We start from the raw sequence: 54,657 nt of genomic DNA on the forward strand, positions 1-54,657 counted from the left end.
GCGATCATCCCGAGATAGAGCCCGATCGTGGCGGCCCCGGTGGCGGGCTGACCCTTCGGATCGGCGGGCCCGGACATGAGCGCGGTGATCAGCGTCGCGACCAGCGCGAGCACAACGGGCGCGCCGAGCAGCAGACGGGCCGGACGCACCGCGACGACCTTGCGCGCCTCGGACTCGATGCCGGGCAGGAGATCGGCGGGCAGCACAGAGGTCATCGTGGTATCCCATACGAGGTCGGCGCCGGGGCGAACGCGGCGGGATTCGCCGCCTGCACGGGCGGGGAGTGCCGGTGCCTGCGCGGTTTGGTCAGCGAGGCGAGCACCCGGTCGGGGTGGATCGGATCGGTGACGATGCTGCCGATCCGCACCTGCGCGGCCTCGGCGACCGAGCGGATGGTCGACTCGCTCGCCTCGGCCACCGCCAGCCGCCCGTCGGGCCGCATCACCGCGTCGGTGTAGCCCTGCGCGGCCAGGGCGGTGGCCAGCGCGATCGAGGGTGAGGCGGCCACGACCAGCCGGTCGGGATGCCCGCGCCGCAGCTTGGCCGGTGTGCCCTGCCAGACGACGGCGCCCTCGCTCAGCACGACCAGCTGATCGGCCGTCGACACCACGTCGGCGAGTTTGTCGGAGCTCACCAGCACGGTGCCGCCGCGGCCGACGTGGCGGCGCAGCAGTTCGTGCAGCCAGCCGCGTTCGAAGCTGTCGGCGCCGGTGAAGGGATCGTCGAGCACGAGCAGCGGGGGCTCGGCCAGCAGCGCGGTCGCCAGCGCGAGCCGGGTCTGCTGACCAGGATGCAGCTGGCCGACAACGGTATCGGCGATCGCGGCGAGCCCGGTCTCCGCGAGCACCGCGTCGACGCGCCGCCGCCGCGCTCCGGCGAGCGGCGCGTAGCAGCGCAGATGATCGCGGACCGTGCGCGCCGGATGCAGACCGCGCGGGCTCAGCACCGCCCCGACCGCGCCCGGACCGGTGCCGGGCACGCCGACCTCGACGCTGCCGGTGGTCGGCTGCTGCAGGCCGAGCACGATCCGCAGCACCGTCGACTTGCCCGCGCCGGTTGGCCCGACGAGCGCGGTGACCGCACCGGCGGGCACCGCGAAGTCGATGTCGTGCACGGCGCCGACCAGATCGAACTGTTTGCCGACGCCGCGCACCCGCACAGCGTCGCCCGGCCGCCCGCTCACCGCTTCTTCGCCGGCGTCGCGTCGATGGCGGGCAGCGGATCGGCGTCGATGACGCGGTGCAGCGGGGTCGCCCAGAACGCGGGCGCGGGCCCGAAAGCCTTGCGCGCGTTGTCGATCGTCACCCTGCCCAGCGTCCGGTTGCCGACGCCACCGATGGCGGCGCCGATGCCGGCGGGCAGGATCTTGCCCGCCATCAGCGCCGCGCGCTTGGTGATGAACCGCTTGATGAACTGCTGCAGCAGCTTGTTGTTGATGGCCGAGATCCCGGGCACCTTGTTCGCGACCATGCTCGCCCAGTTCTTGGACGAGGTGCCGAGGCCCTTCTGCACGATCGCCATACCGGTGTCGCCGAGCACGACCGCGAGCACCATCGCGCGCCGGGCCTCTTTGTCCTCGGGTTCGATGCCGTGGACGTAGGCCTCGGCGAGGGTGAACAGGGCCGAGGCCTCCATGAAGAACGCGGTCTCCGCGCTGATGGCACCGAGCGCGGCCAGGGTGCCGATTCCCGGGACCGCCGCGGCCGCGCCGACCGCGGCGCCGCTGCCGGTGACGGCGAGCAGATACTGCTTCTCCAGCCGTACCACGATCTGGGCGGGGCTCTCACCGGGATGACGTTCACGTAGGAATTCGACGTAGCGACGCACGGCGGGCGCCTGCAGTTTCGATCCGGTGTCGAGTACGTCGACCACGGCCTTTTCGATCGCTTGGTTGAACACGGCGTCGTCCTCCTCTTCGCCCCGACGAAACGAACTGTAGGGCACCGAGGTCCCCGACAGCTCATCATGTCAACGAGCGCCGACACCCCGCTGGTTCCGCATTGTGGGCGCGATCTCCGCCCGGTAGGCACTGTCCGGAGAGCCGGGCTGGTTCTACGCTGACCGGATGAGTGCAACGCAGCCGACCCGATTGACACGCGAGTTCACCGAAGCCGGTGCTGAGATCGCGACGATCACCCTCGCCCACCCGCCGCTGAACCTCTTCGATCGCCAGCTCATGGCCTCGCTGATCGCCGATATCCACGCGGTCAGCGCGCAGCCGCCGCGTGCGGTGCTGCTCCGGGCCGAAGGCAAGGTCGTCTCTGGCGGCGTCGACGTCAACGTCTTCTACGGGCTCAGCGTCGAGGAGGGCGCGCAGCTGTGGCGTGACCTGTTCGCGCAGATCATCCACCCGCTCGAGGCGCTGCCGTGCCCGGTGGTGTTCGCCGCGCACGGGCTCACCCTCACCGCGGCCTTCGAGATCTCGCTGGCCTGCGACATCATCCTGGCCGCGCCGAAGGCGAAGTTCGGGCTGGTGGAGACGGTCGTCGGCCTGACGCCGTCGATGGGCGGCCCGCAGCGGCTGGCCGAGCGGGCAGGTTCGGGCCGCGCCCGCGAATTCGTGATGACCGGCGACCTCTACGACGCGGCGACGATGGCGGAGTGGGGCGTGGTCAACGCGATCCACGAGGATCTCGAGACCGCGGCCCGCGCGCTGGTCACCCGCCTGGCCGACGGCCCGACCCGCGCGCACGCGGCGACCAAGCAGATCATCGAGGCGTGGCGTTCCGGCGGTGTGGCACACGCGGATTCGGTGACGCCGAAGGTCTCGGGCGAGCTGTTCGCCACCGACGACCTGCGCGGCGCGGTGCGCAGTTTCCTCGAGGCCGGACCCGGTAAGGCGACCTATCGCGGCGAATGACCGCGCCGACTGCCTGACAATACTGTGATCCACGTCATATAGTCACAGGTGCGGTGCTGCATCGACGTACGTGGAGGTCCGGATGGGTCAGAGCGAGCACGAGCCGGGCGCGACCATCATCGAGTTCCCCGCCAAGGGTGCGGCCGGGCGGCTGACCAGGGGCTCCGACGGCATCCTTCGCTACGGAGATCTCAGCCCGGCCCTCACCGAGCTGCTCGACCTGCGGGTGCACTCGTTCACCGGCCGGGAGGCGATCGTCGAGGTCGGCGGGCCGCGCCTGACCTATCGCGAACTGTGGCACAGCGCCTCGCGGATCGCGGGTGGCCTGCAGGACCACGGCGTCGGCTACGGCGACCGCGTGGCGGTGCACATGCCGACGAGCGCGCGCTGGGTACAGGCCTTCCTCGGCGCGCTGCTCTCCGGCGCGGTGCCGGTCCTTGTGCCCGACACACTGCCCGCCGCGATCGCCGAACGGGTGATCGCCGACAGCCGCGCCGATTTCGTGCTCGGCCCCGACGGCCCGCTGCCCGACAGCGCCGCCTACATCGATGACGGTGCGGCACTGGATGATCCGGCACTGCTCTGCTACACCGGCACCGCGGCCCGGCGGCCGGTGCCCACCGGCGTCGAGCTGACCAACGAGAACCTGCTCTCGGCGGTGTCCTCGGTGATCGGCGCGCTCGACCTGTCCGCCGACGGCATGCGCAACCTGGTGTTGTTGCCGCTGGCCCACGCCAGTGGCTGCGTCGACCAGCTGCTGCCGACCTTCGCGGTCGGCGGCACGGTGGTGCTCGCGCCGGGCGCGCGCGACCTCGCCGACGTGCTCGAGACCGAGCGGATCGATACGGTCTCGGCCACGCCGCGCATCTTCACCGGGCTGCTGCCCGAACTCACCGCACGTCAGGCCGGGGCGGGTGTGCGGCGCATCAGCAAGGCCTGTCACCGGTCCGAACGCGCCGCCGCCGCGGCGCCCGCCACGCTGACCGCGGCGCTGCGCGGGCTGTTCCCCGCGGCAAGGCAGTGGTCGGTGTGGGGTGCCACCGAGACCAGCGGCATCGGCCTGATGGTCGACGACACCGACCTCGCCGAATCCGGGTCCGCCCTCGGATTCGCTTTCGGCGGCACGGAATTGGCGTTGGCCGGACCGCAGGCGAGCGCGGGCCGCGGCGAATTGCTGTGCCGCGGACCGAATGTCAGCAGGCGCTACTGGAACGACCCCGACGCCTCGATGGCCCGCTTCAGCGGAACCTGGTTCCACACCGGCAATCTGGTGAGCATCGAGGCCGACGGCCTGGTCCGCGCGGTGCTGCCGGTGCGGCAGCGCCGGGTCAGCGGCCTGTAGCTCAGGTCAAGCGCGTGCGCAGTGCCTCGCGCAGCGCGCCGGTCAGCCCGATCGCGCCGAGGTAGCCCTCGGTGCCGCCGTAGGTCTCGTGGACCGAGGCGTCGGCGGTGCGCAGGTACTCCTCGCGCACACCGAGCAGGTCGACCGACAGCGCCCCGTCCGTGGCGATCTTCGGTTCCAGCAGCATCCGCAGCGGTTCGACGGCGGCATTGCTGGCCAGGTAGTCGGTGTAGACGTCGTCCTCGGTGACGCCGACCGCGCGCAGCACGGTCGCGACCGCCCAGCCGGTGCGGTCCTTGCCCGCCGCGCAGTGCACCAGCGCGGCGCCGTCGCCCTCGGCGACGGAGGTGGCGAGGCGGATGATCGCCGCGTGCGCCTCCGGCATCACCGGGAACAGCCGGTAGACCTCGATCATGTGCGTCCGCGCCGAGGTTTTCTGCGCCTCGTGCGGCGGCGCCTCGCCCATCCTGGAGTCGAACGGGGTGACGTGCAGGCGCACGCCCTCGGGCAGCGTGTCGTGGCCGATGTGGTCGATCTCGGCGAGGCCGCGCAGATCGTGCACGTCGGTGACGCGCAGCGCGCGCAGGGTGTCGTGGCCCTTCGCGTCGAGACCGGACAGCTGGGCCGAGCGCAGCAGCACCCCGGGTCGGGTCGTCGTACCGTCGGCGGTGCGGAGCCCGCCCACATCGCGGAAATTGAATGTGCCGCTGATGGCGAACTGGTCGGCAGGAGGCGAAAGAGTCACTTGTGCAGGTTATCGACGCGACGGCGGCCTCCGCGATGGAGTTCGCGGATCCGACACGCACTGTGTGGTGTCCGTTCCGCGGGGTGCCTCTGTGCTGTCGCCCACAGACCCCCGGGGGTCGCCCGCGGTGACTTGTACACTCGGCCAAGGGGCAGATGACGGCGTGGGGGCGCCGGATGCAGGGAATGCGAAGTAATTCAACCGTATGGTCGGTTTTACAAAAGGTCGCATTCGGATAACAAAACAATCTTTCAGTCTGAAAAGGACGGCTGAATCAGTTCATGAATCCAGAAAACCTTCTAAGATCGAGCTCGCTGGATAGGTTGATCGCACCTGATCGATCTTCTCCACTTAGCTCGCATCGCCGCGGGCAGCGAAATTTGTTGCCGAGGAGTTGTCGTTGAGCGCCAGTCGTGAACTTACCGAAGCCGCGCTGCGGCCCGCCGTCTGCGAAGCCGTTGAGCAAGCCGCCGCCAGCTCGGACGCCACCGGCGTGCGGGCGCTGCGCATCCTGCTGCACGCGGGCATGAGCGCCTACTGGCCGCTGGTGAAGGCCGCGCCGGACCGCCGGATCGCGGCCTACGAGGCTACGCTGCAGACCCTGCAGCAGCGATGGTCGCCGTCGGGCGAGACCGTCGGCGATCCGACCGCCGCCGCGCTGTTCCGGCAGATGGACGACGAGGCCGCCACCTTCCTCGGCCTGTGCGCCAAGCACTCGGGCACTCAGTGGCTCGAGCCGCTGGACTCGGTCGCCACCTACGTCGTCTCGGTGCTGTACGGCACGGTCCTGCGTTGGCTCGCCGACGGGAACGACGAAACCACGCTCGTCGTCATCGACGACCTGGTCAGCTGCCTGACCCTCAAGGCCGTCGAAGTCTGACCCGCCGCGATGCTGGACGACTGACCAAATTGGTGGTTCAGTAGTCGAGTGACCCAGACGACATCGCTGCCAGGTCTGCACGCGGCGACCGCCGAGCTCGACCCGCCGCTGGCCGCCCTCGACCTGACCGCCCTCGACGCCAATGCCGCCGACCTGGTCCGCCGCGCGAACGGCGTCGCGGTCCGTGTCGCCAGCAAATCGGTGCGCTGCCGCGCCGTGCTCGAACGCGTCCTCGGCACCGGCCTCACCGCCCAGGGCGGCTTCGCGGGCATCATGGCCTACTCGCTGCGCGAGGCCATCTGGCTGACCCGCCTCGGCGCCCGCGACATCCTGCTCGGCTACCCGGTCACAGACCGGGCCGCGCTGGCCGAACTCGCCGCCGACCCGGTCCTGCTCGGCTCGATCACCCTGATGATCGACGACGTCGCCCAGCTCGAACTCACCCGCGCCGCACTCGGCACCGATCTGGTCCGCCCCCGCGTCTGCCTCGACGTCGACGCCGCCCTGCGGATCGGCCCGCTGCACCTGGGGACCCGCCGCTCGCCGGTGCGCACTCCCGACCAGGCAGCCGTGCTGGCCACCGAGGCGCGCAGGCGCGGATTCGACGTGGTCGGCGTGATGACCTACGAGGCCCAGATCGCCGGCCTGCCCGACAGCAACCCCGCGGTGCGGGTGGTCAAGCGCCTTTCGGCCGCCGAGATCGGCCGCAGACGCGGCCAGGTGCTCGACGCCGTGCGCATGGTGACCGGGCCACTGGAGATCGTCAACAGCGGCGGCACCGGGTCGATCGAGGTGTCGATCACCGATCCCGATGTCACCGAGGTGACCGCCGGGTCCGGGCTGTACGTGCCGACCCTGTTCGACCACTACCGCTCGTTCACCCCGCGCCCCGCGCTGTTCTTCGCCACCCCGGTGCTGCGCAAACCGACCCCGACCATCGCCACCGTGTTCGCGGGCGGCTACATCGCCTCCGGTCCGGCGGGCCCGAGCCGGGTGCCGCTGCCGGTGTGGCCCGCCGGCCTGAAGCTGCTCGGTTCCGAAGGCGCTGGGGAGGTGCAGACTCCGCTGGCAGGCGGTGCGGAACTCGAGATCGGCGATCGCGTGTGGTTCCGGCACGCCAAGGCGGGCGAGCTGTGCGAGCGGTTCGACCAGATCCACCTGGTCGACGAATCGGGTTCGCGGACAACGGTTCCGACCTACCGCGGCGAGGGGCAGTGCTTCGGCTGAGCCTGCCCTAGCCGAGCAGCTCGGTCACCTCGTCGTCGGCGAGCTGATGGAAGTCGCGGTACGCCATGCCGACTCCGCCGAGTTCGGCGGGCGTCCACAGACAGACCAACTCGTCGCACTCGCGCCGGACCCGGCGCGCGGCCTCGGGGGAGGACACCGGCATCGCGACCACCAGCTGCTCGGGATCCTGGGCCCGCGCGACCCGGCACGCGGCCACCACCGTCGCGCCGGTCGCCATGCCGTCGTCGACGATCACCACGGTGCGCCCGGTCAGCGGGACCGGATCGCCGGTCCGCAGCGCGTGCTGCCTGCGGGCGAGCTCGATCCGCTCGTCCCGCTCGACCTCGTCGAACGCGTCCTGGGAGACCCCGCTGCGGTCGATGACATCCCGGTTCAGCACGAGCACACCGCCCTCCCCGAGCGCCCCCATCGCCAGCTCCGGCTGCCAGGGCAGACCCAGCTTGCGGACCAGCAGCACGTCGAGCTCACCGCCGACGATCGAGCACACGGCCGCCGCCACCGGGACACCGCCGCGCGGGAGCCCGAGCACCAGCGGATGCGAGTCCCGCAGGTGTTCCAGGGCCGTGCCGAGGACGCGGCCCGCCGCCGCACGATCCGGGTAGACCACGTCTCGAACGCTACTCCGCGTCAGGCTCCGGCGATACGCGCTCGGTGATGGCGAAACGGCGCAGCGCCAGGCTGGGGTTGGCGGTGCGGACGCGGGCGATGTGCGCCGGGTCGACCGTCGCGGTGAGCACGCCCGGCTCGTCACCGAGTTCGGCGAGGACCGCGCCTGCCGGGTCGACGATCATCGACGCGCCTGCCCCGCGCGGCGCGCACTGATCGGCGGCGGCCACATAGATCGTGTTCTCGATCGCGCGGGCGCGCAGCAGCGTGGTCCACTGGTCGACCTTCGCCGGGCCGGGAATCCACTGCGCGGGCAGCAGCAGCACGTGCGCGCCCGCCGCGGCGACACGCCGACATCCCTCCGGGAAACGGAGATCGAAACAGGTCTGCATGCCGAATATCACACCGTCGACGGCGAAGGTGGCCGGCGCGACGAGCGGACCGGCCTCGACGACATCGGATTCCAGATGCCCGAACGCGTCGTAGAGATGCACTTTCCGGTACACCGCGACGCGTGTTCCGTCGGGCCCGCAGGCGACGAGCGTATTGCTGATCCTGGTCGCTCCCGGCGTCGGCTGCTCGACCATACCGGCCACCAGATAGACCCCGAATTCCGCGGCGAGAGCACTGAGTCCGGTGGTGAACGGCCCGTCGAGCGGCTCGGCGATCGCCACCACCCGCTCGTCGAGCCGGGTCACCGCAAACATCGAGTATTCGGGTGCGAGCACCAGCCTGGCCCCCGCCTCGGCGGCCGTGCGGACGTGTTCACGCAGCGTCGCGAGATTGGCCGCCGGGTCGGTCTGGGGAGCGAATTGGACGACCGCGATCGGCACCTCGGCGGGTGCCGGTTCCTGATGTGCTGACCCGTTGGGCAGTTGCATAGGTCTCACCGTATTCACCCGGTGGCCGGGACAGCTACCGTCAGGCAGTAAACTGCTGGTCAATGAGTACCAATGAGGTCGACAGCGTTCCTGCCGACGACGACAGGCACGAAGAAGGCCCGACATTCGCCGATCTCGGGATCGATGACCGCGTCCTCGCGGCCATCGCCGATGTGGGCTACGAATCGCCGTCCCCGATCCAGGCGGCGACGATTCCCCCGCTGCTGTCCGGCGCGGATGTGGTCGGCCTCGCCCAGACCGGCACCGGCAAGACCGCTGCCTTCGCGATCCCGATTCTGATGGGTCTGGACACCGCCCAGAAGAAGCCGAGCGCGCTGGTGCTCGCCCCGACGCGTGAGCTCGCCATCCAGGTCGCCGAGGCCTTCGGCAAGTACTCCTCGCACATTCCCGGTCTGCACGTGCTGCCGATCTACGGCGGGCAGAGCTACGGCGTGCAGTTGTCGGGCCTGCGCCGCGGCGCGCACGTGGTCGTCGGTACGCCGGGCCGCGTGATCGACCACCTGGAGAAGGGCACGCTGGATCTGACCCAGCTGCGCTACCTGGTGCTCGACGAGGCCGACGAGATGCTCAAGATGGGCTTCCAGGAAGACGTCGAGCGCATCCTGCGCGACACCCCGAACGACAAGCAGGTCGCGCTGTTCTCCGCGACCATGCCCGGCGCGATCCGCAAGATCTCCAAGCAGTACCTGAACGACCCGGTCGAGATCACGGTCAAGTCCAAGACCCAGACCAACACCAACATCACCCAGCGCTATGTGCAGGTGTCGCATCAGCGCAAGCTCGATGCCCTCACGCGCGTCCTCGAGGTCGAGGACTTCGAGGCGATGATCATCTTCGTGCGCACCAAGCAGGCCACCGAGGAGCTGGCCGAGAAGCTGCGCTCGCGTGGTTTCTCCGCCGCGGCGATCAACGGTGACATCGCGCAGAACCAGCGTGAGCGCACCATCGGCCAGCTGAAGTCGGGCGCGCTCGACATCCTCGTCGCCACCGACGTGGCCGCGCGTGGTCTCGACGTCGAGCGCATCTCGCACGTCGTCAACTACGACATCCCGCACGACACCGAGTCCTACGTGCACCGCATCGGCCGCACCGGTCGCGCGGGCCGTTCGGGTCAGGCGCTGCTGTTCGTCGCGCCGCGCGAGCGTCATCTGCTCAAGTCGATCGAGCGCGCCACCCGGCATCCGCTCACCGAGATGCAGCTGCCCAGCGTGGACGATGTCAACGCGACCCGCGTGTCGAAGTTCGGTGACGCGATCACCGAGAACCTGTCCTCGGACAATGTGGCGCTGTTCCGCAAGCTGATCGAGGACTACGAGGCCGAGCACAACACGCCGCTGGTCGACATCGCCGCGGCGCTGGCCGTCGGCGGCTTCGACGGCGACAACTTCTTCATGGAGCCCGAGCCGGAGCCCGCGCCGCGGCGCGAGCGTGATCGGGACCGGGATCGGGACCGGGAGCGCGCCCCGCGCCGCTTCGACGACGAGGACCGCGCCCCTCGCGGCCCGTCGTTCTCCCGCGAGAGCGGCCAGGAGCTGGCGACCTACCGGATCAGCGTCGGCAAGCGGCACCGCGTGGTGCCCGGCGCGATCGTCGGCGCCATCGCCAACGAAGGCGGCCTGCGCCGCAGCGACTTCGGGCACATCAGCATCCGGCCCGATTACAGCCTCGTCGAGCTGCCTGCCAACCTGCCGAACGAAACGCTGGAAGCGTTGCGCCGCACCAGGATCAGCGGTGTGCTGATCCAGCTGCAGCCCGATCAGGGCCCGCCGGCGCAGCGGCTGAACTCGCGTGGCCCGCGGCGCGATCGCGAGGCGCGTCCGCGGACCGAACGGCGTAAGCCGAGGTTCTGACGCCGGGCGCCTTCGCAGAGATCGGCGAAGGCACACCCCGTGGCGAAGTTCGACATGCCGCGGGTAGCGCCCTGGTCGCCCGCGGTGCTGGTTAAGGTGTTTGCCGTCGGGTGTGCGTGAACACAGGAGGGCCGCGTTTGTTCGTGTCCGGTGATCGGGTGATCGGTGCCGTCGGCGACCTCGTGCGCGCCGCGGACTGTGAGTTCGCGCTGCTGCGCGCCGTCGACGCGGCCCTCGGCAACCTCCCTGGCGCGCCGGACGCCGCTGTCCCCGTCGCCCGTCCGTCCGAGGTCGCGCCGGAGTTGCTGCGCCACTTCGGCGACTCGCTGATCCGCATCCCGTCACCCGAGGTACCCGGCGCCACACCCGCCGCCCGGATCGCCGCACTCACCGCCGCGGCGGAACAGACCATGGCGGCGCTGCGGGACGGCGCCGCCGCCATCCACGGCGCGATCTTCTTCGACGGCCGATTCGCCTGCGGCGCCGACCTCCTGATCCGAGACCTCGATACCCAGCAGTACACGCCGCACACCACCATCGGGTCTGCCGAGGTCGGGGCGACTGTCGCGCTGCACACCGGCGAGCTGCACGGTGATCTCGGCTCCCAGCCGGAAGCGCCCGGGCTCGTGGAGGATGCGACCGCCGAGTCACCTCTCGAGCCGTCGGCGCCCACGCCGGCCGACGCGCGATTCGCTTCGCCTCGCGATGATTTCCGTGCGCTGCGTCGCGAGCTTGCTATCGGTCGGACTCCGTTCGAGCGGGCCACCGCGTCGGCCGGCGCGCTCGAGGTCGACACGCCTCGTGAATCGTTGCGTGCCCGAATCGCGTTCGCGGCGTGCGCGGAGGCGCTGACCGCCGCGGGGATCGGCATCGATCCGTTGGCGTATCTGTCGACACCGACAGGGGAGCAGCGCGTGCGCACCGAGGAGCTCCGGTCGGTGTATCTGGCGCGCCGGGCGCGGGTGGAGCGGATTGTCGAGGAGAAGCTGACCGAACTGCTGCCGGTGCAGTGGGGTGATCCGCGCTACCTCGCGTGTGGGCGGTGCGCGAGCTGTCGCGTTGCCGCCGCGACCGCGCGTGATCTGTTGCTGGTGGCTGGGATCCGGCCTACCCAGCGGGCGCGGCTGCGCGAAGCGGGTGTGCTGACCATCGATCGGCTTGCCACGACGACGACACCGGTCGCCGGGCTGGCTCCGCGCACGGTGACCGCCCTGCGCCGCCAAGCCGAGATCCAGGTCCAGCGGGAGCGGACCGGCGAACCGGCCTTCGCCCTGCGCGACGCGACCGCGCTGGGCGCGTTGCCAGCGCCGAGCCGCGGCGATCTCGCGCTGATCGTCGATGTCGACGAGCGCGGCGCCATCACCGCCGTCGAACTGTCCGACGCGAGCTCTGTCGTCTACCGCCCCGCGATCAGCCGGGTCGAGACCGCCGGCCAGCACCGACATGGCGCGCACGTCGGCGTCGGGCGCAGTCCGGCGCGCGTGGCGCGGGCGGACTTCGACCGGTTCACCGGCGCCGACTCGACGGGTGACGTGCTCGACGAACTGCTCGACATCATCGGCGAACACCGCGCGGTCGACCCGAATGTGCGGGTGTACCACTACGGTTCGGCGGTCAGGACGGCACTGCTGGACTGGTCGGGCCGCCTCGGCACCGGCGCCGACCTGCTCGACGAGCTGCTGGCCGACGGCGCCCTGTTCGATCTGGCGCCCATCGTGCGCACCGCGCTGCTGATCGGCGAACAGTCCTACGACACCACGGGATTGGCCGGGCTGTTCCCCGCCACCGAGAGCCGCGCCACCACCGTGCTCGTACTGCGGGAATGGCTGCTCGCGCGCGCCGCCGACGCGGGTGTCGACGTGCCGGGCACCCGGTTCGCCGTCGCCGAGTCCGACGCGCCGCCGTCGCTGCGGCCCGGCTCGCTGGAAGCCGCGCTCGCCGAATTCGCCGCCGCCGCCGAGGGTGACGCGGCCCGCGCCGCCGCCCTGACAGCCGCCATCCTCGGCTACCACCGCCGCGAACGCCAGCCCCGCTGGTGGGCCCACATCGACCGCCTCGGCCATCCCGTCGGCGAATGGGCCGACGCGCCGGGCGTGCTCGTCGCCGAGTGGGGCACCGTCGACACCAAATGGCATCGCACACCCCAGCTTCCGACGATGCGCCGCTACCTGACGCTGACCGGCAGACTCGGCACCGGCGCGACGCTCACGCCCGGCACCCAGATGGTCACCATCTACGACGGCGCCGCCGCGGCGGGCATGACCCAGACCCTCGGCCGCCGCGCCACCGCGACGGCGACCGTCCTCGGCTGCGCCGTCGACGCGAACTTCGACGACACCGTCCGCCTGGAGGAGCTGCTCCCCGCGGGCTGCCCGCCCTACGACGACCTCCCCGCCGCCATCGCCCCCGGCCCGCCCGACGGCGAGGCCGATATCGAAGCGGCACTGGAGTTCACCGCCCAGGACCTGCTCATGACGCTGCCCTCGGTCCCCGAGAACGCCGTCTACGACCTGCTCCTGCGCCGCGCGCCCCGCCTGCGCGACGGGCTGGCGCTGCCGGAGGTGCACGGCGACATCGCCGCGGCACTGGCGACCGCGGTGGGTGCCCTCGACGCCTCCTACCTGGCCGTGCACGGCCCGCCCGGCACCGGCAAGACCGGTACCACCGCCCGCGCGATCGAACGGCTCGTCACCCGGCACAAGTGGCGGATCGGCGTGGTCGCGCAGTCGCACGCGGTGATCGAGCGGATCTTCGACGCCGTCGTCGAGGCCGGGTTGCTGCCCGAGCTGGTGGCCAAGAAGGATGTCGCCTCGGTCGGCCCGGAATGGTCGGCCATCGATGCCGACCGGTACCCGCGGTTTCTCGACAATGCCGTCAACGGGTGCGTGATCGGCGGCACCACCGCCGATTTCGTCGACGACACCCTGATCGCGCCGGAGGCGCTGGACCTGCTGGTGATCGCCGACGCGGGCGAGTGTTCGCTGGCCGACACCGTCGCCGTCGCCGTGAGCGCGCGCAACCTGCTGCTGATCGGCGATCCGGTGCCGTCGCCCGCCCAGGCGGCGCATCCGGAGCGGGTGCAGGCCTCGGCGCTGGAATGGCTGTGCGACGGCGCCGCCACCCTGCCCGCCGACCGCGGCTACTTCCTCGATCGCACCTGGCGCATGCACCCGGCGGTGTGCGAGCCGGTGTCGGCGAGCTGCTACGACGGCAGGCTGCGGGCCAGCGAAACCATCACCCTCGCCCGGGATCTGGCCGGGATCGCTCCCGGCGTGAGCACCGTGCTCGTCGAACATCGCGGCAGTGCCACCGAATCCGACGCCGAGGCGCGCGAGGTGGTGCGCCGGGTGCGCGCCCTGCTCGGCGAGACCTGGACCTCCGGCGGCCGGGCCCGTCGGCTGCATCCGCACGACGTGTTCGTCGTCGCGCCGTACGCCGCGCAGGTGGCGCGGATCCGCACCCTGCTGGCGCGCGCCAAGATCGAGGACGTCCTGGTCGGCACGCCCGACCGGTTCCGTGGCCGCGAAGCCGCCGTCGTCGTGCTGTCGATGACCACGTCCACGCCCGCCGACGCCCCGTTCGGGATGCGACCGCTGTTGTCGCGCACCGTGATCCACGCGACGCTGTGCCGGGCGATGTGGAAGGCGATCGTGATCCGCTCGCCGCTGCTCACCGAGTACCTGCCGGACACACCGGAAGAGCTGGCAGCGCTGGCCGGATTCCTCCGGCTGGGCTAGCCCGTCCACCCGCGCCGAGTATTCACCAGACGCGTGGTCATACGCTCCGTAGCAACCGGCGCAGCCAGTCGGCCGCGTATTCCGGTGTGGCCGGCGCGATGTCGACGTGGTGTGCCGCGTGCACCAGGTAGCGGCCGTCGCCGCTGACATCGATCCAGGACAGCACGCTTGTCGGCGATTCGTCCCCGCCCGCGCCGACCAGTATCTGCCCGATGCCGGTGCGCGGGCGCTGCAACAGCCTGCGGACCCGCGCGGCATCGGACGGACCGGCGACCGGAGCGGTGACCAGGTCGCGGCTGTCCTCGCGCACCTTGGCCGCGAGTGCGGAGATCCGGCTGCCGGTCCCGGCGAGCTGCGCGGGAATCCGGGCGAACACCTGGGCGGCGAACCGTTTCGTGCTGCCGACCTGGACGTGGACGCTGCCGCCGCGGTCGTCGGCGGTACCCGGTTCCTGCACGGCGAGCACGGCGACGTCACCGGTGACGGCGCCGAGCATCCGGACCGGTGCCGCGGCCTGCCCGCAGACTTCGACCCGGATCTCCGGCTTGGCGAGCACCCGCAGCGCCGCCGACAGATCGGCGTCCAGGGTCCGGGCGCACCAGGCGTCGAGCGCGGGCTGCTGGGCCGCGCGTTCGGCGGTGTCGCGGGCCGAGGCGCGCACGGCGAGCGGATACGGGATCCGGTCGCCGTCGATGCGCGCCCAGGCCAGCGCGAACTGGTCCGGCGTGAGGTGCCAGTTCACCCCCGCTCGGTCCACTCACCGAGCACGGCGGGACTGGTCGGCTCCATCTTGCCGATCAGCGCGTTCACCTCGTCGGCGGGTTCCAGGTAGGTCGGCTCCTCGTCGAGGAACCGCAGGAACTCGTCGTCGTCTTCCTCGTCGTCCTCCTGCGGTGGCTGCGGACGCGGACCGCTCGGCGGGCGGGTCGTATCGGCGGCCATCATCGCCCCGCCCATCATGCCGCCGATCGCGCCCGCGCTCATGCCCGCCGCGGCGTCGCCACCGGCGGCGGCGGGGTCGTGGCCGGTCGACGCCGTCGCGGTGTCCGTTCCGGAGTTCGCACTGCCCGGGGACTGCTGCCCGCCGGTGGTGACGGGGTGGGCTGATGCGGATTGGGTTGTCGCGGTGGAGGTTTTGTCGTCCGCGGGCTGGCCGGCAGCGGCCCGACCGCCGGAGTTCTGACCGGCCGAGGGGCGGTCGCGGCGGGTGCGCGAGTCCGCCGAAGGGATGAACCCGGCCGGAGCGGCCGCGGCGTTCGACGCCGGGCCGCCCGCAAGCGACGTGGCGGCGGTGGCGCCGCCGTTCGGCTGCGCGACCTGTGCGACTTGCGCGGGCGCGACCCCAGCCGCGGCAGTCGCAGCGGAAGTGCCTGTCGGCGTACCGCTTCCACCACTCACCTGCGCACCTGCCGCGGTCGTAGCGGCCTCCGCGCCTGTCGTTTCCGCTGGGGTCCCGCCAGCTGAGGCGGTATCGGTCACGGTCGTGACCGGCGCAGTCACGGCCCCAGGGCCAGTGGTGGACGGAGCCCCCGCGACACCATTCGACCCGGCCGCAGCGGGCAGCGCCCCCGGCTCCGTGGTGATGTCAGAGAAGGACGGAATCCCCGACCCCGTCGGCACGAAGGCCCCCGCGTAGATCGACTCCATCGCCCGCACCGCATCGAGGCGGGCGTTCTCGGCCTGCCGCACGATCGCGGCATTGTCCGAAGCCTGCTGGGAATCCAGCAATGCCGCGGCCGGATCAGGCTGCGCCCCATCGGGTTCCGCGATCGCGGCGCGCACCGACTCCGCGGCATCGCCCGCCTGGCTGAGCCGAACCCCGACAGCGGTCAGCACATCGGCGATCCGCCTGCCCGCCTGCTCGAAGTCACGCACCGCGTCGCTCGCCTGCTGGGCGGCGGCCCCGCGCCACCCGTCGGCGATCGCGGCCCTGATCTCACTGTGCGCGTTCTCGACCTCGTCACCGAGCCCGGTCGACGCGGCAAGGAACACCTGGCCCGCACCGGCCAGCGCCGCCGGATCGAGCTGCCGGACAGCCTGATAGATCTCGGCGTGCGAGAGGTTGTCGAAGACCTCGACGGTGGGGCAGTAATCGGGATCGGTGCCCGGTGCGGAAATACTACGCATGGCTCGCTCCCGGAACCTCGATCGCGGCGACCGAGCCCGCCAGCGCCTGATCGCCGTCCTGATAGGCGACGCCCGCGGCGCGGAAGACGGCGGCGAGCGCACGCGCGGTGCTCGCGTAGGCGCGCAGCTGTTCCAGCGCGTCCCCCGCCTTGCCCTCGAATCCGGTGCGCAGCGCGGCACCAGAGGCGAGTCCGCCGAAACCGGGAATCACCTCCGCGCCACCGAGCGCCTGCACCTGGGCTTCCACCGCGGCGGCCAGCCGCTCGTAGCGCTGAGCGCAGCGTTCTGGTGCACCGTCGGCGACGAGCACGCCGTCGATCCACAGCCCACCCTCGTCCACGGCCTGGCCGAGGGCCGCCGTATTCGGCAGCCCCGTTCGATTCGGTTGCACCGTTCCCCCTTCGTCGTTCATCGCACCGCGGCCAGTACCCACTCGGCGATATCGGCCGTCACGCGCTGCTGCACCGGTTCGTGCAACAGGTCGTGTCCGGCGTCGGCGTACTCGCGCAAATCTACCGATCCGTGCCGCGCTGTCCATAGCCGGATCACATCGATGGGCGCCCGCCGGTCGTCGGCTCCGTGCACCGCGAGGACCGGCAGACGCGGGTCCGGCGCGATCTCGGTGGCGCGGCGTGGCGTGCCACAGAGGACGAGTCCGCCCAGGTCGCCGGGGTTTTCGGCGGCGACGGCGAGCGCGGTGACGGCGCCGAGCGAATGACCCATCAGCACCGGCGCCGCCGCCGTGACCTCGCCGAGCAGTCCCCGTGCGTCGGCGGCGAGCTCGTCGATGGTGCCCGGCGCATCCGGATCGCCTTCGCTGAGGCCCTGTCCCGCGGTGTCCAGCGTCCACAGCTCGATCCGCGCGAGCCGTTCCAGCGTGGTGGCGAAACGGTGGTAGTGCCCGCTGTGCTGGCCGGTGCCCGGCAGCAGCACCAGCGTCGCCGCGGGCGCGTCGACGGACCACCGCCGGTAATGCAGCCTGCCGCGGGCGCTGTCGTAGTAGGGCACGCACCGATTATGACCGCAGGGCGAATTGTCGTGTGCGACAGAACCGGTGCGCGAAACCGTTGCTGTGCACGATGCTGGGTGCAGACGCGGTTCGCTGTGCAGACTGGGCACACCACTACCCGTGGGTAGCCGTTAGACTTCGCGCGTCGAGCTGGGTCAACTGAGTCGAGGTCTTGCATGTCGTCGTTCCGTCGTTGCGTCGTCCACGTTGCTGTCGGCGCGGCCATCGTGACCACCGCGTCGCTCGGTACCGGCCCGGCCGCCGCCGCCCCACTCGCCAGCTGCGGGCAGGCGCGCCAGGATGTCGCGATCCGCTCGAGTGTGCCGCTGCTGGACTGGTCGGAGAACTTCGGTCTCGACACCGCCGGGAATCTCTGGGTCGCGCGGGTCATGCGCGGCGAGGTACAGCGCTACGACCGCGAGGGCAGGCTGACCGCCACCGTCGCGGTAGCGGCCCCCGGCGCGGTCCGGCTCGGCCCCGACGGGCTGCTCTATGTCGTCACCGGCAATTCGCCGCTGGCGGGCTCGGGCGGGATCGTCCGCTTCGACCCGATGGCCACCGACCCGGTGCCCACCCCCTTCGCCACCGGCTTCCCGCAGCCCAACGGCGCCGCGTTCGACGCCGACGGCAACCTCTACGTGACCACCGCCAACGGCCTGCACCGGCTACGCCGCGACGGCAGCGAGGACATGGACTGGTGGGCCCGCGTGAAGGTCGAAGGCTCCAACGGCGTTGTGGTAGCGGGTGATTCGGTCTACGTCACCGCCAACTTCGTCGCCACCGACGGCGCGCCCGTAGGCCGGGTGCTTCGCCTGTCCCGCACGAACCCGGCCGACAGCGCCACCGTCGCCGACCTGACCTCGTTCGGCACCCTGCCCGATTTCGTCGACGACCTGGTCGTCCGGGACGGCGCACTGTACGTCACCACCCTGGCAGGCCACCTCGTCCGCGTCGACCCGAAGTCGGGCGCCGCGTGCACCGTCGTCTCGACGCAGCCGTTGACCGCGGTCGTCGCCGACCCCGCCGACTCGTCGGCCCTGCTGGCCGGATCCGAAGAAGGAACTGTGCTGCGCATCCACCCGAACAGCTAGCTCGATCCGGCGGGCGCCACCTGATTCGCGTGACGCCCGCGTGCGCTCAGTGGGCGGGCGCGTAGGCCAGTCCCTAGCTGGTGGCGTTGCCGATCCGGGCGATGCCTGCGCGGTCGATTCGACCGGAGGCCGACGTCGTTGGAGTCAGCCGTCGACGGTGAGCGCCGACGGCGGGTTGGCCGGGGCGGGCGCGGGCTGCGGTGCTTCGGCGGGCGCGGGAGCCGGTGCCGGAGCGGCGGCTTCCGGGGCGGGGGCCTGCGACTTGGGCGCACCCGTTGAAGCCTCGCCGGAGCCGGGGCTGGTGGCCTGCGGTGCGGGCGCGGGAGCGGCGGGCGCTTCGGTGGCCTGGACCGGTAGGTCGGGAACGACGAAAGTGCCGACGGTCGGGGTCATCACGCAGCGGGCGCCCGGGTAGTCGATCGTGCCCCACATGGAGGCGATCACGGTGCCCGCGCCGCTGTGCACGGTCTTCGACAGCGACGGCAGCTGGAATTCGGTCTGGTCGTCGAGCGCGACGATGCCGCTCTGTCCGGTGTTCACGTTCACCCAGGCCACGCTCAGACCCGAGGCCAGCGCGAAACCGGTGTGCCGCGGGCTGGCGCTGAACCGGATGTCACCGGGCGCCATGCTCGTCTCGGTGCGCGGGCCCGGCCCCTCGAAGGTGGCGGCGGCGATGATCGTGGTGATCGGGCCGTTGCTGCCGCAGCCGAATGTCGGCGCCGCGTAGGAGAACGGGATGAACTGAGCGGAGATGTCGCGCAGCGTGTCGGCACCGACCAGCTTGGTGAAGCTGTCCAGCGCGCTGACGCCCGCCTTCGCCGAGATGTCCTCGCCCGCGAGGTGGGTCAGGTGGCCGATGCCGTCCTCGAGCGGGGTGGGGGCCGCACTCGCAGTCGTGGCCAGCAGTGCCAGCGCGCCGATGCTCGCCGCGGTGACCGTCGCTGCCCTGACTGCGATGGATCTGCCGTTCACCCGTAACTCCTCGGTGCGTGCTCGTCACCGGTTCCCCGGCTCGTCTGGCAACGTACCAGGCCGCCGACCGGGTCGCCGAGCGTGCCGTCCCGAGGGCAGAGCGTGGACAAATGTGATGTAGTCGACACTGGCGCTTACTCGGGGGTAGGTTTTTCTCGACGGGTACCGACCACGCTGGGAGATCCGGATGAAGTTAGCCCTTTCCTCTGAAGAGGTCGCCTTCCGCGACGAGCTCCGGCATTTCTACAAGACCGAGATCCCGGTCGAAATCCGCGACCGCGTCAAATACGGCCACGAGCTGTCCCGCGACGACATCGTCACCGCGAACAAGATCCTCAACGACAACGGCCTCGCCGTGCCCAACTGGCCGGTGGCCTGGGGTGGCAAGGACTGGACGCCGATGCAGCGCCACCTGTGGCTCGACGAGATGCAGCTGGCCTCGGTGCCGGAGCCGCTCACGTTCAACGCCTCGATGGTCGGGCCGGTCATCGCCCAGTTCGGTTCCGAGGAACTCAAGCAGCGCTTCCTCCCGCCGACCGCGGCGCTCGACATCTGGTGGTGCCAGGGCTTCTCCGAACCCGACGCCGGGTCCGACCTCGCCTCGCTGCGCACCACCGCGGTCCGCGACGGCGACTCCTACATCGTCAACGGCCAGAAGATCTGGACCACGCTCGGCCAGTACGCCGACTGGATCTTCTGCCTGGTTCGCACCGACCCGAGCGCGCCGAAGAAGCAGGCAGGCATCTCCTTCCTGCTGTTCGACGTGAAGTCGCCCGGCGTCACCATGCGCCCGATCAAGCTGATCGACGGCAGCTACGAGGTCAACGAGGTCTTCTTCGAGAACGTCAGGGTGCCCGCCGATCAGCTGGTCGGCGAGGAGAACCAGGGCTGGACCTACGCCAAGTTCCTGCTCGGCAACGAGCGCACCTCGATCACCGGCGTCGGCAAGACCAAGGTCAAGATCGGGCTCGCGAAAGACTATGCGCGCCAGACCAGGACCGGGCACGGCACGCTGCTCGAGGACCCGGTGTTCGCCGCCCGCGTCGCCGAGCTGGAGAATGAGCTGCTCGCGCTGGAATTGACCCAGCTGCGGGTTGTCTCCAATTCCGCCGACGGCAAGCCGAACCCGGCCTCCTCGGTGTTGAAGCTGCGCGGCTCCGAGCTGCAGCAGAGGGCCACCGAACTGCTGCTCGACATCGCGGGCGCCGACGCGCTCCCGGTCGACGCCGACGGCATCGCCTCGCCCGCCTGGGCCCAGCACACCGGGCCCAGCTACCTGAACTACCGCAAGGTCACCATCTACGGAGGCTCGAGCGAGGTTCAGCGCTCGATCATTTCCTCCACGATCCTCGGATTGTGAGGCGCTGACATGGATCTCGAACTCACCGACGAACAGACGATGCTGCGCGACACCGTGCGCGAACTGCTGCACCGGTTCTACGACGGCGAAGCCCTCGCCAAGGCCGGCGAGACCGACCCCGGCTGGAACCGCACGGTCTGGAAACAGCTGGCCGAGCTCGGCGTGCTCGGCCTGACCATCGACGAGGACGACGGCGGCGTCGGCGCGGGCCCGGTCGAGGCGATGCTGGTGCAGGAGGAGCTCGGTCGCGCGCTCGCCCCGGAACCGGTGCTCGACGCGGTCGTGATCCCGGCCGAGCTGCTGAAGCTGACCGGCAGCGCCGAACAGCGCGGCCGCCTGCTGCCCGCGCTGGCCGCGGGGGAGAAGCTGCTGGCCTTCGCGCACGCCGAGCCCGGCATGCGCTGGCCGTCGACGGAGATCACCACAACCGCCACCGCACAGGGCGACGGATACACGCTGACCGGCGTCAAGAACCCGGTGCTGCGCGGTGACTGCGCCGACGAACTGATCGTCAGCGCGGTGCTGCCCGGCGGCGGAACCGGCCTGTTCCTGGTCGACCCGACCGGGTCCGGGGTGACCAAGCGTGCCTACCGGACCTTCGACGGCAGGCGCGGCGCGCAGTTCGACTTCGACGGCGCCCCCGGCGAACTGCTGGGCGACACCGTCGACGCCGCCGAGCAGATCGCGCTGGTCCAGGGGTACGCGCAGGCGGCGCTGTGCGCGGAATCGGTGGGGGCGATGGAGATCGCGCTGACCCTGACGACCGACTACCTCAAGACCCGCAAGCAGTTCGGCGTCACGCTGTCGAAGTTCCAGACGCTGACCCAGCGCGCCTCGGACTGCTACGTCTCGCTCGAACTGGCCCGCAGCATCAGCCTGTTCGCGACGGCGGCGCTGGCCGACGGCGGCAACGATCCCGTGGTCGCCTCGCGGGCGCGGTTGCAGGTCGGACGCTCCGCCGAGCACATCGGGCGCGAGGCGATCCAGATGCACGGCGGCATCGGTGTCACCGCGGAATATCCGGTGAGCCACTACGTCGCCCGGCTGACCGCGATCGGGCAGACGCTCGGTGGCGCACTGGAACACCGCCGGGTGCTGGCCGACCGCGTCGGCAGTTACGACCTGCCGGAGCTGTAGGACGGATCGGTGATGGTGCGTGCCCCTGCCGGGGTGCGCACCATCGCTGTGTCAGCCCTCGTCGTCGGTGGTCGTCGGGTCGGCGGTCGCACCCGGTGTCGGGGTGGCGCCGGTGTCGGCCGGGGTGGCGAGCGCCGGGGTGGTGTGGTCGTGCGCCTGCGTCGTCGGATAGTCCGGCTCGGTGGTCTCCTCGGCCGGGGGAGTGGTCCGCGGCGGAGAGGTGCGTGTCGGCACCGGCCGGGTGGTGGTGCTGCGCGGCGCGGTCGTCGTTGACTGGTCCTCGGCGGTGGTCGCGGGTGGCCGCGACTCGGTGGTCGCTTCCGCGGGCCGGGACTCCGTCGTCGTCTCGCCCTCGGGCGGCGGTTCCGAGGGTGAGGTCTCGGTCGAGCTGAGGCTGAACGGTTTCCGCGGCGACATGTACGGCGCGATCCGCCAGCTGGGCGACGGCGGGATCGAGATCCGTACGGTCGTCGAGGATGTCTCCTCGGCGATCCGGCTCGGTGCGGCGGCCAGATTCGCGTTCAGCGGCGGCGGCGGAACGTAGACGTCCTGCTGCCCGACACCGCACGCACCGATGACGATCAGTCCGAGCGACACCGCGCCAACAGCGATTGCCGGACCTACGAGCTTGGTCGGGCTGTCATCCATCGCGTGCACTCCTCGTCGGCTTCGAGTCGCCTCACAGTAGTGCAGGACCGGCGATTCGGCAGTACTGGTCCGGTGAATCAGTAGTTTTTAAACATTTGTGATTCAGATATCGGATTGATTTCGTCAGCGTGTCGCGGGGACGTGTCGCGCGCGATCGGCGTCGCCGGGTCGTAGCGTGTGTGAGCGAAGTTACGCATGAGACGCCCGGAACGACCTACTGACGCGCGAGGGTTGCGCGACGCGAGAATCTGATCGGCGTCATCGAGGAGAAACTGATGGGAGCTTATTCGACACCCCGGCTGAAACCCGCGGCGGCGAACGGCGATTCGGCCGCAGCGGCAAATATTCAGCACGCACTGTCGAACCCGCCGGGTAATCGCGCTGTCGCGGTCACCGCACGGGTCATGGGCTGGTTGTTCTTCGTCGGCGGTCTCGTCGGCGCCGGGCTCGGCCTCGCCGGCCTGCATGTGGAGATCACCGTCGCCGGCCTGATCCTGGCCTGCACCGCCGGCCTCGTTCTGCTGAAGCTGCGCACCGACCGGGACTTGCTCGAGAAGGACTGAGCGGCAGCGGAATTCAGGTGCGATCGGCCCGTCTGGGGCCTACCGTCGATGCTGTGCGTATCGACATCACCGGCGACGCCGCCCGCTTCCTGGCCGAGGCCGAGAACTTTCTGCGTCTAGACCCCTTGCGGCATACGGTGATCGCCACCGCCGTCGCCAACGAGCTCGGCGGCCGGGCGGGCGGCGCGATGACCCGATTCTTGACGGTGCGCGACGACGCGGGGCAGATCGTCGGCGTCGCGACCAGTGCCTTCGGCGGCAAGGTCTACCTCGGCGAGCTGCCGTCGCACAGCATCCCGGCCGTGGCCGATGCCTTCTCGGCGGAGCAGGCCCCGCCTTCCAGCGTCGAGGGCGTCCAGGCCGACGCGGCTGCCTTCGCCCGGTACTGGTCGCAGGAGACGGGCGGGACCACCGCGGAATCGTTCTCGGCCCGCCTGTTCCGGCTCGCGACCCTGTCCGTTCCCGAGGCGGTTGGCAAGCCGCGGCCGGCCACCGAGGACGATCTCGGCGTCTGCCGCGCCTTCATCGAGGCCTTCTGTGCCGAGATCGGTGAACCGCGGCCGTTCGACGAGCAGGCCGCGCTGCGGCGGATCGACGCCGGGTTCTGGTGGCTGTGGGAGCACGACGGAGCGCCCGCCGCCTTCGTCGGCCGCAACGTCGAGATCCTCGGCTGGGCGAGAATCGGACCGGTCTACACGCCTCCGCAACTGCGCGGCAACGGCTTTGCCAGTGCGCTGACCGCCGCGGTTTCCGGGGTCGTGCGGGCCGAGGGTGCCGGCGTCTGCCTGTTCACCGACCTGGCCAATCCGACGTCGAACAAGATCTACCAGGCGATCGGGTACGAGCCCGTCCGCGACTTCGTGAACTACACGCTGACCGCCGCGGGCTAGGTCAGCGGCGCGGTATGCCACCACTCGAGCATCTGCGCCTCGTCGGCGATGAACCCGCGGCTGTACATGAGCATGGCCGCGCGGCCCGGGTCGGCGTCGAACCGGGTGACCATGCGCGGCGACTTCGGCTGGCTGTCGTGCAGAACGAAGTTCGTGTAGGCGTGACCGGTGTGCGTCGTGGCCCGGACATCGTGGGCGGGCAGCGCGGCGACGGCCTGCTGTGCCTGGTCGGCGGAGGGATAGAGGAAGAACTCGTAGATCGCCTTGTTGCCGCCGCCGAAGCAGTGCCACATGACCACCCAGTCGCCCATCTCGGGGTCGGTGGCGTCGCGGCTCGCGGTGGCCCGGTCATAGGCGAAGCAGCCCGCATTGCCCAGGCCCGTCCCCGCGTGGACCAGGTTGCCGGCGGAGGTGTGCGGCAGCATGCGCGGGAACTGGTCGCTGAGCTGCGCGGCGTTCGCCCCGATGACCTTGCGGTCGCTGGTCGTCGGCGAGGCGGCGCTCGACGTCGTGCGCTGGGCGACGGAAGTGGCTGTGCGCGACGCCGGCTCGGTCGTGGTCGAGACGCCCGACGACGATGCGGTGCCCTCCGGGCCGGTCAGCGCACCCACGATCAACCAGGTGATCAGCCCGAGCAGGATGATCGTGGCGACCCAGCTCACCGGTGACGCCTGCCAGCGGGAGCGACGCTTCGGACCGAGATAGTCCTCGGCCACCTTCGACCGCCCGCCGTCGCCACGCGCCGCCGAGGCGCCGTGCGGCCGCTCGGCCCGAACATTCGGCGCGGGACGATGCGGCGAGGAACCGGCTTGCCACGATCCGTGCTGCACCCCGGCGCCTGTCCATGAGGGCTCCTGCCCACCGGGCGGCGGCTGCTGGAAACCGGTAGGCGATAGCTGCTGCGCGCCCGACCACGAAGGCTGTTGCATGCCGGGCCCCGACGGCTGCTGGCTGCCAGGCCATGAAGGCTGTTGCATGCCTGGTGACGACGGCTGTGGCGCGCCCGGCGAAGATGCCTGCTGCGCACCGGGCCACGACGGGGTACCCGTCGCAGGCCACGCGTTCGGTCCGGCGCCCGCATCCGAGCCGGTGAACGGTGCCCTCCCGGCGACCGGGTAGCCGGGAGCGGGTGTGTAGGGCGAGTTCGGCGGATACGTTCTGGTCTGCGCCGACGCCGGGAATGGTCGTCCCGCTGTCGGATCGGCCAGTGCCTGCCCCGCGGCTGCCGCGAATTCGGCGCACGAGGCGAACCGCTCCTCCGGGCGCTTGGCCATGCCACGTGCCAGCACCACGTCGAGTGCGGGCGGGAGGTCGGACCGCAGGGTGCTCGCGGGCGGGGGCGGCTGCTGGAGATGGCCCTGGATCACCGCGACGGGGTTGGCCGCGTCGAACGGGGTGGTCCCGGTGAGCAGCCGGAACAGGGTGCAGGCCAGGGAGTACTGGTCGGCGCGGCCGTCCAGCGCGATTCCCGACAGCTGTTCCGGGGAGGCGAAAGCGAGGGTGGCGGTGAAGGTTCCGGTCTGGGTGAGTTTGGCGGCGTTGTCGTTGTGCAGGCGGGCGATGCCGAAGTCGGTGAGGTAGACGCGTTCGCTGTCGTCGACCGGCTCGAGCAGGATGTTGGCCGGTTTCACGTCGCGGTGCAGCACGCCCCTGCTGTGCGCGAAGTCCAGTGCCGCCGCGGTCTCGGCGACGATGCGCACCGCCCGCGCCGGATCCACCGGGCTCGAGAGCGAGGCCGCGTCGGCGCCGTCGATGTAGCGCATCGAGATCCACAGCTGGTCGTCCTCGACGCCGCGGTCGTACACGGTGACGATATTCGGGTGCTCGAGCTGCGCGACCAGGTCGGCCTCGCGTTCGAACCTGGCCCTGATCTCGGTGTCGAAGAACAGTTCCCGGTTCAGCAGCTTCATCGCGGTGCGCCGGGGCAGCCGCGGATGACGCGCCAGGTACACCGAGCCCATGCCGCCGCGGCCGAGCAGCCGCTCGATGGTGTACCCGGCGAAAACGCCGCCCTCGTCGATCATTCGCTCAGTTCAGTGGTGCCGAGCGCCACCAGCGCAGCACCTCGTCGGCCGTGCCGTAGGCATCGGTGAACATCAGGAACTGGGCGCGATCGGGGTCGCCGGTGAACTGCGTGATGATCTTGTTCCCGTTGTCGGTGTACTTGTAGTTGGTGTACTGCTTGCCGCCGTTGGTGTCGACCGACTTGGTGTTGGCTGGCAGTCCGTCGATCACGGCCTGCACGTCGGCCGCCGAGTTGTAGACGTAGATCCGGTAGAACGGATCGTCGCCGCCGCTGCCGCCACCGTCGTAGCAGCGCCACTGCCAGACCCACGCGCCGAAATCGGGGTCGCCGTCGTTGGCGGAGGGGGTGTAGCCGGTGTCGGTCTCCCAGCAGGTAGCGCCGTTGTAGCCGGTTTCGCCGTCGGTGTCGGCGGGAACCATCCGGCCGAACTCGGCGCTGATGGCGGCGGCGTCCGGGGTGACGTGCTTGCCCGCCGCCACCGAGGTCGTCGTTGTGGTGGAGCCGCCGCCGGAATCGTCGCCGCTGACCGCGACCCCGATGCCGATCAGCAGCGCGAGCACAACGACGACGGCGACGATGATGCCGACGATCAGGCCGGTGTTCGACTTCGACGGCGGTCGCGGACCCTGCGGGTACTGGCCGAAACCCCCGCCCGCCGGCGGACGCGGCGGGGCGGGCGGCGTCGGATACTGCGGCCGGGACTGCTGGGCGTACGGATTCTGCGTCGCCGCGCCACCGGTCAGCGGCGGCGCCTGGTTGGCCATCGGTGCGCCGGTCATCGGTCCTTGTGCCACGGTGCCCATGGCGCCGCCGGTCATCGGCCCGTGTCCCACCGTGCCCATCGGCCCGCCGGTCATCGGACCCTGCGTCGCGGTGCCCATCGGGCCGCCCGTCATCGGTCCTTGCGCGGCAAGGGGATACGGCGACCCGGTCTGCGGGATCGCACCGCCGGTGGTCGGACGCGGGCCACCGGTGACCGGGATCGCGCCACCCGTGGTCGGACGCTGTCCGACGATCGGCATGGCGGGCGCGCTCGGGTTGTTCAACGCGGCGATCGCGGCGTTCGCGAAATCCGAGCAGGAGTCGAAACGGTCGTCGGGCCGCTTGGCCATGGCCTTGGCCAGCACCGCGTCGAGGGCATAGGACAGGCCGGGCCGCGCGCTGCTCAGCGGCGGCGGCGGTTGCTGCAGATGCCCCTGGATGACCGCGGCGGGATTGGTCGCCGTGAACGGCCCCGACCCGGTGAACAGCCAGAACAGCGTGCAGGCCAGCGAGTACTGATCGGAGCGGTGATCCAGCGAGGCACCGGTGAGCTGTTCGGGGGAGGCATAGGCCAGGGTCGCGGTGAAGGTGCCGGTCTGGGTGAGATGACCGGTGTCGTCACGCAATCGGGCGATGCCGAAGTCGGTGAGGTAGACCCGTTCGCCGCGGCCGGCGCCGGAGCGGGCGAGCAGGATGTTGGCGGGCTTCACATCGCGGTGCAGCACACCCATGCCGTGCGCGTAGTCGAGCGCGTCGGCGGTTTCCTTCACGATCTGCAGCGCGCGAGCGGGCGGCAGCGTCTGCGGGTCGACCGACGCGGCGTCGATACCGTCGATGAACTGCATGGAGATCCACAGCTGCTCGTCGTCGAGACCGCGGTCGTAGACGGTGACGATGTTCGGGTGATCCAGGCGCGAGACCAGATCCGCCTCCCGTTCGAACCGCGCCCGCACCTCCTGATCGAAGAACATCTCGCGGTTGAGCAACTTCAGCGCGGTCATGCGCGGTAGGCGGGGGTGCTTGGCCAGGTAGACCGAACCCATGCCACCACGGCCGAGCTGCCGTTCGATGACGTAGCCGGCGAAGACATCTCCGTTGGCCAGCATGTCTGCTCCACTTCCCGCCGTGCGCCGGGACCCACCAGCACACACGCGTACAGCAAGAAAGCCGCGGCCGGGTGGCCCGCCACGGGAAAATCAACGAAACCTTAGCAGCAGCCGACCGGGCGGACGGTTGCTCGTATAGCGACCGTCCAGCCCGCACCGATCACGGTGGCCGCCTCTGCTGCGGCGGCACGATATAGCCGGGATGGTTACGGCCACCGGGGAAGTCGATGGTGCCCGGCCGCTGCGTCCCGCGCCGCGGCGGAACCGCGCTCGTCGGCGGCCGCGGTACGTGCTGATGCGGCTGGGCGGGGGTGGTCGGCTGCGCCTGCTGATGCGGCTGCGGCGGCGTGGCCGGTCGCGCCTGCTGGTACGGCTGCGGCGGTGTGGCCGATCGCGAATAGTGCTGCTGCGGATACGGTTCGCGCGCTCGCAGCACCACGCCGGTCGCCGTCGGCTGCTGGTGGTGGTGCCACGGGCCCGGCACCGCGAACAGCGCGGCCTTGGCCGCCAGGGCGAATTCCGTGCAGCTGGCGTAGCGCGCCTCCGGCTGCTTGGCGGTGGCCCTGGCCAGCACCGTCTCCAGGGTCGACGGCAGGTCGGGGCGCAGGCTGCGCAGCGGCGGCACCGGCTTGCTCAGGTGCGCCTGGATCACCGCGGCCGGGTTGGGGCCGGGGAACGGCACCGAGCCGGTCAGCATCCAGAACAGGGTGCAGGCCAGCGAGTACTGGTCGGCACGGTGATCGAGCGGAGCGCCCGTGATGTGTTCGGGGGCGGCGTAGGCCAGGGTGGCGGTGATCGTGCCCGCCGAGGACAGCGTCGTCTCGCTGTCGCGCATGGCCGCGATCCCGAAGTCGGTGAGCACCACCCGTTCCGGGCGGCCGATCGGCGGCTTCGCGAGCAGGATGTTGGCCGGTTTCACGTCGCGGTGCAGGACGCCGCCCGCGTGCGCGAAATCCAGGGCGGTCGCGGTCTCGGCGACGATCTGCACCGCCCGGTCCGGGGTGAGCACGTTGACATCGGCCGTCGCGACATCGGTGCCCGCCACGAACTGCATGGAGATCCACAGCTGGTCGTCGTCGTTGCCGCGGTCGTAGACATTGACGATGTTGGGATGCTCGAGCTGGGCGACCAGGTCGGCCTCGCGCTCGAACCGGCTGCGGCTCTCGTCGTCGGCGGACAGCTCGCGGTTGAGCAGCTTCAGCGCGGTGAGCCGGGGCAACCGGGGATGCCGGGCCAGATAGACCACGCCCATCCCGCCGTAACCGAGCACGCGCCGGATCGTGTACCCGGCGAACACGTCGCCTTTGCGCAACACCGCGAAGTCACCCCCTCCAGGGCAGAAGCACCCGTCCGAATTCTACCGATGTATCTCCCGACGCTCACTCGATGCAACATCGGCGACCACATCGGTTTGCGGCCCGCCTCGCGTCCGAGGGGCGAGACGGAACGGCGAAGCCGCAGTATCGTCCCTCGGACGCGAGGCACACGGGGGCCGCAAACCCCGCGGCGTCAGCCGCCAGAGATACTGCCTTCATGCGCATTGGAGCACATGTTCGCGACGAGAGCGATCCGATCGGCTTCGGTGAGAAGCTCGGCGCCGAGGTCATCCAGCTGTTCGTGGTCGATCCGCAGAGCTGGGACAAACCGCAGCCGCATCCCAAGGCCGCCGAAATCCTGGCCAGCCCGATCGACGTCGTCGTGCACTCGTCCTATCAGATCAATGTGGCCAGCCTGAACAACCGGCTGCGGATGCCCTCACGCAACGCGGTGGCCCAGCAGGCGAAGGCCGCGGCCGAGCTCGGCGCGTTCGGCCTGGTCGTGCACGGTGGGCACGTGCGCTCCGACGCCGAACTCGACACCGGAATCGACAACTGGCGCAAGCTGTTCGAACGTCAGCAGGACAAGGGCGGATTCGCCGTGCCGATCCTGATCGAGAACACCGCGGGCGGCAATCACGCGATGGCCAGGCATTTCGATTCGATTGCCCGGCTCTGGGACGCGGTCGGCGACTACGGCGCGGGCTTCTGTCTCGACACCTGCCATGCCTGGGCCGGCGGTGAGGAACTGGTCGGGGTCGTCGAGCGGATCAAGGCCATCACCGGCCGGATCGACCTGGTGCACCTGAACTCCTCGCGCGACGAATTCGATTCCGGCGCCGACCGGCACGCCAATTTCGCCGACGGCACCATCGACCCGCAGCTGCTGGCCGAGGTCTGCCGGACGGCGGGGGCGCCGGTCATCCTGGAGACGCCCGCCGACGGTGTCGCCGAAGACCTCGCCTACCTGCGGGAGAACCTCGGCTGAGGCGTTCTGATCACCCGGAGGGAAAACCTGTCAGTCGAACGGGATTCGCGGTGTGCTTGATGCATATCAACCGATCAACAACGACAGAGGTGATCCCCCATGACGGTCGACCACGCCACCCCAGCCACCGTGACGGTGACCAAGCTCGGCGCCCACATCGGCGCTCAGGTAGACGGCGTCCGTCTCGGTGGTGACCTCGACGCGGCGACCGTCGCGACGATTCGCCGTGCGCTCAATGAGCACAAGGTCATCTTCTTCCGCGGTCAGCAACACCTGACCGAGGACGGCCAGCACGAGTTCGCGCAGCTGCTCGGCAGCCCGACCACCCCGCACCCGACGGTGAAGTCGCAGGGCGTCAAGAGCCTGGCCATCGATTCCGAGAACGGCCGCGCCAACTCCTGGCACACCGACGTCACCTTCGTCGACCGCATCCCGAAGGCGTCGATCCTGCGCGCCGAGTACCTGCCGACCTACGGCGGCTCGACCACCTGGGCCTCCACCGTCGCCGCCTACGACTCGCTGCCCGAACCGCTCAAGGCGCTCGCCGAGAACCTGCGCGCGGTGCACACCAACGTCTACGACTACGCCGCCCGCACTGTCGAGCCGCTGCGCCCGAAGTCCGAGGAGTACCGCGCGGAGTTCCAGTCCACCTACTACGAGACCGAGCACCCGGTGGTGCGGGTGCACCCCGAGACCGGCGAGCGCGCGCTGCTGCTCGGCCACTTCGTGAAGAACTTCGTCGGCCTGTCCACCAGCGAGTCGCAGGCGCTGTTCCGCCTGTTCCAGGACCGCGTCACCCGCCTGGAGAACACCACCCGCTGGACCTGGGCCGACGGCGACGTCGCCATCTGGGACAACCGCGCCACCCAGCACTACGCCATCGACGACTACGACAACCAGCCCCGCCGCCTGACCCGCATCACCCTCGCCGGCGACATCCCGATCGGCGTCGACGGCACGCCGAGCACCGTCGTCGAGGGCGACGCCGAGCACTACTCCGTCATCGAGGAGCCCGAACTCCTGGCCAGCTGAGTCGCAGGTGGGGAGGCGATTCATTGATCTCGCGAGAACATGGGTAACTCCCCAACCACCTCCCCGCTGTCGTGCACGCCACGCAAGCCCGAGGGCCGACAGTCGAGCTACCGGACGACACGCTAAAGTCGCGGGGTGGCGGAACAGATTCGGCCGTTGGACGGAGTGCGCGTCCTGGAACTCGGTAACTATGTTGCCGCTCCCACTGCCGGACGTATTCTGGGCGACTTCGGCGCCGAGGTGATCAAGGTGGAACGCCCCGGTACGGGCGACGAGTTACGCAACTGGCGGCTCTACGGCGGCGACACCTCCATGCTGTATCGCACCGTGAACCGCAACAAGAAGTCGATCGTGCTCGACCTGCGCACCGAGGCGGGTCGCGCGATCGTGCTCGATCTGCTGCGGCACTGCGATGTGCTGCTGGAGAACTTTCGCCCCGGCATGCTGGAGAAATGGGGCCTCGGCCCCGAGGTGCTCGAGGAGGTGAACCCGAAGCTGGTCATCACCCGTATCTCCGCCTACGGCCAGACCGGCCCGATGGCGGCGCGTCCCGGTTTCGCGGCGGTCGCCGAGGCCGTGGGTGGTCTGCGTGAGCTCGTCGGCGATCCGGACCGGCCGCCGGTGCGGGTCGGGGTGTCCATCGGTGACTCGATCGCGGGCATCTACGCCGCGTTCGGCACCGTGATGGCCTTGTTCCAGCGCGAGCGCGTGTCCGGTCAGGTGCCGCAGATGGAGCGGATCATCGACGTCGCGCTCAACGAGTCGATCCTGTCGGTGATGGAATCGCTGGTCCCCGACCACCTCGCCTACGGCATCAACCGGGAGCGGGTCGGCGGCCGCATGGAGGGCATCGCCCCGAGCAACGCCTACCCGACCAGCGACGGCTACAGCATCATCATCGGCGGCAACGGCGATGCCATCTTCCAGCGCTACATGCAGGTCATCGGCCGTCCCGATCTGGCGGCCGACCCGGAGCTGGCAGACAACGCGGGCCGCTGGCGCAACCGGGAACGACTCGACGCGTCCATCGCCGAATGGTCGAGCCGGCGCACCCGCGACGAGGCACTGAAATTGCTCGACGACGCGGGCATCCCGTGTGGCCCGATCTACACCGCCGCCGACATCGTGGCCGACGAGCAGTACCGCGCACGCAATATGATCCAGTCGTTCCCCGTCGACGTGGGCGAGCCCGAACCCAGGCAGGTGGGGTTCCCCGGGATCGTCCCGGTGATCGGGGGACAGTCGCTGCCGATCCGCAATGTCGGCCCCGACCTCGGCGAGCACACCAGAGAAGTGCTCGGCGGGCTGCTCGGGATGAGCGAAGATCAGATCGACGCGCTGGAGGCATCGTGAGCAGGCGAGTACACGGCAGACGCCGCCCACCGGTGCGCAGCAAGTGGGAACAGCGCGGACCGGGCCATGTGCGCCCGACCGTGCATCCGACGCCGGCCAGCGTCGGTGACAAACCGTGTGGCGGCGTGATGTGCGTGCCCGCCCAGGAACCGGAACAGCGGCGATGACCGCCCCGCTGCTGCGGGATGTGACCCTGCGCGACGGCTTGCAGCTCACCGGCAAGGTGCTGCCCACCGAGCAGAAGATCGATGTCGTCCGGCGGCTGCTGGCCGCCGGCGTGCCCGCGCTGGAGATCGGCTCGATGGCCCGGCCGGACCTGGTGCCGCCGATGGCCAACTCGCTCGAGCTGATCGCGGCGCTCACCCCGGACGAGCTGGCGAAGTGCTGGGTCTGGGTGGCCACGCCCCGGCACATCGAGAAGGCAGCGGCGGCCGGTGCGCGCAACTTCCAGTACTGCTTCTCGGTCTCCGACAGCCACAACAAGGCCAATATCGGCCGCGACACCGAGGCTTCGGTCGCCGCCATGCCCGACGCGATCCGCCTCGCCGAGGAGGCGGGCGGCGAGATCCAGGTCTGCCTGGCCACCAGCTTCACCTGCCCGTTCGAGGGCCAGGTCGACCCCGCGCGGGTGCTGGCCATCGCCAACGATCCGCGCACCGGCGGCGCCGCCGACATCGTGCTGGCCGACACCCTCGGCCAGGCCCACCCCGGCCAGGTGAGCGCGCTGGTCTCGGCGGTCCGCGACCGCTCACCGTCGCGTCGCATCGTCTTCCACGGTCACGACACCTGGGGCATGGGCGTGGCCAACACCCTCGCCGCCGTCGCGGCGGGCGCGACGATGGTCGACGGCGCCCTCGGCGGCCTCGGCGGCTGCCCATTCGCCCCCGGCGCCAGCGGCAACACCGCCTCCGAGGACATCCTCTTCGCGACCCGCCCCGGCTGGTTCACCCCGGCCGCCCTGGCGAGCCTGGTCGGCCTCACCGAGGAGCTGCTCGCCGACCTCGGCGAACCCAACCGTTCCCGCACCGCGGAAGGCGCGCGCTCGAAGGCAGCGGCCTTCGACTGGGTCATCACCTAGGTATCGGGGGAATTCCGGATGGCGCGCTGACCGGTCGGCAGACAGACTGGACACCATGACTTCGCATGCCATTGGCACCGAGGCCGTCGACGAGGCGGCCGCCACCCAGATCGCGGCCGCCGCGCAGGACCTGGTCAAGTTGTATGGATCGGGAGACACACAGGTCAAGGCCTTGGACGGGGTGTCGGCTGACTTCGCGAAGGGGGAGTTTACCGCGATCATGGGCCCCTCCGGCTCGGGCAAGTCGACGCTGATGCACTGCCTGGCCGGTCTCGACAGCGCGAGCGAAGGCCATGTCCGAATCGGCGACACCGCGCTGACCGGGCTGTCCGACAAGCAGATGACCGCGCTGCGCCGCGACCGGATCGGGTTCGTCTTCCAGGCCTTCAACCTGGTGCCGACGCTGACCGCGCTGGAGAACATCACCCTCCCGCTCGACATCGCGGGCCGCACGGTCGACGAGGAATGGCTCGACACCGTCGTCAAGCGCCTCGGTCTCGGCGACCGGCTCGAGCACCGGCCCTCCGAGCTGTCCGGCGGCCAGCAGCAGCGCGTCGCGTGCGCCCGCGCCCTGGTCGGCAAGCCGGAGATCATCTTCGGCGACGAGCCGACCGGCAACCTGGACTCGCATTCCTCCGGTGAGGTGCTCTCGATCCTGCGCGCCTCGGTCGACGAGTTCGAGCAGACCGTCGTGATCGTCACCCACGACCCGCGCGCGGCCGCCTACGCCGACCGCGTCGTGTTCCTCGCCGACGGCCGCATCGTCGACGAGCTGCGCGATCCGACCCAGGATTCGATCCTCGACCGGATGAAGGCGCTGGAGACCCGATGACCAACCCCATGCGCAAGGTCGCCTTGCGCAATCTCGCCGCGCACAAGGTGCGACTGGCGTTGACGGTGCTGTCGGTGGTGCTCGGCACCGCCTTCATCTCCGGCTCGTTCGTCTTCACCGACACCTTGCAGCGCACCTTCGACGGCATCTTCGAAGGTCAGGCCCAGGGCGTCGACGTGCGCGTCGGGCCGAAGGACCGGCAGTCGCTGGGCGTGCCGACCAATATCGTGGACGCGCTGGCCAAGACCGAGGGTGTCGACCGCGTCGCCCCGGCCGTCAACGGCCCGGTGGTGCTGCTCGAACCCGACGGCAAGAAGGCCGTGCAGACCGGTGGCGCACCGAGTTTCGGCCTGTCCTACCTGCCGCCGGACAAGTCGGTCGAAGAGCCGAACACGTTCGTCGCTGGTGCCGCGCCCGATCAGCCGAACGAGATCGCGCTCAACACGACCGGCGCGGAGAAGGCCGGGCTCCGGGTCGGCGACAAGACCAAGGTGCTCATCCCGTCCAAGGGCGACCCGTTCGAGGTGACGCTGTCCGGCGTCTACGCGATGCCGGGTACCGAGGGCGGCGGCGTTGTCGCGGTGATGTTCACCGAACCGCAGGCGCGCAAGCTGTTCACCGACGGTTCGCACGTCGCCTACGCCGATCTCGCCGCCGCACCGGGTGTCTCGGCCGACGACCTGCGTGACCAGCTCGCCGCCGGCCTGCCCAACTACAAGGTGCAGAACGCCGACGAGGTCCGCGAGGACATGAAGAAGGAAGTCTCGGAGGCGCTCACCTTCATCAACTACTTCCTGCTCGCCTTCGGCGCGATCGCGCTGATCGTCGGCACCTTCATCATCTACAACACCTTCTCGATGATCGTGGCCCAGCGCCTGCGCGAACTGGCCTTGCTGCGCGCGATCGGCGCGAGCCGCAGGCAGGTCGGCCGGTCGGTGGTCGGCGAGGCCGTCGTGATCGGCCTGATCGGCAGCGCGATCGGTCTCGCCGCGGGCATCGGGCTGGCGTTCGGGTTGTCGGCGGTGCTGAACGCCTTCGATCTCGGCCTGCCAACCGGGTCGCTGACGGTGCTGCCGCGCACCGCGATCGTCGCCCTGCTCGTCGGGCTGATCGTGACCGTGGCCAGCGCCTACGCGCCTGCTCGCCGCGCCGCCAAGGTGCCGCCGGTGGAGGCGATGCGCTCCGAATTCGCCAGCGCCGGTGACTCGTTGCATGTGCGGACCGCCGTCGGTGCGGTCATGGCCGTGGCCGGTGGCGTGCTCGTGTATGTCGGCGCCCAGGGCACCGGCAAGGGCTCGGCGGTGACCGTCGGCATCGGTGCGCTCGGGTTGATCCTGGCCGTGCTGCTCGCCGCGCCCGCGCTGTCGCGGCCCATGGTGCTCGTGCTCGGTGTGCTCACCCGGCCGTTCGGCGCGATCGGGCAGATGGCCCGCAACAACGCCGTGCGCAATCCGCGCCGCACCGCGGCCACCGCGTTCGCGCTCACCCTCGGCCTGATGCTGGTCTCGGCGATCGGCATCCTCGGCGCCTCGGCCAAGACCAGCGTCGGCGTGCTGATCGACAAGGGCGTGAAGGCCGAATACGTGCTCGCCGGTCCGCAGATGATCGGCGCGCCGCTCGGTGCGGTGGACGCCGTGCGCACCCAGGTGCCCGGGGTCAGCGATGTCACCGGCATCAGGGTCGTCGGTTTCAAGGTCGGTGACGAGCAGATCGTCGCCACCTCACCGGACGGGCCGATCGACCCGGTGATGGACATCGACCTGCTCAGCGGCTCCACCACGATCGGTGCGAACGAGCTGCTCGTCGACGAAACCGAGGCAGGCGATCGCGGCTGGAAGGTCGGTGACAAGATCACCATCACCAGCCTCGACAGCAAGAAGCTCGAGCTCACCGTCGGCGGCGTCTTCGCCAACTCGCCACTGCTCGGCGCGATGGTCGTCGACCCCGGCGTCTACGAGCAGTTGATGCCGCCGAGCCTGCGCACCAATGCCTTCGTGCTGGTGAAGGCGGAGCCCGGCACCGATCTCACCGCCATGCGGGCGAATCTGGAGAAGGCCACCGAACCGTTCGTCGTCGTGCAGGTGCAGGACCACGAGCAGTTCAAGGGCGCGCAGGGCCAGCAGATCAACACCCTGCTCGCCATCCTCTACGGCCTGCTTGCGCTGGCGGTGGTGATCGCCGTGCTCGGCATCATCAACACCCTCGCCCTGTCGGTGGTCGAACGCCGCCGCGAGATCGGCATGCTCCGCGCCGTCGGCACCCAGCGATCCCAGGTGCGCCGCACTATCTACCTGGAATCCATGCTGATCGCCATCTTCGGCGCGATCGTCGGCCTGGTCCTGGGCATCGCCCTCGGCGTCGGCTTCCTGCGCACCCTGCGCGACCTGGGCATCGACCAGATCACCATCCCGTGGTCGCAGCTGGTCACGGTGTTGATCGCCTCGGGTGTGGTCGGTGTGCTGGCCGCGGTGTGGCCGGGTGTGCGCGCGGCTCGGACTCCTCCATTGGCGGCTATCGCGGATCTGTAGGAGTAGCAGGCGATTCGGCCCCTGGCGGACTTTCCGCCGGGGGCCGAGCACGTTCGACCTCGCGGGTGCGTGCGCCCGCTGGCGCGCAGATGCCATGTTCCGGTCGAGGCCCGGTGGCGCGAGCGGTGGTAGGCGATCGGCCCCGGTTACGCCGGGTAGCGGTCGTACCAGTCGTCGGTGGGTTGGCCGTGATTGTCCTGAGGTGGGGTAAGGCCGAATTCGGTGCAGTAGTCGGTGGCAAGGCGGTCCAGGACGGGGCGGGCGTCGACGGTGCGTGACCAGCGGTGGGGCAGCGCGGTGCGGCCGTAGCGGGCGCCGAGGAGGCTGCCCGCGATCGAGCCGGTGGCGTCGCTGTCGCCGGAGTGGTTGACCGACAACAGGAGTCCGGTGCGGACAATCATGTGGGCCGGGCCACCGACTGCCTCGGCGGCGAGCACAGCGAAGACGGCGAGAGCGAGCGCTTCTGGTCCGATCCAGCCCTGACCGAGTGTCTCGAGGTCTTCGGGGCCGGGTGGGCGGCCCGGCCGGGCGGTGCGGGAGGCCAGGGCGATCGCGGCGTCGAGTGCAGCCGAAGTCTCTTCGTGGCCAGGGTAACTCGCGAGTTCGGCACGGGCGTGGTCCAGTGCCGTCGAGGTGTCGACACCACGGCTGACCCGGTAAACCAGGGCTGCGAGGGTGCCGGGCGGGGAGCCAGCCGCTGGGGTGACCGTGGGTGAGTGCGGCAGCATCGCAACCGAGTTCGAAGATCGCGCCCAGCGCGGCACCGGAACGGTCTGCGGCGTAACCGAATCCGCACGGTGCGGCACGCATGACCGCACCGCTGCCCTTGGAGTTGTTGATCGGTTGGTCGCGGGTGCCGAGGGGACTCGTCGGTGCGCCGCGCTCGACCGCCTGCCGCAGCGCGGTGTACACCGAGTTCGCCACGCCGCGTTGCTCGGTCAGCTCGGGGTGGTCGGCCAGGGAGCTGTGCAGTGCGAACCGCTGATCGGGCAGGTCTCGCACCTGGCCGCGCAGCCATACGAGCATCCCCTGTTGCAGCAGTCCGAGCGTCGCCCCGCCGATGCCCTTGGCCCTGGCCCGCACCGAACCCCGGATCAATGCTTCCACCGTGAAGGCGGTCAGCTGTGTCTCCTCCGAGATTCGTAGATCGGCGGCGTCGTCGGAGACGCCGAGATGGCCGTACTCGGCCCGGATCCGGTGCAGCGATTTGGTTTCCACCGGGGCGCCGAGCGCGTCACCGACAGCACCGCCGATCAGGCAACCGTGTACCGCGTTCAGCCACACTGATGCGGCACTGGCCACGGCGTCGCTGCTCCGCCGCGAGTGTTCGAGCCGGGGCGTCACCGTGAAGCCCTGTCCCGCACCAGCCTGCTTCCCGGGGTCGCGCTGACCGAAAGCTGGTGCGCCGGTGTGCCTGTCCGGGTGCCTGGTGTCGATCCGTGGCCCGCTGCCTGCCGGCGTTTCGCCCCGCCCGGTCGGGTCGAGCCGTCGGGCCAAGTCCGGTTCCGCAGCCCGACGGGACTGCTGCGAATCGGTGCGCGACGGACTGTCGGTACTGGTCGATGGCACGGCGCCGCGGCCACGGATATCGGTGCCGGAGCGGTGATCCGGCGCGTGACCGGTGGCAGGCGACCCGGCCCGGGGCGGAGCCGAGGTCCCGATCGGGAGGGAGTCGCTCGGCGGGGCCTGCGCTCGGCGGGTGAGGGCTTCGGTGAAAGCGGCGGCGAAATCCGTGCAGGTGGGGAACCGTCGCGCCGGGTCCTTGGCCATCGCCTTGGCGAGGACGGCGTCGACCGCTGTCGGCAAAGTGGACCGGCGGGTGCTGGCCCTCGGGGGAACGGCATTGATATGACCGAGCATGACGGTCGCCGGGTTGGGCGCGTCGAACGGGCCGCTGCCGGTGAGCAGCCGGAAGACGGTGCAGGCCAAAGAGTATTGGTCGCCGCGACCGTCCAGCGGTGCGCTGCTGAGCTGTTCGGGGGAGGCGTAGGCGATGGTGGCGGTGAACTGGCCGGTGCGGGTCAGGCCGCCGGTGTCGTCGAGGAGTTTCGCGATGCCGAAGTCGGTGAGCAGCACTCGCTCGTCGAAGCCCGCGCCGACGCCCGCGGTCCGGGACAGCAGGATGTTGGCCGGTTTCACATCGCGGTGCAGCACGCCCTGACGGTGCGCGTAGTCCAGCGCGCTCGCCGTCTGGGTGACGATCTGCGCGATCCGCTCCACCCCGAACTGCTCGGCAGGCACCGCCGCCGCGTCGACACCGTCGACGAACTGCATGGCGATCCACAGCCGTTCCTCGTCGACGCCGCGGTCGTAGACGGTGATGATGTTCGGGTGGTCGAGCTGGGCGACCAGATCGGCTTCCCGCTCGAACCTGGTCCGGATCTCGAAGTCGCTGAACAAGTCACGGTGCATCAATTTCAGCGCGGTCAGCCGCGGCAGCCGCCGATCACGGGCCGCGTACACCGCGCCCATCCCGCCGCGCCCCAGCTCCCGCTCGATGACGAACCCGGCGAACACCTCCCCGCGCCGCAACATCGCCTCACCCCGTTCACCGAACCCGATCGCTGTGCAGCCTAGCGAAACTCACGGTCTCACACGGCCGGAGCGTGCGTGTCGGCCCAGTGCGTGATGTCGCCACGGTCAAGGGCGGTGGCCAGCAGGTCGGGGAATTTATCCGGGGTGCAGGCGAAAGCGGGGATGCCGAGAGCCGCGAGCGCGGCGGCGTTCTCGTGGTCGTAGGCGGGTGCGCCCTCGTCGGAGAGCGCGAGCAGGACCACCACCTGGACGCCCGCTTCCTTCATCGCATTGCACCGGCGCAGCATCTCCTCGCGCACCCCGCCCTCGTACAGATCGGAGATGAGCACGAACAGGCTGTCGGTGGGCCGGGTGATCAGCGACTGCGAGTAGGCGATGGCACGGTTGATGTCGGTGCCGCCGCCGAGCTGGGTCCCGAACAGCACGTCGACCGGATCGCTGAGCTGCTCGGTCAGATCGACGACCTCGGTGTCGAACACCACCAGCGACGTCTTCAGCGAGCGTATCGACGCCAGGACCGCACCGAACACCGACGCGTAGACGACACTGGCCGCCATCGACCCGGATTGGTCGATCGCCAGCACCACATCGCGCTGGATCGATTGCGCCTTGCGCCCGTAGCCGACCAGCCGTTCCGGCACCACGGTCCGGTGCTCGGGCAGATAGTTGGCCAGGTTCTTGCGGATGGTGCGATCGAAATCGATGTCGCGCAGCTTCGGCCGGTGGGTACGGGCAGCGCGATTGATCGCGCCCGAGACCGCGGCGACGGTCTTGGCGGCGATGCGCCGCTCGATCTCGCGCACCACCTTCTCGACCACCATCCGCGCGGTGGCCTTCGTTGTCTCCGGCATCACCCGATTGAGGCCGAGCAGCGTACCCACCAGATGCACATCGGGTTCCAATGATTCCAGCAGCTCGGGCTCGAGCAGCAACTGCGTGAGATTCAGCCGCTGCACGGCGTCGCGCTGCATCACCTCGACCACGGTCGCGGGAAAGTAGGTGCGGATATCGCCCAGCCAGCGCGCCACCCGCGGCGCCGAACCACCCAGCCCACCGGACCGTTTCGTCGATCCGCCTGCCTCGCCCGTGTTGTAGAGCGCGCCGAGTGCCTGGTCCATCGCCTGATCAGGGCCTGCGGACAGGCCGCCGAGCTGTTCTTCGGCGGCTTGGCCGAGCACGAGCCGCCATCGGCGCGAATGGGTTTCGTCGGTACCGGTCATGGCTGCTCCTGGTGATCGAGCGGGGTGCGTGGGATGCGTGCTGCAACAAGTCGCAGATCGGCCGGAGAAAGCGCGATCATCCGGCGGCGCCGAGGATCGCGGTGGCGGCGCGCAGGGCCAGTTGCCCACGGGTGGGGTCGATGGCGGTGGCACTGGTGGGGGTGGGTGGTGCGGAGCCGGTGTCGCGCAGGGCCTGGCCGATGGCGCGGCGTTCGCCGGATTCGAAGGAGCCGAAGGTGCGGCGCAAGAGGGGGAGGGTGGCGACGAATTGGTCTTCGGCGAGTTCGCGGAGCCAATCGTCGATGCGGCGCAACAACTCCCGGTCGTGCACCAGGAGCAGGCCGCGTCCGCCGAGGAAGCCGTCGATCCAGGCGGCCTTGGCGGCGGGGGTATTGCCGATGGACAGGGCGGCGGCCAGACGGCGGGCCGAGTCGGCGTCGTCGATGCGTTCGGCGTCGCAGAGCAGGCGCACCGCGCGGCCGCCGATGGCGCCGTGCACATCGTCACGGTCGGCGATGCGCTGCAGGGTCGCCAGCCATTCGGTGGTGGCGTGGTCGTCGTCGCGAGTGCTGATCGCGGTGTGTGCGGCGTCGATCTGGGCGCGCAGGGCCTCGGCCGCGTCGGTGTCGAGACCGGTGACCGCACCGGGCAGGCCGGCGCAGATCCGCACCAGCAGGCCGTCGGCGACATGGGCCAGCGCCTTGGTGTCGGTGCCGCGGACATCGCCGTAGCGCAGCGTTCGGGTCAGCCCGGGCAGGGCGCCGAGGAGGTGGGTGACGTCGTGGTCGAGGGCGGCGGCCGCTTCCAGCCGGGTGATCAACCCGTCGGTGGCACCACCCAGGTCGGCGAGCAGTGCCATCTCCAGCGCGTCGGCGAGTTCGGTGACGGATACACCGTCCCGGCTCGCGGTGTCGAGGATCTTGGCTTCGGCCGCGGTGCGCAGCGTCGTCCCCCACACCGCCGCCTCGACGATGCGGACCTCGAATTCCGGTTCCCAGCGCAACGTCCAGGTCTCCCGGAAGGTGCCGGTGTTGCGGACCTCGCCGACGGTCGGAGTGCCCCAGTCGATGCCGAGCAGCCGCAGCCGGTGCAGCAGATGCGAGCGTTCGACATCGCGCTCCTTGCGCAGGTCGAGGTCGACAGTGCGGGCGAGCGCTTCCTGCTTGAGCCGCAGCGTCTTGCTCCGCGCCCGCAGATCCGCCGCCAGCGGCACCGTCGGGGTGTCATCGGGGACACCACCGAGCGTCTCGCCGACGACGAGTTCGTCCACCACCAGCCGCAGCATGGTCTCGTCGCCACCGCACATCACCGACCGCACGGCCTCGGTGACCTCGGACAATCCCGCCAGCGGACGGCCACGCAACGCGGCCAGCGTGTCCGACAACCGCACCGCCTCGATGATGTGCGCGCTCGACACCGGCAGATCGTGCGACCGCAGCACACCGGCGACCTTGGTCAGCCACCGCGCCACCGGCCGCTCGGTCTCGGTGAACAGATGGTGATACCAGCCCGGCGAGGTCACCCCGGCCCCGTACCCCGACCCCGCCGCCAGCCGCGAATGTGTCCACGGCACCCAGGTCAACGCCGCCTTCGTCTTCGGCAACCCCCTGAGCAGCCGCGCATCCGGCGCGGCAGGCCCGAGCGCCCCGGCCAGCGCAGGCGCATGCCACGCGCCACACACCACCGCCAGCCGCTTCGCCCCATCCTTGAGTGTCTGCCGCATCACCTGCCGCATGTGCGCCTCACGCCGCAGGGTGTGCTGATCGACGACGAGCGGCGCGATCGCCGGATCCTCGGGAAAGTCGGTGTCACTTGCCGGCGCATGCTGAATCGCGTCCTCGCGCAGTGCGGCCATCGCCTCGGTGATCGCGTCGAAAGCCGCACTGTCGGGCACGGATTCGACGACGGCGTCCCACCAGCGTTCGGCATCGTCGTAGCCGGCTGCCGAGGCCAGAGCTGCCAAGGGGTCGGTGCGATCGCCGCGCGATTCGTCCTCGGCGGCGAGGACGTTCGCGGCGGGGAGGTCGCAGAAGCGGACCGGCACGGTGTGGTCGACGCCGTAGCGCATGGCCTGCCATTCCGGCGAGAACACCGCGAACGGCCAGAATGCGGCGCGGGCAGGGGAATCCGGGACGTAGGCCAGCAGTGCGACCGGCGGGGTCATGGTGTCGGCGGCCACGAAGCCGACAAGCGGATCGGCATCGGCGGGGCCTTCGATGAGGATGGCGTCGGGCCGGAATTCCTCGAGCGCTTGTCGTAGCGACCGTGCCGAGCCGGGCCCATGGTGACGGATGCCGAAAACGCGCGTCACGGCGTCGGTATTGCTTGCAGGAGCGGGCACCGCACTCGCCGCGCTGGTCTCGCCGTCGATCTGTTCACTCATCGAAAACCCCATGTGTGCTGTCTGTTCCGTCCTCCCCGCCGGCCCGTATCAGTTCGAGATCTCGCGGCAGGCGCGGTAGAAATCGGCCCAGTCCGGGCGTTCCCGTACCACGGCCTCGAGGTATTCGGTCCAGATCACCGAGTCGGCGACGGGGTCCTTGATCACGGATCCGAGGACGGCGCCTGCGATGTCGGAGGCGCGCAGGACACCGTCGCCGAAGTGGGCAGACAGGGCGAGGCCGTTGGTGATCACCGAGATCGCCTCGGCGGTGGACAAGGTGCCTGAGGGGGACTTGAGTTTGGTGCGGCCGTCGGCGGTGATCCCGGAGCGCAGTTCACGGAACACGCGCACGACCCGGCGCACCTCCTCGGCGGCGGCGGGCACCGTCGGCAGTTCCAGTGCGGCGCCGAGCTGTTCGACGCGCCTGCTGACGATAGCGACCTCGGAATCCTCGTCGGCGGGCAGCGGCAGCACCACGGTGTTGAAGCGGCGGCGCAGTGCCGAGGACAGGTCGTTCACGCCGCGGTCGCGGTCATTGGCCGTGGCGATCACGTTGAAACCCTTGGCCGCCTGCACTTCGGCCCCGAGCTCGGGCACCGGCAGCGTCTTCTCGGACAGAATGGTGATCAGTGCGTCCTGCACATCGGACGGGATGCGGGTGAGTTCCTCGATGCGGGCGATCGCCCCGGTCCGCATGGCGGTCATCAGGGGCGAGGCGACCAGCGCGGCGTCGCTGGGGCCCTCGGCGAGCAGCCGGGCGTAGTTCCAGCCGTAGCGGATCGCTTCCTCCGCGGTGCCGGAGGTGCCCTGCACCAGCAGGGTCGATTCGCCACTGATGGCGGCCGAGAGATGTTCTGAAACCCAGGTTTTCGCGGTGCCGGGCACACCGAGCAGCAGCAGTGCGCGGTCGGTCGCGAGGGTCGCGACGGCCACCTCCATCAGCCGACGCGGGCCGACGTACTTGGGCGTGATGACGGTGCCGTCGTCGAGTGTCCCGCCTAGCACATAGGTGACAACGGCCCAGGGGGAGAGCCGCCAGGACGGCGGACGCGGCCGGTCGTCGACGCGTGCCAGCGCGGCCAGCTCGTCGGCGAAAGCCTGTTCGGCATGGGGGCGCAGCAGGGTGGTTGCCGGTTCGGTGGTGGTCATCGCAGCTCCTTGAGCATGGTCGCGCGGTCGGTGAGATCGTGGGCGAGTCGGTGGAAGGCCTGTTGCCAGGCCGGATCCTCGGTGGTGTCGGCGAGCGCGGTGACGCGGGTCGCCAGGTCGACGGGCAGGTGCACGCCCGCGGCGGTGAGTAGGGCACGGTCGGTGTACACGCCGGCGGTGGCATGCGGCTGGCGGGCCGTGGTGCGGGCGCGTTCGCCGAGCAGCCGCAGCACGTGGTCGGCGACCTGCTGCGGCCAGGGATGGTCGAGGCCGGGCAGGATCGCGTGCAGCTCGGTGAGCTGGTGGGCATCGAGGTCGAGCACATGCTCGATCCGGTCGGCGGCATCGAGCAGTGTGAACAGTTCGCGGCGGCGCAGCACAGCCTGTTCGGTGGGCGTCGCGTGCGCGAACAGCGCCCGGGCCCAGGTGGTGTCGCGCTGAGCCAGGGTGGCGTCGACCCAGCCGTCGACGATCGCTTTGGCGTAGCGCGGCGGCAGTGGCATGGTCAGCGCGGCGGTCGCGGTGTCGGATCCGGTGACGAGTGATGCCCACGCGGTCAGCGGTGTCGCCGCGATGGCCTGGTGCAGGGTCTTCACCGTCGAATCCGGGGTGTCCCAGCGCATCTTGGGTTGATCGGTGCTGTCGGTGATGCCGTCGCGCCTGGCTTCGGCGTCGACTTCCGCGGGCACCGTGACCGTGACCGTGCCGTCGGCGTCCACTCGCACCCACGATGACACCAGCGCCGCCATCCGCTGCCCGAACGCCGAACCCGGCAGCCGGGCCAGCAGCCCCGTCGCGGTGCGCCGGACATCGCCGCGGCGGTCGTCGAGAGCCCGCTCGAGCAGGGGTTCGTCGTCGAGGTTCAGTCCGGCGCCGAGCAGTGCCAGCAGTTCGGCCTTGATCGGGCCGGATTCCTTGGCCCAGGCAGCGCTCAGCGTCTCGCGGGCGGCGGCGGGATCGGTCCGGCGCAACAGTGCCAGCCAGTCCTTGCGCTCACCGGGCGCGCCGAACAACCAGATATCTTGTGTACCAGCAGACTCAGATTCAACGGCATTCGTCGCGACCGTCGCGGTTCGATCGACCGGGAACGAATCCAGTACACCCGACCACGCGGGATTGCGCGCCGCGAGCCAGCGGCCGCGCCGACCCGCCAGCCGGAGCAGCGGCGCGCGCAGGCCGCTGTCGGACGCCGCGGTGAGCGCCTGAACGCACAGCACATCCGGCAGCCGGAAGTCGAAGGGTGCTGCGGCGGCGAACCATTCGGGCAGGAACGCCGACTTGTCGGCCAGCAGGCGGCTGAGCCGATCGGCGGCCTGCCTCGGCAGCAGGCGCCGCGGATCATCCGAGGCGGGTTCGGGTTTCGGCGCCGAGCCGGGCAGGCGACCACCGCGCAGATACAGATCCTGCAGCGCGGCGGTGTCGAGCAGCCGGACGGCGGGCTCGCCGGAACGCTGCGGCACCGCGCCCGCGACGGCACCGGCCAGTTCCACACTGTCGGCATTGCGGCGGGCCGTGCCGAGCAGGGCGACCGAAACCAGCTCGGCCAGTTCGGGAGTCGCCGCGGACTGCGCCGGGAACTCCGTCTCCAGATCGGTCACCTCGCCCGCGGCGAACACCGAGATCGGGTCGAAACCGTCGGCACGCCATTCACCGGTGACCGTCACCGGATGACCACCCGACACGGCGATCAACCGCCACGGCCGCGCCCCCGCCGACAACGGCAATGCGGCGCCGTCGGCGTCGACGAGCTGCCAGCCGTGCTCGCCGAGCACCGGAACGACCTCGGTCAGCAGGGCGGGCCAGGAGCGCAGCCAGGGATCGTTGCTCAGCGCGCCCGCGTAGGCATCCAGCGCGTCATCGATCGTGGTGCCACCGGTCGGGGGCACGGTGGTGAAGGGTTCGGGGGCGCCGTGGCGGGTGCCCCACTGGACTCGCAACGGGGCGGCGCCGGGGTAGTAGTGCAGGTCGGCGTCCACCTCGTGGCCGGGCACCGGCACCTCGCCGGTGAAATTCGGTGTGCCGAAGGAATGTTCGATCAGCACCGCCCAGCGTCCGCTGCCGCGCGCTCGCAGCCAGGTGCGCCGGGTGTGCAGGCGATCCTCCTCGCTGACCCGCATGCCGAGCACCAGCCAGCGATCGCGCACGGCGGGCTCGGCCAGCACGGTCTCGGCCTGGGTCGGGTAGCCGACATGGGTGCGGATGCCCGCCTGCAGCGGCTCGGGCAGCGCGTCGAGGGTGCGATGGGCCAGCACCAGCAGATGCAACCGGGCGTACTCGCGTAGCAGCAGTTCGGGCCAGTGCTCGGTGGTCACCACCTGCGCGGGCAGCCGGCGCAGCGTCGCCGCGACGCCGGGCGCCTGGGCATCGACCATGCGGGCCGCGATCGCCTCGTAGGCGGCGAACGACCGATCGGTCTGAGCCAGGCCGGTGCGGATCTGATCGGTGAGCCACACCTCGAGCTCGGTCAGCCCCGCGGACACCCGCGCTCGCCGTTGCTCGACGGTTGCCTGCGACGGCGTGGCGGCGGCCTTGGTCTTCGGTGGGGCCGCGGCCTTGGCCGCGCGACCCGCCAGCCACTCCGCGGCGAATTCGGCGGGCGCGTCCTGAGCGGACACCGCGCCACCCGACCAGGTGAGCAGCAGCGACAGCGCGTGCTTGCAGGGGAACTTGCGGCTCGGGCACGAGCACTTGTACGCGGGCCCGGCCAGGTCGACGATCGTCTGATACGGCTTGGACCCGCTGCCCTGGCACAGACCCCACACGGCGGTTCCGGCGGCGCCGGTCGACCGCCAGCGACCAGCCAGCTTGCGTGCGGCAGCCAGTGAGCTCGCGTCCGGTGCGAGAGCGCGGACCTGGTCCTCGGTCCACGGCGCCTGTCGATCGGTCATCGGTTCCCCCGTTCTCTGTCGCCGAAATATCTACAGCAGCCCACCGACAACTGCCGCCCAGACAGACGAACCTCCTGGAAAACGCTGGTGCTGTGGCGGATTCGCGTTTCCCTACTTGCTACCTGCGGAAAAGTCTGGCATTCTGACCTGTTCGGCTCGCCCGGACCGCCCGCGCCGCTCAACGCAGCGTATCGCGGGTGTGAGCACCTCATCGAGCTGCCCGCCGGGGTGGGCGAGGGGTGGACATCGAGGGCCCGCCGCGGCACCACGATGGCCATTCCACTCCCGCGGGCAGATTCGCTGGGGCACTGCGCATCCCCTGGGCGAACGCTCCGCGATCAGGTAGCGTTTACCGAGGAGGATCTCGTCGGTCGGGCACATCGGCCGCCGCGTTGCGCGCGGGCGCGAAGGGGGATGTCGCACATGTGCTCGGATCGGATCGCCGAGGTGGTCGCGCGCGAGCTCGCGGCCGACCCCGCCGTGGAAGCACGGGTCGCCGAGTGCGTGCTGGCCGCCCTGTCCGAGGCCGACGACGACCGGGCCGCACCGGATTCCGGTGATACCGGCGTCTTTCTGCGCTCGATCACGGTGCACGGTTTCCGTGGCATCGGGCCGACGGCCACGCTGGGTCTGAACCCGGGACCTGGGCTCACCCTGGTGGTCGGACGCAACGGCAGCGGTAAATCCAGCTTCGCCGAGGCCGCCGAATTCGCGTTGACCGGCGGCAACCGGCGCTGGGACGGCCGGTCGACCGCGTGGCGGGAAGGGTGGCGCAACCTGCACGAACCCGATCTCGCCCGGATCGAGGTCGAACTGCTCACGGCGGGTGCGAACACCGAGCTCACGGTCGCCACCCAGTGGGCGCCCGGCGCCGAGCTGGGTGAGGCGCACTGGACCGAACAGCGCGGATCGGCCCGGCCCGTCCCGGTCGATCCACGCAGCAGGCGGCAACGTCTCGACCTGTACCGGCCGTTCCTGTCCTACAGCGAACTGGGCGCACTGGTCGACGGCAAACCGAGCGACCTGTTCGACGCGCTGCACCGGCTGCTCGGCCTCGACGAACTCGCCGCCGCCGCCGAACACATCCGCCTGCGCAAACTGGAACTCGAACGCGCCGGGCGGGATTCGCGCCAATCCAGAACCGACCTGCTGGCCGAACTCGCCGATGTCGACGACGACCGCGCCCGCCGCGTCGCCGACCTGCTGCGTGCCCCCGAACCCGACCTCGACGCGGTGGCGGCCGCGGTGGCAGGCTCGGTGCTCGGCGTCGACGGCCCCGACGGACTGCGGGCGATCCTGCGCCTGACCCTGCCCGACGCGGCCCAGGTCGCGGCGACGGTGGATCGCCTCGCCGATGCGGCCGCCGACCTGTCGCGACACGCGACCACCGACGCCGAGTCCGATCTCCGCGTCCTCGAATTACTCACCCGCGCACGCGAACACGTCACCGCCGTCGAGTCCTGCCCGTGCCCCGTCTGCGGCCGCGGCGACCTCGACGCCGCCTGGCTCACCGCCGCCGACGCCGAAATCACCCAGCGCAGTGCCCACCTCGCGGCCTTGCGTTCCGCTCGCACCGAGTTCGACGCGGCTCTGACGGCCACCCGCTCGCTCACCTCCCGCGTGCCGGCCGAACTAGCGCGGCATACGGCGGTTCGGCGTCTTTGGTCGGTGTGGGCCGAGCTCGGTGCGGTCGACTACGACGACGGGGTTCCCGGGCGTATCCGTGCCACGCATACCGACCTTTCCGCCGAACTCGCAGCCCTGCAACGTGATACGCGTACCGAACTCGCGCGGCTCGACTCGGTGTGGTCGCCCTTGGTGCCGAGAATTCTCGCCTGGCTCGATCCCGCTCGCGCCGTATCGGCCGACGCCGCCGAGCTGCGCGTGGTGAAGAAGGCGGCCGACTGGCTCAAATCGGCGACGGCGACGATCCGGGGCGAGCGGATGCGGCCGTTGGAGAGCACTGCCAGGTGGGTGTGGAGCACGCTGCGGCAGCAGAGCAATGTGGAGCTCGGCGCGATCCGGTTGCAGGGCAGTGCGGGGACGGCGCGGCGGGTGCTGCTCGATGTCACCGTCGACGAGGTGGACGGCGCGGCGCTCGGGGTGATGAGCCAGGGTGAGCTGCACGCGCTCGGACTGTCACTGTTCCTGCCGCGAGCGACGATGGCGCACAGCCCTTTCCGCTTCGTCATGATCGACGATCCGGTGCAGGCGATGGACCCGGCGAAGGTCGACGGGCTGGCCCGCGTGCTCGCCGAGGTGGCGATCACCCGGCAGGTGGTGGTGTTCACCCACGACGAGCGGCTCGCCGAGGCGGTGCGCCGCATGCAGCTCGATGCCACGGTGCTCGAGGTCCAGCGCCGCGAACGCTCCATCGTCGAGGTCAGGGTGACCGGCGACCCGGTCCGCCGCTACCTCGACGACGCCCGCTCCCTGCTGCGCACACCCCAGCTGCCGCCCGCCATCGCCGACGAACTGGTCGCCACGTGCTGCCGATCCGCGATCGAAGCGGCAGGCCTGGCGAAGGCCCGCCACGAACTGCTCGCCACCGGCCTCGACCACGCCGAAGTGGAACGGCGCGTGCGCAACGCCCACACCACCCGCGCCATGCTCACCCTCGCGATCATGGGTCCCGGCGCCCGCGTCGACGACCTCAACAAGCACCTGATCGCGGTCGGCGGCCGCTGGCTGGTCGGCGTCCTGCGCGATGCCACCGCCGGCGCGCACGTGCCGATCGACCGCCCGATGCGCGAATTGATCAGCGACACCGAACGATTCATCGCCTGGTTACGCGCCCACGAGCCCGCCGCGGTCCGCTCATGAGCCGGCGTGCACGCACAGCCGTGCGGTGTGGTTTCCGCATCTCCACGGGGCCCGGTTGCGTGCCGGCTACGGCGGGTGCTTCGGCGGTGCCCTGGTGAACTACCACCGGAACAGGCAACGGCGCGCGAAATACACGCCCCGCCCCTCGGTGCCCGAACGGCTCGAGGCGGCCGAACATCTCCTGTCCGGTGCCGTCTCCGACGCCGGTGGAGTCTGGTCGCGGGCGGTCGCGTGGATTCTGCGGCTCGCGCTCGAGCAGGCCGTCGACGAACTGTGGGCGCAGATCGCCCCGGAACTCATGCGCTGTCCGATGCGGGCGCAGCTGCTCGCCCTGCGCGTCTACGCGGGGCCGGAGACCGCGGGACAGGTCGGCGCGCTGTGGGCCGCGCTGTCGCGGGCGGCGCACCACCTCGACTACGAGATGGCGCCCAGCGTCACCGATCTGCGGCGCTGGCGTGATCAGACCGCCGACCTCGCCAGGTCGCTCGAGCTGGTGCCACTGGCGCACCAGCCCTTCGCCTGAGCCCGCCTGGCCGGCGAGTGCCGCGACCCGGCAGGATGACGACCATGGGTGAAGCGAAACCGTGTCCGTGCCGCCGCGGCGAACCGTTCGACCGCTGCTGCGGACCGATCCTGGCAGGCACGCGACCCGCGCCGACCGCCGAGACCCTGATGCGCTCGCGCTACACCGCCTACGTCGTCGGCGACACCGACTACCTGCTGCGGTCGTGGCATCCGAACACCCGTCCCGCCGACCTGGAACTCGACCCCGGCCAGCGGTGGCTGTTCCTCGAGATCGTCGGTACCCAGCGTGGCGGCCCGTTCGACGACAACGGCACCGTCGAGTTCATCGCCCACTACAAGCTGGACGGCCTGCGCGACGCGATGCACGAGCTGAGCACCTTCGTCCGCGTCGACGGCGCGTGGGTGTACCTCGACGGCACCTTCCAGGCCTGACACACTGACCTCGTGCCCAGGATCGCGATCGAATACTGCACCCAATGCCGCTGGCTGCTGCGCGCGAGCTGGATGGCGCAGGAACTGCTGACCACCTTCGCCACCGAACTCGGCGAGGTGGCGCTGGTGCCCGGCCAGGGCGGCATCTTCCGGATCACCCTCGACGGCGAACAGCTGTGGGAACGCAAGGCCGACGGCGGTTTTCCCGATATCGCCGTCCTCAAGCAGCGCGTCCGCGACCGGATCGCCCCCGACCGCGATCTCGGCCACGTCGACCGGCGCGACTGAACCTCAGCAGCAGCCGCCCCCGCCGCAGCAACCGCCACCGGCGGGCCGGGGTGCCGCGACCGGCGCGGGTGCGGCACCGCGCCCCACGGTCCCGAATGTGGTCAGCAGTTTGACCGTGTCGTCGTGCCCCGCGGGGCAGGCGGCCGGATCCGAAGCCTGCGCCATCGGCCGGTTCACCTCGAACGTGTCGCCGCAGGAGCGACACCGGAAGCTGTAGTTCGGCATCGGCACAGTGTAAGCAGTCGGGCCGACGTCGTGGGCCGCCGATATCGGCACACTTTCAGCTATCTCGATGGGGAGTCGTCCGAGAGGGGTCTCGGTGCTGGAGGACGGCCGCGCGGGATCGGTGCGCTGGGTCGCGCCCGTGTCCGAAATCACAGTGTGACCGGTGCGCCGTGCTCCGAAGAGGGAGGTTCGTGTGTGTCCGCGGAGTAACTGTTACCAGGCGGAATGGTGCGTTGGGAGGCTCTTCGGGGCGGGCGGACGTACTCTCGTATGGAGTCACCAGGTGCTGCGGCCTGCGGGAGCAAATACACAGGCACCCGCGGGGTCGCGCCGGCAAGGAGGTGTGCGATGAGCATTCAGTCCGATCTCGACGCCGACGTGCGGACGCACGAGGCCGAACCGCTGGCACACACCGAGCACGGAACTGTGAGCGGGCGCTGGGACGGGCCGGTCGCCGTGTGGCGCAGCGTCCCCTACGCCGCGGCGCCCGCCGGACCTGCTCGGTTCAGCCTGCCGCGGCCCCCGCAGCGCTGGGACGGCGTGCGCGAGTGCGTCGTCTTCGGTGACATCGCGCCGCAGGCGATGGGCTCGATGGTCCCGGTCGACTCCGATCTGGCCATGGGCGAGGACTGTCTGTGGGTCAATGTCTGGTCGCCGCGCCCGGAGCCGAGCGACGACGAACCGCGGCCGGTGATGGTGTGGGTGCACGGCGGCGCGTACTGCCTCGGCACGGCCGCCCAGACCATCTACGACGGGCGCAGGCTGGCCGAAGCCGGTGACGTGGTCGTTGTCTCGGTGAACTACCGGATCGGGGTGCTCGGTTTCCTCGACCTGTCCTCGTTCGGTGCGCCGTTCACCCCGAACCTCGGCCTGCGTGATCAGCTGTCCGCGCTGGCCTGGGTGCGCGACAATATCGCCGCGTTCGGCGGTGATCCGGGCAATGTCACCGTCTTCGGTGAGTCCTCGGGCGCCGGCTGCGTCACCGCCCTGCTCACCTCGCCCGCCGCGGCCGGATTGTTCCACAAGGCGATCGCCCAGAGTCCGCCCGCCACCACCGTTTTCGGACAGGAACGCGCCGCCGTCGTCGCCCAGCGCTACCTCGAACTGCTCGAACTCGGTCCCGGCGAAGCGCAACGGCTGCTCGAGCTGCCGATCGAGCAGCTCGTCGAGGTCGGTGCGGTGCTGCTGGACGAGGTGCCGATCAAGGAACCGGGCAGGCTCGCGGCGGCGCCGGTCGTCGACGGTGACCTGCTGCCCGGCTATCCGATCGACCGTTTCCAGCAGGGACTTTCGCACCGGGTACCGCTGCTGATCGGCACCAACCGTGACGAGGCCTCGCTGTTCCGTGTGCTGCGGTCACCGATCATGCCGGTGACTCCCGACGCGGTGAACGCGATGCTCAACGATGTCGCCGCCTCGCATCCGGAGATGTCGCCGGAACGGATCGCCGAGATCACCTCCGCCTACCCCGACCTCACGAAAACCCGTGGGGCGCTGGCCATGTCCACCGACGCCGCCTTCCGGATGCCCGCCGCCTGGGTCGCCGAAGGCCATGCCCAGCACTCACCGACCTGGATGTACCGCTTCGACTACGCCACCCCGATGTTGAAGGCTGCGCGCGTCGGCGCCGGACACGCCACCGAATTGCCCTATGTCTTCGGCAATTTCGGCACCCTGAACCACGATCCGACCTTCTGGCTGGGCGGGCGCAAGGCCTCGGTCGCGGTGTCGGGCCGCATGCAGCGCCGCTGGCTCGCCTTCGCCGAACACGGCGTGCCCGCGGCGCTGGACGGCTCCAAGCATTGGCCGCACTACCTGCCCGCCGCCCGCACCACCCTGCTCATCGACACCATCGACCGGGTCGTCGACAACCCCGACGCCGACCTGCACACGGCCTGGGGCGACCAGGCCGTCGGCTTCAGCTGATCCGGTCTAGCCGAGCAGACCGAGGATCGGCGCACCGAGCGCGCCCAGCCACTGCGCGAGGGCGGTCAGCGGTCCGTGGACCGCGGCCGCCGCCCCCGCGACGGCTGTGGCCGCCTGCGCGATCCGGGTCAGCCGCGCGGAGATCTGCTCGCGGTCGGGCTGCGGTTGTGCCAGTTCGCGCTGGACCGCCGCCGCGTCGTCGGCGGCGCGTCGCATGCCGAAGCGCCGCAGGGTGGCCTCGAGCTCGACGGCGAATTCGACGGTCTGGGTGGCCGTGAAGGTGCCGTGCTGACCGCCGTGGATCGTCTGATCGCCCGCGACATTGTTGATGTTGCCCTGCTGCGAACCGATATTGAAGACCACGAGATTTCCCCTTATCTGACGAACGGTGAGTTCCACGCGTGCCGTGGGTCTTGGTCGACCTTGCGAGCGCGGGCGGCCGCGACGATCCACATGATCAGGCCGATGATCAGCATGAATTGACCGACGAAGGCGACCGCGAAGCAGATCAGCCCGGCAGGGACGCCGATGGCCGTCTCCGGACCGAAGAACGGAATGCCTTCGGGCGGCGCGGTCTCGATCCCGAACGAATCGTTGAATTCGCTCATTCCGTCGATGAAGAAGTAGGCGTATCCGAGTGCGCCGCCGACCAGCAGGAACATGCCGATCCAGAACACCCAGCGCGCCTTGGTCTTCGATGCCGCGACCGCGCGCAGGAAACTCTCGCGCTGCTCGACATAGCTGTTGTACTGGTCGCGGCCGATATTGTTGATCTGGTGCCCGGACTGGCGACCCACGTCGAACGTGACGGAGTTCGGTGGTGGCCTGCGGATCGCCTGGCTCGGCATCGACAGCGTGGCCGCCTCCTGCTCGAACCGCGCGTCGATACTGCCGAAGGTGACGATGTCGCCGTCGCGCAGCGGCCGCTGGCCCGCGACCAGCTCGCCACCGACCCTGGTGCCGTTCGCGGACCCGAGATCCTCCACCGTGACGTGCCCGCTCGCGTTGTGGATGATCGCGTGGGCGGAACTGACATAGCGATCGTCGAGACGTAGATCCGCGCGCGCGCCACGTCCGACCAGCTGCCGACCGCTGTTCAGCCGCAGCACGGTACCCGCCAATTCCTGCGGGTGGAGGATGACGAGCCTCTCCATACCGAGAATTGTCGCGGCGGACGAGTACTTCGCACCTGAGTAATCGACTACCTGAATTCGGCTCCGACCAGGCCTGTCACCGAGGAAAACGACGCGGGGCCGCTACCGGATGTCCGGTAGC

The 54,657-nt window shown here is 70.4% G+C and carries 45 protein-coding genes and 1 pseudogene (1 of these 46 running past the window's edge); 22 read left to right on the forward strand and 24 right to left on the reverse strand.

Going from position 1 to position 54,657, the window contains the following annotated elements; all coding sequences use genetic code 11:
• The 3 genes in view from ACWF82_RS09150 to ACWF82_RS09160 are tightly spaced (each overlapping or abutting the next) and all read right to left on the reverse strand, a layout consistent with a single transcriptional unit that may run on beyond the window.
• Positions 1–215: the 5' portion of an ABC transporter permease gene (locus ACWF82_RS09150; protein WP_452499544.1), read on the reverse strand. Its footprint begins 568 nt before the window's first position; 215 of the gene's 783 nt are visible here — the first part of the coding sequence; it begins with the start codon at positions 213–215; its stop codon lies off the left edge, out of view.
• Positions 212–1,183: an ATP-binding cassette domain-containing protein gene (locus ACWF82_RS09155; protein WP_452499546.1), complete on the reverse strand. Its 972-nt coding sequence runs from the start codon at positions 1,181–1,183 to the stop codon at positions 212–214. Before ACWF82_RS09155 ends, ACWF82_RS09150 begins: the two co-directional genes overlap by 4 nt.
• Positions 1,180–1,899 carry a hypothetical protein gene (locus ACWF82_RS09160; protein ID WP_452499548.1) on the reverse strand — a complete coding sequence of 240 codons (720 nt, stop codon included), beginning with the start codon at positions 1,897–1,899 and terminating at the stop codon, positions 1,180–1,182. The genes ACWF82_RS09155 and ACWF82_RS09160 overlap by 4 nt, the downstream gene beginning before the upstream one ends.
• A gap of 166 nt (positions 1,900–2,065) precedes the next feature.
• On the opposite strand from ACWF82_RS09160, the gene ACWF82_RS09165 reads away from it, so the two are divergent.
• Both ACWF82_RS09165 and ACWF82_RS09170 read left to right on the forward strand, forming a co-directional pair.
• Positions 2,066–2,860, forward strand: a complete 795-nt coding sequence (locus ACWF82_RS09165) for an enoyl-CoA hydratase/isomerase family protein (RefSeq protein ID WP_452499550.1) — start codon at positions 2,066–2,068, stop codon at positions 2,858–2,860.
• An 82-nt stretch (positions 2,861–2,942) separates the two neighbouring features.
• The gene (locus ACWF82_RS09170) at positions 2,943–4,202 is read left to right on the forward strand and encodes a class I adenylate-forming enzyme family protein (protein WP_452499551.1); all 1,260 of its coding nucleotides are present in this window, start codon (positions 2,943–2,945) and stop codon (positions 4,200–4,202) included.
• A 1-nt stretch (position 4,203) separates the two neighbouring features.
• On the opposite strand, the gene ACWF82_RS09175 is transcribed toward ACWF82_RS09170, so the two are convergent.
• Positions 4,204–4,947, reverse strand: a complete 744-nt coding sequence (locus tag ACWF82_RS09175; RefSeq protein ID WP_452499553.1) for a tyrosine-protein phosphatase — start codon at positions 4,945–4,947, stop codon at positions 4,204–4,206.
• A 400-nt stretch (positions 4,948–5,347) separates the two neighbouring features.
• Between ACWF82_RS09175 and ACWF82_RS09180 the strand changes: the two genes are divergently transcribed.
• Complete coding sequence (locus ACWF82_RS09180) at positions 5,348–5,827, forward strand: TetR family transcriptional regulator (RefSeq protein ID WP_452499555.1); 480 nt, start codon at positions 5,348–5,350, stop codon at positions 5,825–5,827.
• Positions 5,828–5,875: 48 nt separating this feature from the next.
• The gene (locus ACWF82_RS09185; RefSeq protein ID WP_452499556.1) at positions 5,876–7,054 is read left to right on the forward strand and encodes an amino acid deaminase/aldolase; all 1,179 of its coding nucleotides are present in this window, start codon (positions 5,876–5,878) and stop codon (positions 7,052–7,054) included.
• Between the two features lie 7 nt (positions 7,055–7,061).
• Here the strand turns inward: ACWF82_RS09185 and ACWF82_RS09190 are convergent, their stop codons facing one another.
• Together ACWF82_RS09190 and ACWF82_RS09195 are read right to left on the reverse strand one after the other, a co-directional pair.
• Complete coding sequence (locus ACWF82_RS09190) at positions 7,062–7,682, reverse strand: phosphoribosyltransferase (RefSeq protein ID WP_452499558.1); 621 nt, start codon at positions 7,680–7,682, stop codon at positions 7,062–7,064.
• A 10-nt stretch (positions 7,683–7,692) separates the two neighbouring features.
• The gene (locus ACWF82_RS09195; RefSeq protein WP_452499560.1) at positions 7,693–8,562 is read right to left on the reverse strand and encodes a carbon-nitrogen hydrolase family protein; all 870 of its coding nucleotides are present in this window, start codon (positions 8,560–8,562) and stop codon (positions 7,693–7,695) included.
• A gap of 62 nt (positions 8,563–8,624) precedes the next feature.
• Between ACWF82_RS09195 and ACWF82_RS09200 the strand changes: the two genes are divergently transcribed.
• Positions 8,625–10,433 carry a DEAD/DEAH box helicase gene (locus ACWF82_RS09200; protein ID WP_452499562.1) on the forward strand — a complete coding sequence of 603 codons (1,809 nt, stop codon included), beginning with the start codon at positions 8,625–8,627 and terminating at the stop codon, positions 10,431–10,433.
• Between the two features lie 143 nt (positions 10,434–10,576).
• On the forward strand, positions 10,577–14,170 hold the full coding sequence (locus ACWF82_RS09205) for an AAA domain-containing protein (protein WP_452499564.1): 3,594 nt from the start codon (positions 10,577–10,579) through the stop codon (positions 14,168–14,170).
• Positions 14,171–14,207: 37 nt separating this feature from the next.
• On the opposite strand, the gene ACWF82_RS09210 is transcribed toward ACWF82_RS09205, so the two are convergent.
• Genes ACWF82_RS09210 through ACWF82_RS09225 form a run of 4 tightly spaced genes read right to left on the reverse strand, consistent with a single transcriptional unit; the run spans position 14,208 to position 17,305 of the window.
• Complete coding sequence (locus tag ACWF82_RS09210) at positions 14,208–14,912, reverse strand: ESX secretion-associated protein EspG (RefSeq protein ID WP_452499566.1); 705 nt, start codon at positions 14,910–14,912, stop codon at positions 14,208–14,210.
• Positions 14,909–16,297, reverse strand: a complete 1,389-nt coding sequence (locus ACWF82_RS09215) for a WXG100 family type VII secretion target (protein ID WP_452499568.1) — start codon at positions 16,295–16,297, stop codon at positions 14,909–14,911. The genes ACWF82_RS09210 and ACWF82_RS09215 overlap by 4 nt, the downstream gene beginning before the upstream one ends.
• Positions 16,290–16,688, reverse strand: coding sequence for a hypothetical protein (locus tag ACWF82_RS09220; protein WP_452499570.1), 399 nt, complete (start codon positions 16,686–16,688; stop codon positions 16,290–16,292). Before ACWF82_RS09220 ends, ACWF82_RS09215 begins: the two co-directional genes overlap by 8 nt.
• Positions 16,689–16,705: 17 nt before the next feature.
• Positions 16,706–17,305, reverse strand: coding sequence for an alpha/beta hydrolase (locus ACWF82_RS09225; RefSeq protein WP_452499572.1), 600 nt, complete (start codon positions 17,303–17,305; stop codon positions 16,706–16,708).
• Between the two features lie 177 nt (positions 17,306–17,482).
• Here ACWF82_RS09225 and ACWF82_RS09230 point away from each other — a divergent pair, with 177 nt between their 5' ends.
• Positions 17,483–18,397 carry an SMP-30/gluconolactonase/LRE family protein gene (locus ACWF82_RS09230; RefSeq protein ID WP_452499574.1) on the forward strand — a complete coding sequence of 305 codons (915 nt, stop codon included), beginning with the start codon at positions 17,483–17,485 and terminating at the stop codon, positions 18,395–18,397.
• A gap of 144 nt (positions 18,398–18,541) precedes the next feature.
• Here ACWF82_RS09230 and ACWF82_RS09235 read toward each other — a convergent pair whose 3' ends face one another.
• On the reverse strand, positions 18,542–19,369 hold the full coding sequence (locus ACWF82_RS09235) for a hypothetical protein (protein ID WP_452499576.1): 828 nt from the start codon (positions 19,367–19,369) through the stop codon (positions 18,542–18,544).
• 187 nt (positions 19,370–19,556) lie between these two features.
• Here ACWF82_RS09235 and ACWF82_RS09240 point away from each other — a divergent pair, with 187 nt between their 5' ends.
• Together ACWF82_RS09240 and ACWF82_RS09245 are read left to right on the forward strand one after the other, a co-directional pair.
• Positions 19,557–20,729 carry an acyl-CoA dehydrogenase family protein gene (locus tag ACWF82_RS09240; RefSeq protein ID WP_452499578.1) on the forward strand — a complete coding sequence of 391 codons (1,173 nt, stop codon included), beginning with the start codon at positions 19,557–19,559 and terminating at the stop codon, positions 20,727–20,729.
• Between the two features lie 9 nt (positions 20,730–20,738).
• The gene (locus tag ACWF82_RS09245) at positions 20,739–21,866 is read left to right on the forward strand and encodes an acyl-CoA dehydrogenase family protein (protein WP_452499580.1); all 1,128 of its coding nucleotides are present in this window, start codon (positions 20,739–20,741) and stop codon (positions 21,864–21,866) included.
• A gap of 51 nt (positions 21,867–21,917) precedes the next feature.
• Here the strand turns inward: ACWF82_RS09245 and ACWF82_RS09250 are convergent, their stop codons facing one another.
• Positions 21,918–22,514: a hypothetical protein gene (locus tag ACWF82_RS09250; RefSeq protein WP_452499581.1), complete on the reverse strand. Its 597-nt coding sequence runs from the start codon at positions 22,512–22,514 to the stop codon at positions 21,918–21,920.
• Between the two features lie 275 nt (positions 22,515–22,789).
• On the opposite strand from ACWF82_RS09250, the gene ACWF82_RS09255 reads away from it, so the two are divergent.
• Both ACWF82_RS09255 and ACWF82_RS09260 read left to right on the forward strand, forming a co-directional pair.
• Positions 22,790–23,077, forward strand: coding sequence for a hypothetical protein (locus ACWF82_RS09255; RefSeq protein WP_452499583.1), 288 nt, complete (start codon positions 22,790–22,792; stop codon positions 23,075–23,077).
• 53 nt (positions 23,078–23,130) lie between these two features.
• Positions 23,131–23,967 (forward strand): GNAT family N-acetyltransferase, encoded by an 837-nt coding sequence (locus ACWF82_RS09260; RefSeq protein WP_452499585.1) that lies wholly within the window; start codon positions 23,131–23,133, stop codon positions 23,965–23,967.
• Here the strand turns inward: ACWF82_RS09260 and ACWF82_RS09265 are convergent.
• From ACWF82_RS09265 to ACWF82_RS09275, 3 genes are all read right to left on the reverse strand, one after another.
• The gene (locus ACWF82_RS09265) at positions 23,964–25,991 is read right to left on the reverse strand and encodes a protein kinase domain-containing protein (protein WP_452499586.1); all 2,028 of its coding nucleotides are present in this window, start codon (positions 25,989–25,991) and stop codon (positions 23,964–23,966) included. The genes ACWF82_RS09260 and ACWF82_RS09265 overlap by 4 nt on opposite strands.
• 4 nt (positions 25,992–25,995) lie before the next feature.
• The gene (locus tag ACWF82_RS09270; protein WP_452499588.1) at positions 25,996–27,861 is read right to left on the reverse strand and encodes a protein kinase domain-containing protein; all 1,866 of its coding nucleotides are present in this window, start codon (positions 27,859–27,861) and stop codon (positions 25,996–25,998) included.
• 160 nt (positions 27,862–28,021) lie between these two features.
• On the reverse strand, positions 28,022–29,176 hold the full coding sequence (locus ACWF82_RS09275) for a serine/threonine-protein kinase (RefSeq protein ID WP_452499589.1): 1,155 nt from the start codon (positions 29,174–29,176) through the stop codon (positions 28,022–28,024).
• A gap of 218 nt (positions 29,177–29,394) precedes the next feature.
• Here ACWF82_RS09275 and ACWF82_RS09280 point away from each other — a divergent pair, with 218 nt between their 5' ends.
• The 6 genes from ACWF82_RS09280 to ACWF82_RS09305 all read left to right on the forward strand — a co-directional run bounded on the left by ACWF82_RS09280 (position 29,395) and on the right by ACWF82_RS09305 (position 36,988).
• On the forward strand, positions 29,395–30,165 hold the full coding sequence (locus ACWF82_RS09280) for a deoxyribonuclease IV (RefSeq protein ID WP_452499591.1): 771 nt from the start codon (positions 29,395–29,397) through the stop codon (positions 30,163–30,165).
• A 99-nt stretch (positions 30,166–30,264) separates the two neighbouring features.
• Entirely contained in the window at positions 30,265–31,197 is a 933-nt protein-coding gene (locus tag ACWF82_RS09285; RefSeq protein ID WP_452499593.1) for a TauD/TfdA dioxygenase family protein, read from the forward strand.
• Positions 31,198–31,332: 135 nt separating this feature from the next.
• Complete coding sequence (locus ACWF82_RS09290; RefSeq protein WP_452499594.1) at positions 31,333–32,550, forward strand: CaiB/BaiF CoA transferase family protein; 1,218 nt, start codon at positions 31,333–31,335, stop codon at positions 32,548–32,550.
• A 163-nt stretch (positions 32,551–32,713) separates the two neighbouring features.
• The gene (locus ACWF82_RS09295; protein WP_452499595.1) at positions 32,714–33,628 is read left to right on the forward strand and encodes a hydroxymethylglutaryl-CoA lyase; all 915 of its coding nucleotides are present in this window, start codon (positions 32,714–32,716) and stop codon (positions 33,626–33,628) included.
• Between the two features lie 55 nt (positions 33,629–33,683).
• Positions 33,684–34,460, forward strand: a complete 777-nt coding sequence (locus ACWF82_RS09300; protein WP_452499596.1) for an ABC transporter ATP-binding protein — start codon at positions 33,684–33,686, stop codon at positions 34,458–34,460.
• A complete protein-coding gene (locus ACWF82_RS09305) occupies positions 34,457–36,988 on the forward strand; it encodes an ABC transporter permease (RefSeq protein WP_452499598.1) in 2,532 nt (843 codons plus the stop codon). The genes ACWF82_RS09300 and ACWF82_RS09305 overlap by 4 nt, the downstream gene beginning before the upstream one ends.
• Positions 36,989–37,134: 146 nt before the next feature.
• Here ACWF82_RS09305 and ACWF82_RS09310 read toward each other — a convergent pair whose 3' ends face one another.
• From ACWF82_RS09310 to ACWF82_RS09335, 6 genes and pseudogenes are all read right to left on the reverse strand, one after another.
• Complete coding sequence (locus ACWF82_RS09310) at positions 37,135–37,716, reverse strand: ADP-ribosylglycohydrolase family protein (protein ID WP_452499599.1); 582 nt, start codon at positions 37,714–37,716, stop codon at positions 37,135–37,137.
• Between the two features lie 13 nt (positions 37,717–37,729).
• Positions 37,730–39,523: pseudogene (locus ACWF82_RS09315) on the reverse strand (protein kinase domain-containing protein); the annotation flags it as partial.
• Between the two features lie 56 nt (positions 39,524–39,579).
• On the reverse strand, positions 39,580–40,743 hold the full coding sequence (locus ACWF82_RS09320; protein ID WP_452499601.1) for a VWA domain-containing protein: 1,164 nt from the start codon (positions 40,741–40,743) through the stop codon (positions 39,580–39,582).
• A gap of 76 nt (positions 40,744–40,819) precedes the next feature.
• Complete coding sequence (locus ACWF82_RS09325) at positions 40,820–43,126, reverse strand: DUF5682 family protein (protein WP_452499603.1); 2,307 nt, start codon at positions 43,124–43,126, stop codon at positions 40,820–40,822.
• A gap of 48 nt (positions 43,127–43,174) precedes the next feature.
• Positions 43,175–44,275, reverse strand: coding sequence for an ATP-binding protein (locus ACWF82_RS09330; RefSeq protein WP_452499605.1), 1,101 nt, complete (start codon positions 44,273–44,275; stop codon positions 43,175–43,177).
• Positions 44,272–47,163, reverse strand: a complete 2,892-nt coding sequence (locus tag ACWF82_RS09335; protein ID WP_452499607.1) for a DUF5691 domain-containing protein — start codon at positions 47,161–47,163, stop codon at positions 44,272–44,274. Before ACWF82_RS09335 ends, ACWF82_RS09330 begins: the two co-directional genes overlap by 4 nt.
• A 423-nt stretch (positions 47,164–47,586) precedes the next feature.
• Between ACWF82_RS09335 and ACWF82_RS09340 the strand changes: the two genes are divergently transcribed.
• The 4 genes from ACWF82_RS09340 to ACWF82_RS09355 all read left to right on the forward strand — a co-directional run bounded on the left by ACWF82_RS09340 (position 47,587) and on the right by ACWF82_RS09355 (position 51,231).
• Complete coding sequence (locus ACWF82_RS09340; protein WP_452499609.1) at positions 47,587–49,986, forward strand: AAA family ATPase; 2,400 nt, start codon at positions 47,587–47,589, stop codon at positions 49,984–49,986.
• 94 nt (positions 49,987–50,080) lie between these two features.
• Entirely contained in the window at positions 50,081–50,509 is a 429-nt protein-coding gene (locus ACWF82_RS09345) for a hypothetical protein (protein WP_452499610.1), read from the forward strand.
• Positions 50,510–50,544: 35 nt separating this feature from the next.
• Positions 50,545–50,943: a YchJ family protein gene (locus ACWF82_RS09350; protein ID WP_452499612.1), complete on the forward strand. Its 399-nt coding sequence runs from the start codon at positions 50,545–50,547 to the stop codon at positions 50,941–50,943.
• Between the two features lie 12 nt (positions 50,944–50,955).
• The gene (locus ACWF82_RS09355) at positions 50,956–51,231 is read left to right on the forward strand and encodes a SelT/SelW/SelH family protein (protein ID WP_132369677.1); all 276 of its coding nucleotides are present in this window, start codon (positions 50,956–50,958) and stop codon (positions 51,229–51,231) included.
• Positions 51,232–51,234: 3 nt separating this feature from the next.
• Here ACWF82_RS09355 and ACWF82_RS09360 read toward each other — a convergent pair whose 3' ends face one another.
• On the reverse strand, positions 51,235–51,456 hold the full coding sequence (locus tag ACWF82_RS09360) for an FmdB family zinc ribbon protein (RefSeq protein WP_189026561.1): 222 nt from the start codon (positions 51,454–51,456) through the stop codon (positions 51,235–51,237).
• Positions 51,457–51,804: 348 nt separating this feature from the next.
• Between ACWF82_RS09360 and ACWF82_RS09365 the strand changes: the two genes are divergently transcribed.
• Positions 51,805–53,382: a carboxylesterase/lipase family protein gene (locus ACWF82_RS09365; RefSeq protein ID WP_452499613.1), complete on the forward strand. Its 1,578-nt coding sequence runs from the start codon at positions 51,805–51,807 to the stop codon at positions 53,380–53,382.
• Between the two features lie 6 nt (positions 53,383–53,388).
• On the opposite strand, the gene ACWF82_RS09370 is transcribed toward ACWF82_RS09365, so the two are convergent.
• Together ACWF82_RS09370 and ACWF82_RS09375 are read right to left on the reverse strand one after the other, a co-directional pair.
• Complete coding sequence (locus ACWF82_RS09370) at positions 53,389–53,745, reverse strand: hypothetical protein (RefSeq protein WP_452499615.1); 357 nt, start codon at positions 53,743–53,745, stop codon at positions 53,389–53,391.
• 11 nt (positions 53,746–53,756) lie between these two features.
• On the reverse strand, positions 53,757–54,536 hold the full coding sequence (locus tag ACWF82_RS09375) for an FHA domain-containing protein (RefSeq protein WP_452499616.1): 780 nt from the start codon (positions 54,534–54,536) through the stop codon (positions 53,757–53,759).
• Between the last annotated feature and the right edge of the window lie 121 nt (positions 54,537–54,657).

Source organism: Nocardia sp. NPDC055053 (assembly GCF_053608285.1).

What these genes read in the sequence shown, in the direction of transcription:
- ACWF82_RS09250 (WP_452499581.1), bottom strand. Translation starts at nt 22,514, where the DNA reads ATGGATGACAGCCCGACCAAGCTCGTAGGTCCGGCAATCGCTGTTGGC.
- ACWF82_RS09265 (WP_452499586.1), bottom strand. Translation starts at nt 25,991, where the DNA reads ATGATCGACGAGGGCGGCGTTTTCGCCGGGTACACCATCGAGCGGCTG.
- ACWF82_RS09335 (WP_452499607.1), bottom strand. Translation starts at nt 47,163, where the DNA reads ATGACCGATCGACAGGCGCCGTGGACCGAGGACCAGGTCCGCGCTCTC.
- ACWF82_RS09300 (WP_452499596.1), top strand. Translation starts at nt 33,684, where the DNA reads ATGACTTCGCATGCCATTGGCACCGAGGCCGTCGACGAGGCGGCCGCC.
- ACWF82_RS09165 (WP_452499550.1), top strand. Translation starts at nt 2,066, where the DNA reads ATGAGTGCAACGCAGCCGACCCGATTGACACGCGAGTTCACCGAAGCC.
- ACWF82_RS09200 (WP_452499562.1), top strand. Translation starts at nt 8,625, where the DNA reads ATGAGTACCAATGAGGTCGACAGCGTTCCTGCCGACGACGACAGGCAC.
- ACWF82_RS09280 (WP_452499591.1), top strand. Translation starts at nt 29,395, where the DNA reads ATGCGCATTGGAGCACATGTTCGCGACGAGAGCGATCCGATCGGCTTC.
- ACWF82_RS09170 (WP_452499551.1), top strand. Translation starts at nt 2,943, where the DNA reads ATGGGTCAGAGCGAGCACGAGCCGGGCGCGACCATCATCGAGTTCCCC.
- ACWF82_RS09195 (WP_452499560.1), bottom strand. Translation starts at nt 8,562, where the DNA reads ATGCAACTGCCCAACGGGTCAGCACATCAGGAACCGGCACCCGCCGAG.
- ACWF82_RS09330 (WP_452499605.1), bottom strand. Translation starts at nt 44,275, where the DNA reads ATGACCACCACCGAACCGGCAACCACCCTGCTGCGCCCCCATGCCGAA.
- ACWF82_RS09255 (WP_452499583.1), top strand. Translation starts at nt 22,790, where the DNA reads ATGGGAGCTTATTCGACACCCCGGCTGAAACCCGCGGCGGCGAACGGC.
- ACWF82_RS09325 (WP_452499603.1), bottom strand. Translation starts at nt 43,126, where the DNA reads ATGAGTGAACAGATCGACGGCGAGACCAGCGCGGCGAGTGCGGTGCCC.
- ACWF82_RS09215 (WP_452499568.1), bottom strand. Translation starts at nt 16,297, where the DNA reads ATGCGTAGTATTTCCGCACCGGGCACCGATCCCGATTACTGCCCCACC.
- ACWF82_RS09245 (WP_452499580.1), top strand. Translation starts at nt 20,739, where the DNA reads ATGGATCTCGAACTCACCGACGAACAGACGATGCTGCGCGACACCGTG.
- ACWF82_RS09365 (WP_452499613.1), top strand. Translation starts at nt 51,805, where the DNA reads ATGAGCATTCAGTCCGATCTCGACGCCGACGTGCGGACGCACGAGGCC.
- ACWF82_RS09320 (WP_452499601.1), bottom strand. Translation starts at nt 40,743, where the DNA reads ATGACCGGTACCGACGAAACCCATTCGCGCCGATGGCGGCTCGTGCTC.
- ACWF82_RS09230 (WP_452499574.1), top strand. Translation starts at nt 17,483, where the DNA reads ATGTCGTCGTTCCGTCGTTGCGTCGTCCACGTTGCTGTCGGCGCGGCC.
- ACWF82_RS09375 (WP_452499616.1), bottom strand. Translation starts at nt 54,536, where the DNA reads ATGGAGAGGCTCGTCATCCTCCACCCGCAGGAATTGGCGGGTACCGTG.
- ACWF82_RS09240 (WP_452499578.1), top strand. Translation starts at nt 19,557, where the DNA reads ATGAAGTTAGCCCTTTCCTCTGAAGAGGTCGCCTTCCGCGACGAGCTC.
- ACWF82_RS09295 (WP_452499595.1), top strand. Translation starts at nt 32,714, where the DNA reads ATGACCGCCCCGCTGCTGCGGGATGTGACCCTGCGCGACGGCTTGCAG.
- ACWF82_RS09350 (WP_452499612.1), top strand. Translation starts at nt 50,545, where the DNA reads ATGACGACCATGGGTGAAGCGAAACCGTGTCCGTGCCGCCGCGGCGAA.
- ACWF82_RS09285 (WP_452499593.1), top strand. Translation starts at nt 30,265, where the DNA reads ATGACGGTCGACCACGCCACCCCAGCCACCGTGACGGTGACCAAGCTC.
- ACWF82_RS09270 (WP_452499588.1), bottom strand. Translation starts at nt 27,861, where the DNA reads ATGCTGGCCAACGGAGATGTCTTCGCCGGCTACGTCATCGAACGGCAG.
- ACWF82_RS09340 (WP_452499609.1), top strand. Translation starts at nt 47,587, where the DNA reads ATGTGCTCGGATCGGATCGCCGAGGTGGTCGCGCGCGAGCTCGCGGCC.
- ACWF82_RS09360 (WP_189026561.1), bottom strand. Translation starts at nt 51,456, where the DNA reads ATGCCGAACTACAGCTTCCGGTGTCGCTCCTGCGGCGACACGTTCGAG.
- ACWF82_RS09310 (WP_452499599.1), bottom strand. Translation starts at nt 37,716, where the DNA reads ATGCTGCCGCACTCACCCACGGTCACCCCAGCGGCTGGCTCCCCGCCC.
- ACWF82_RS09305 (WP_452499598.1), top strand. Translation starts at nt 34,457, where the DNA reads ATGACCAACCCCATGCGCAAGGTCGCCTTGCGCAATCTCGCCGCGCAC.